49 protein-coding genes (2 of these 49 cut by a window edge) are annotated in these 57,671 nt (G+C 63.4%); 34 read left to right on the plus strand and 15 right to left on the minus strand.

Going from position 1 to position 57,671, the window contains the following annotated elements:
* Positions 1 to 448: the 5' portion of a TetR/AcrR family transcriptional regulator gene (locus C404_RS36135; RefSeq protein ID WP_031328942.1), read on the minus strand. 200 nt of this gene lie to the left of the window's left edge; 448 of the gene's 648 nt are visible here — the first part of the coding sequence; the start codon lies at positions 446 to 448; its stop codon lies off the left edge, out of view.
* 254 nt (positions 449 to 702) lie between these two features.
* Between C404_RS36135 and C404_RS36140 the strand changes: the two genes are divergently transcribed.
* Positions 703 to 1,968, plus strand: a complete 1,266-nt coding sequence (locus C404_RS36140) for a branched-chain amino acid ABC transporter substrate-binding protein (protein ID WP_021193623.1) — start codon at positions 703 to 705, stop codon at positions 1,966 to 1,968.
* Between the two features lie 24 nt (positions 1,969 to 1,992).
* Here C404_RS36140 and C404_RS36145 read toward each other — a convergent pair whose 3' ends face one another.
* The gene (locus tag C404_RS36145) at positions 1,993 to 2,925 is read right to left on the minus strand and encodes a 2-hydroxyacid dehydrogenase (protein ID WP_031328943.1); all 933 of its coding nucleotides are present in this window, start codon (positions 2,923 to 2,925) and stop codon (positions 1,993 to 1,995) included.
* 261 nt (positions 2,926 to 3,186) lie between these two features.
* On the opposite strand from C404_RS36145, the gene C404_RS36150 reads away from it, so the two are divergent.
* The 8 genes from C404_RS36150 (at position 3,187) to C404_RS36185 (ending at position 15,036) form a co-directional block, all read left to right on the plus strand.
* Complete coding sequence (locus C404_RS36150; protein WP_031328945.1) at positions 3,187 to 3,906, plus strand: glycine zipper 2TM domain-containing protein; 720 nt, start codon at positions 3,187 to 3,189, stop codon at positions 3,904 to 3,906.
* 102 nt (positions 3,907 to 4,008) lie between these two features.
* A complete protein-coding gene (locus C404_RS36155; RefSeq protein ID WP_021193626.1) occupies positions 4,009 to 5,820 on the plus strand; it encodes a methyl-accepting chemotaxis protein in 1,812 nt (603 codons plus the stop codon).
* A gap of 756 nt (positions 5,821 to 6,576) precedes the next feature.
* Positions 6,577 to 8,697: a glycosyl transferase family protein gene (locus tag C404_RS36160; protein WP_021193627.1), complete on the plus strand. Its 2,121-nt coding sequence runs from the start codon at positions 6,577 to 6,579 to the stop codon at positions 8,695 to 8,697.
* On the plus strand, positions 8,694 to 10,442 hold the full coding sequence (locus C404_RS36165) for an NfrA family protein (protein ID WP_021193628.1): 1,749 nt from the start codon (positions 8,694 to 8,696) through the stop codon (positions 10,440 to 10,442). The genes C404_RS36160 and C404_RS36165 overlap by 4 nt, the downstream gene beginning before the upstream one ends.
* 237 nt (positions 10,443 to 10,679) lie before the next feature.
* Entirely contained in the window at positions 10,680 to 11,939 is a 1,260-nt protein-coding gene (gene wecB, locus C404_RS36170) for a non-hydrolyzing UDP-N-acetylglucosamine 2-epimerase (RefSeq protein ID WP_021193629.1), read from the plus strand.
* A gap of 9 nt (positions 11,940 to 11,948) precedes the next feature.
* A complete protein-coding gene (locus C404_RS36175; protein WP_021193630.1) occupies positions 11,949 to 12,401 on the plus strand; it encodes a hypothetical protein in 453 nt (150 codons plus the stop codon).
* Positions 12,402 to 12,415: 14 nt separating this feature from the next.
* Positions 12,416 to 14,134, plus strand: coding sequence for a DUF2334 domain-containing protein (locus tag C404_RS36180; RefSeq protein WP_021193631.1), 1,719 nt, complete (start codon positions 12,416 to 12,418; stop codon positions 14,132 to 14,134).
* Between the two features lie 2 nt (positions 14,135 to 14,136).
* Positions 14,137 to 15,036, plus strand: a complete 900-nt coding sequence (locus C404_RS36185) for a hypothetical protein (protein ID WP_031328946.1) — start codon at positions 14,137 to 14,139, stop codon at positions 15,034 to 15,036.
* On the opposite strand, the gene C404_RS60950 is transcribed toward C404_RS36185, so the two are convergent.
* Positions 15,026 to 15,385 carry a hypothetical protein gene (locus C404_RS60950; RefSeq protein WP_232317378.1) on the minus strand — a complete coding sequence of 120 codons (360 nt, stop codon included), beginning with the start codon at positions 15,383 to 15,385 and terminating at the stop codon, positions 15,026 to 15,028. The genes C404_RS36185 and C404_RS60950 overlap by 11 nt on opposite strands.
* A 123-nt stretch (positions 15,386 to 15,508) precedes the next feature.
* Between C404_RS60950 and zigA the strand changes: the two genes are divergently transcribed.
* Genes zigA through C404_RS36205 form a run of 3 tightly spaced genes read left to right on the plus strand, consistent with a single transcriptional unit; the run spans position 15,509 to position 18,613 of the window.
* Positions 15,509 to 16,711 (plus strand): zinc metallochaperone GTPase ZigA, encoded by a 1,203-nt coding sequence (zigA, locus tag C404_RS36195; protein WP_031328947.1) that lies wholly within the window; start codon positions 15,509 to 15,511, stop codon positions 16,709 to 16,711.
* Entirely contained in the window at positions 16,708 to 17,274 is a 567-nt protein-coding gene (locus tag C404_RS36200) for a gamma carbonic anhydrase family protein (RefSeq protein ID WP_031328948.1), read from the plus strand. Before zigA ends, C404_RS36200 begins: the two co-directional genes overlap by 4 nt.
* Positions 17,275 to 17,278: 4 nt before the next feature.
* A complete protein-coding gene (locus C404_RS36205) occupies positions 17,279 to 18,613 on the plus strand; it encodes a dihydroorotase (RefSeq protein ID WP_021193636.1) in 1,335 nt (444 codons plus the stop codon).
* Positions 18,614 to 18,615: 2 nt separating this feature from the next.
* Here C404_RS36205 and C404_RS36210 read toward each other — a convergent pair whose 3' ends face one another.
* Together C404_RS36210 and C404_RS36215 are read right to left on the minus strand one after the other, a co-directional pair.
* Complete coding sequence (locus C404_RS36210; RefSeq protein WP_031328951.1) at positions 18,616 to 19,713, minus strand: GGDEF domain-containing protein; 1,098 nt, start codon at positions 19,711 to 19,713, stop codon at positions 18,616 to 18,618.
* Positions 19,714 to 19,843: 130 nt separating this feature from the next.
* A complete protein-coding gene (locus tag C404_RS36215; protein ID WP_021193638.1) occupies positions 19,844 to 21,172 on the minus strand; it encodes an Nramp family divalent metal transporter in 1,329 nt (442 codons plus the stop codon).
* Positions 21,173 to 21,410: 238 nt separating this feature from the next.
* Here C404_RS36215 and C404_RS36220 point away from each other — a divergent pair, with 238 nt between their 5' ends.
* From C404_RS36220 to C404_RS60255, 3 genes are all read left to right on the plus strand, one after another.
* Positions 21,411 to 22,076, plus strand: a complete 666-nt coding sequence (locus C404_RS36220; RefSeq protein WP_021193639.1) for a response regulator — start codon at positions 21,411 to 21,413, stop codon at positions 22,074 to 22,076.
* On the plus strand, positions 22,073 to 23,563 hold the full coding sequence (locus tag C404_RS36225) for an ATP-binding protein (protein ID WP_021193640.1): 1,491 nt from the start codon (positions 22,073 to 22,075) through the stop codon (positions 23,561 to 23,563). The genes C404_RS36220 and C404_RS36225 overlap by 4 nt, the downstream gene beginning before the upstream one ends.
* Before the next feature lie 75 nt (positions 23,564 to 23,638).
* Entirely contained in the window at positions 23,639 to 23,791 is a 153-nt protein-coding gene (locus tag C404_RS60255; protein ID WP_156667264.1) for a hypothetical protein, read from the plus strand.
* Here the strand turns inward: C404_RS60255 and C404_RS36230 are convergent.
* The 4 genes from C404_RS36230 to C404_RS36245 form a co-directional block, all read right to left on the minus strand.
* Complete coding sequence (locus tag C404_RS36230) at positions 23,785 to 24,396, minus strand: NAD(P)-dependent oxidoreductase (protein WP_021193642.1); 612 nt, start codon at positions 24,394 to 24,396, stop codon at positions 23,785 to 23,787. The two genes, C404_RS60255 and C404_RS36230, sit on opposite strands and share 7 nt — an antisense overlap.
* A gap of 81 nt (positions 24,397 to 24,477) precedes the next feature.
* Positions 24,478 to 24,915 (minus strand): Rrf2 family transcriptional regulator, encoded by a 438-nt coding sequence (locus C404_RS36235; RefSeq protein ID WP_021193643.1) that lies wholly within the window; start codon positions 24,913 to 24,915, stop codon positions 24,478 to 24,480.
* 71 nt (positions 24,916 to 24,986) lie between these two features.
* Positions 24,987 to 25,631: an FMN-dependent NADH-azoreductase gene (locus C404_RS36240; protein WP_021193644.1), complete on the minus strand. Its 645-nt coding sequence runs from the start codon at positions 25,629 to 25,631 to the stop codon at positions 24,987 to 24,989.
* An 11-nt stretch (positions 25,632 to 25,642) separates the two neighbouring features.
* Entirely contained in the window at positions 25,643 to 25,972 is a 330-nt protein-coding gene (locus C404_RS36245; RefSeq protein WP_021193645.1) for a DMT family transporter, read from the minus strand.
* Between the two features lie 128 nt (positions 25,973 to 26,100).
* Here C404_RS36245 and C404_RS36250 point away from each other — a divergent pair, with 128 nt between their 5' ends.
* The 6 genes from C404_RS36250 to C404_RS36275 all read left to right on the plus strand — a co-directional run bounded on the left by C404_RS36250 (position 26,101) and on the right by C404_RS36275 (position 33,243).
* Entirely contained in the window at positions 26,101 to 26,493 is a 393-nt protein-coding gene (locus tag C404_RS36250; RefSeq protein WP_031328952.1) for a winged helix-turn-helix transcriptional regulator, read from the plus strand.
* A gap of 65 nt (positions 26,494 to 26,558) precedes the next feature.
* A complete protein-coding gene (locus tag C404_RS36255; protein WP_021193647.1) occupies positions 26,559 to 27,086 on the plus strand; it encodes a hypothetical protein in 528 nt (175 codons plus the stop codon).
* 118 nt (positions 27,087 to 27,204) lie between these two features.
* Positions 27,205 to 28,554, plus strand: a complete 1,350-nt coding sequence (locus C404_RS36260; protein WP_021193648.1) for a TolC family protein — start codon at positions 27,205 to 27,207, stop codon at positions 28,552 to 28,554.
* Positions 28,551 to 29,777, plus strand: coding sequence for an efflux RND transporter periplasmic adaptor subunit (locus C404_RS36265; protein ID WP_031328953.1), 1,227 nt, complete (start codon positions 28,551 to 28,553; stop codon positions 29,775 to 29,777). The genes C404_RS36260 and C404_RS36265 overlap by 4 nt, the downstream gene beginning before the upstream one ends.
* Entirely contained in the window at positions 29,774 to 32,923 is a 3,150-nt protein-coding gene (locus C404_RS36270) for an efflux RND transporter permease subunit (protein ID WP_021193651.1), read from the plus strand. The genes C404_RS36265 and C404_RS36270 overlap by 4 nt, the downstream gene beginning before the upstream one ends.
* Positions 32,920 to 33,243, plus strand: coding sequence for a P-II family nitrogen regulator (locus C404_RS36275; protein WP_021193652.1), 324 nt, complete (start codon positions 32,920 to 32,922; stop codon positions 33,241 to 33,243). The genes C404_RS36270 and C404_RS36275 overlap by 4 nt, the downstream gene beginning before the upstream one ends.
* A gap of 107 nt (positions 33,244 to 33,350) precedes the next feature.
* Here the strand turns inward: C404_RS36275 and C404_RS36280 are convergent, their stop codons facing one another.
* Positions 33,351 to 35,618, minus strand: coding sequence for a M1 family metallopeptidase (locus C404_RS36280; RefSeq protein WP_031328955.1), 2,268 nt, complete (start codon positions 35,616 to 35,618; stop codon positions 33,351 to 33,353).
* A gap of 585 nt (positions 35,619 to 36,203) precedes the next feature.
* On the opposite strand from C404_RS36280, the gene C404_RS36285 reads away from it, so the two are divergent.
* Complete coding sequence (locus C404_RS36285; protein WP_021193654.1) at positions 36,204 to 37,676, plus strand: sensor domain-containing diguanylate cyclase; 1,473 nt, start codon at positions 36,204 to 36,206, stop codon at positions 37,674 to 37,676.
* A gap of 18 nt (positions 37,677 to 37,694) precedes the next feature.
* On the opposite strand, the gene C404_RS36290 is transcribed toward C404_RS36285, so the two are convergent.
* A complete protein-coding gene (locus tag C404_RS36290) occupies positions 37,695 to 39,734 on the minus strand; it encodes a TonB-dependent receptor (RefSeq protein WP_031328956.1) in 2,040 nt (679 codons plus the stop codon).
* Positions 39,735 to 40,270: 536 nt separating this feature from the next.
* Here C404_RS36290 and C404_RS36295 point away from each other — a divergent pair.
* From C404_RS36295 to C404_RS58770, 9 genes are all read left to right on the plus strand, one after another.
* Complete coding sequence (locus tag C404_RS36295) at positions 40,271 to 40,870, plus strand: cysteine hydrolase family protein (RefSeq protein WP_021193656.1); 600 nt, start codon at positions 40,271 to 40,273, stop codon at positions 40,868 to 40,870.
* Positions 40,871 to 40,896: 26 nt separating this feature from the next.
* A complete protein-coding gene (locus tag C404_RS36300) occupies positions 40,897 to 41,616 on the plus strand; it encodes a cysteine hydrolase family protein (RefSeq protein WP_021193657.1) in 720 nt (239 codons plus the stop codon).
* Positions 41,617 to 41,670: 54 nt separating this feature from the next.
* Entirely contained in the window at positions 41,671 to 42,564 is an 894-nt protein-coding gene (locus C404_RS36305) for a LysR family transcriptional regulator (protein WP_031328957.1), read from the plus strand.
* 354 nt (positions 42,565 to 42,918) lie between these two features.
* Positions 42,919 to 44,361 (plus strand): sensor histidine kinase, encoded by a 1,443-nt coding sequence (locus C404_RS36310; protein ID WP_021193659.1) that lies wholly within the window; start codon positions 42,919 to 42,921, stop codon positions 44,359 to 44,361.
* Complete coding sequence (locus C404_RS36315; protein WP_021193660.1) at positions 44,358 to 45,002, plus strand: response regulator transcription factor; 645 nt, start codon at positions 44,358 to 44,360, stop codon at positions 45,000 to 45,002. Before C404_RS36310 ends, C404_RS36315 begins: the two co-directional genes overlap by 4 nt.
* 298 nt (positions 45,003 to 45,300) lie before the next feature.
* On the plus strand, positions 45,301 to 45,876 hold the full coding sequence (locus C404_RS36320; protein ID WP_021193661.1) for a fimbrial protein: 576 nt from the start codon (positions 45,301 to 45,303) through the stop codon (positions 45,874 to 45,876).
* 85 nt (positions 45,877 to 45,961) lie between these two features.
* Positions 45,962 to 46,711: a fimbrial biogenesis chaperone gene (locus C404_RS36325; protein WP_021193662.1), complete on the plus strand. Its 750-nt coding sequence runs from the start codon at positions 45,962 to 45,964 to the stop codon at positions 46,709 to 46,711.
* Positions 46,712 to 46,902: 191 nt separating this feature from the next.
* Entirely contained in the window at positions 46,903 to 49,704 is a 2,802-nt protein-coding gene (locus C404_RS36330; protein ID WP_080981251.1) for a fimbria/pilus outer membrane usher protein, read from the plus strand.
* Between the two features lie 2 nt (positions 49,705 to 49,706).
* Positions 49,707 to 50,240 carry a fimbrial protein gene (locus C404_RS58770; protein WP_049286119.1) on the plus strand — a complete coding sequence of 178 codons (534 nt, stop codon included), beginning with the start codon at positions 49,707 to 49,709 and terminating at the stop codon, positions 50,238 to 50,240.
* A 233-nt stretch (positions 50,241 to 50,473) separates the two neighbouring features.
* Here C404_RS58770 and C404_RS36340 read toward each other — a convergent pair whose 3' ends face one another.
* On the minus strand, positions 50,474 to 50,731 hold the full coding sequence (locus C404_RS36340; protein ID WP_021193665.1) for a hypothetical protein: 258 nt from the start codon (positions 50,729 to 50,731) through the stop codon (positions 50,474 to 50,476).
* 214 nt (positions 50,732 to 50,945) lie between these two features.
* Between C404_RS36340 and C404_RS60260 the strand changes: the two genes are divergently transcribed.
* Positions 50,946 to 51,101: a hypothetical protein gene (locus C404_RS60260; RefSeq protein ID WP_156667263.1), complete on the plus strand. Its 156-nt coding sequence runs from the start codon at positions 50,946 to 50,948 to the stop codon at positions 51,099 to 51,101.
* 188 nt (positions 51,102 to 51,289) lie between these two features.
* Here C404_RS60260 and C404_RS60580 read toward each other — a convergent pair whose 3' ends face one another.
* From C404_RS60580 to C404_RS36350, 3 genes are all read right to left on the minus strand, one after another.
* Positions 51,290 to 53,185, minus strand: a complete 1,896-nt coding sequence (locus C404_RS60580) for a YadA family autotransporter adhesin (RefSeq protein ID WP_021193667.1) — start codon at positions 53,183 to 53,185, stop codon at positions 51,290 to 51,292.
* A gap of 83 nt (positions 53,186 to 53,268) precedes the next feature.
* Complete coding sequence (locus tag C404_RS60585; RefSeq protein WP_021193668.1) at positions 53,269 to 55,350, minus strand: ESPR-type extended signal peptide-containing protein; 2,082 nt, start codon at positions 55,348 to 55,350, stop codon at positions 53,269 to 53,271.
* Positions 55,351 to 55,540: 190 nt separating this feature from the next.
* Positions 55,541 to 56,011 carry a hypothetical protein gene (locus tag C404_RS36350; protein ID WP_021193669.1) on the minus strand — a complete coding sequence of 157 codons (471 nt, stop codon included), beginning with the start codon at positions 56,009 to 56,011 and terminating at the stop codon, positions 55,541 to 55,543.
* A gap of 840 nt (positions 56,012 to 56,851) precedes the next feature.
* On the opposite strand from C404_RS36350, the gene C404_RS36355 reads away from it, so the two are divergent.
* Both C404_RS36355 and C404_RS36360 read left to right on the plus strand, forming a co-directional pair.
* Complete coding sequence (locus tag C404_RS36355) at positions 56,852 to 57,130, plus strand: hypothetical protein (RefSeq protein WP_021193670.1); 279 nt, start codon at positions 56,852 to 56,854, stop codon at positions 57,128 to 57,130.
* Positions 57,131 to 57,501: 371 nt separating this feature from the next.
* A protein-coding gene (locus C404_RS36360; protein WP_021193671.1) for a fimbrial protein crosses the window boundary here: on the plus strand, positions 57,502 to 57,671 show its start. The gene runs 382 nt beyond the window's last position; the window shows 170 of its 552 coding nt (coding positions 1-170); its start codon is at positions 57,502 to 57,504; its stop codon lies off the right edge, out of view.

Raw genomic sequence — 57,671 nt, forward strand, 5'->3', positions numbered from 1 at the left:
AATCCATGCGATGTTCGTCGACGGTTTCGACGGCCTCTTGTGCCATCGGGTCACGTCGCGCCCAGGCACGGATGGCGAACTCGATCATGGCGGTGCGGCGCGCGCTGCGGCCGCGAAACGGTAGCGCCAGCAGATCACGCACGAGCCCCTGTACCGATGGGTTCTGTCGCTCGAGCTTGGGGCCGACGCGCGTGCGCTCGCTCCAGTCCTGCAGTACCTGATGCAGCAGATCGTCGCGGTTCTTGAAGTGCCAGTAGAAGCTGCCGCGCGTGACTTCCAGTTGCTTGGCGAGCACGTCGACGCGCACGGCGTCAATGCTCTTGGTGACGAGCAGATCGGTGGCCGCGCGCACCCAGTCGTTGGGCGTGAGCTGCGCACGCGGCGCTGCGGGAGAGGTGGGTTCGGCGTCGACGGGTGCGTCGTGGTCGTCGATCAGCGGGGAGGGCATGCGCACCTCGTGCGGCTTGGACATGAAGGCGGATTCTAGCGACGCTGACACCGCTGTCCAGCGCTGAGCGCATGCTGAGCGCCCCAGGTTTTCTCCGGTTGACATGTCAACAAACGCACTCCTACCATGCACATACGTTTGTGTATGGAAGGATCGAGCTGCCGTAAGCCTCGGTTTACGGTTTTGTGCAAGGAACCATGCTCGACGATGCCTTCTGCACGGCGTCTAACGATAAGACATCAGGAGACATTTGCATGAAGGCATTCCGACTCGCACTGCGCGCGGCGGCTGTAGTTGGCGCGGCGGCTGGCGCGTTCTGCGCGAGCACCGCGCAGGTTCAGGCGGCTGAGACCGTCAAGATCGCCTGGATCGACCCGCTGTCCGGGCTGATGGGCGCGCTGGGCCAGAACCAGTTGCGCAGCTGGCAATACGCGGCAGATATCGCCAACCAGCAGAACTGGAGCGGCAACGGCACCAAGTTTGAAGTCGTGGGGTTTGACAACAAGGTCTCGCCGCAAGAGAGCCTGACGATCCTCAAGCAGATCACCGATCAGGGCATTCGCTACGTCGCGCAGGGCGATGGCTCCAGCGTGGGCATGGCATTGCAGGACGCCATCGCCAAATACAACGACCGCAATCCGGGCAAGGAGATCATCTATCTCAACTACGCCGCGGTCGATCCGGACATGACCAACAGCAAGTGCAACTACTGGCATTTCCGTCTGGACGCCAACTCCGACATGAAGATGGAGGCCCTGACCACCTATCTGGCCAAGGACCCGAACATCAAGAAGGTCTACCTGCTGAACCAGAACTACTCGTTCGGCCATCAGGTGGCGCGTGCAGCCAAGGACTACCTCAAGCGCAAGCGTCCTGACATTCAGGTCGTGGGTGAAGACCTGCACCCGCTGGCGCAGGTGAAGGACTTCTCGCCGTACGTGGCCAAGATTCGTGCATCCGGCGCCGATACGGTCATCACCGGCAACTGGGGCAGCGATCTGGCCCTGCTGGTTCGCGCAGCCAAGGATGCAGGCCTGACCACCAACTTCTACACGTACTACGCCGGCACCACCGGTGTGCCGACCGCAATGGGCGCGTCGGGTGCGGACCGTGTGAAGGTCATCAGCTACTTTGCACCGAACGATGGCAACGCGAAGACGAACGCCGTGCTCGATGGCTTCAAGAAGAAGTACAACGACGATTTCTTCAACGCCGACGTCTACACCGGCATCGCCTTCCTGGCCAAGGCCATCAAGACCAGTGGTTCGGCCGAGCCCGCCAAGGTGGCCAAGGTGATGGAGGGCATGACGGTTGAGAGCCTGAACGGCCCGGTCGAGATGCGTAAGACCGATCACCAGGCACAGCAGACGCTGTATGTCACCACCTGGGTGAAGGCCGATGGCAAGAAGATCAAGTACGACCAGGAGAACACCGGCTACGGCTGGCGCACCGACGTCACGCTTGAACCGCACCTCGGTGCGCAGCCGACGTCGTGCCAGATGAAGCGACCGACGTCGTGATCCTGTCGTTGAGGTGTCTCCGGTTTAGACCGGGGACACCACACCTGTGCCCGCCAGGTGTCGGCGGGCGTTCTCCAGAAAGCGATCCACCGTGGCCTGCACCGATTCCGGTGACCAGCCGGCAATGTGCGGTGTCAGCACGACCTGTTCCAGGTCCAGCAAGCCCAGCGGTGGCTTCGGTTCGCTCTCGTACACATCCAGCCCCGCGCTGCCCAGCTTGCCCGTGCGGATGGCCGCTTCCAGCGCCGCCGTATCCACCACGCTGCCGCGCGCGATGTTGACCACGCAGCCGTTCGGCCCCAGCGCCTCCAGAACGGATTGATTGACCAAGTGTTTGGTTTGCGCGCCGCCCGGCGTGGCAACGATCAGGAAGTCCGCCCACGCAGCCATCTCCTTGAGCGCACCGAAGTACTGGTACGACACACCGTCGCGCGGTTTGCGGTTGTGATAGCCGATCTGCATGTCGAAGCCTGCGGCGCGGCGTGCGATCTGCATGCCGATGGTGCCGAGGCCCACGATGCCCAGGCGCTTACCGCACACACCGGGCTGCAGCGGAATGTCGTCGCGCCAGACGCCATTGCGCGTGGCGCGGTCCAGCTTCGGGATACCGCGCACCGCGGCCAGCAGCAGGCCAAAGGCGTGGTCGGCCACGCAAGCATCGTTAGTGCCGGCGCCGTTGGCCACCACTACGCCGCGCGCACGGGCGGCTTCCACGTCGATGTTCTCGTAGCCGGCGCCCAGGGCGCAGGCTAGTTCCAGCTTGGGCAGGGCGGCGATCTCTGCGCCGGTCAGGCCCGTTGATCCATTGGTCAGCACGATGCGCACGTCTTGCCCGTTGTGGGCAATGGCGGTGTCGCGTTCTGCCCGGGTCGGGGCGTGGATGACGTGGAAGTGTTGAGCGATCTGCGCCACGTTGTCGGGCGTCATCGCAATGAGGATCAAGAGTGTCGGCTGCATGTTGAGGAGCGAGGCGAGGAGGAGTGGCGGGCCGTGTCTTGTCAGCAGGAAGTGCCGCGCACGGCGCCCGAGGATCATAGCGCGCCCCGCTGGCCGTGGCGCCGGAAGCCCCTGACGCAACGAGGTTACACGCCGTTACCAATGAAGAAATTTGGTTTCACGGGGCGCGGGGCCCGCGGCATAGACTTTCCGGCAAGGGGCGCAAACCGCAGGAAGGCCTCCGGCCTGGACCAGACGCCGCGCGCACAAACGGGATCAATCATGCAAGCAACGAACAAACGGGTACGCGTCAGCCACGCAGGACGGTGGATAGTATTGGCGGCAGTGGCAACGGGGGCAGCAGGCTTGGCCGGCTGTGTCACGGCGCCGTACCCCGGCTACGGTGCGGGCTATGGCGCTGGCTATGCGGCCGGCAGCAGTGCATATGGCAACAGCTATGGCGGCACGACCTACAGCACCACGCCGTACGCCAACGGGTACGACAACACCTACAGCAACGGCTACAACGGCAGCTATGACCCGAGCGCGCAGCAGCCGTATCCGCAGCAACCGTACCCGTCACAGCAGCCGGCGCCGGTGTATTCGCAGCCACAGCCGAACTATTCCCCGTATCCGAGTAGGAGCGAGCCTGCCTATCAGGCACCGGCCGACAATCGCTATGGCGTGATCGAGCGCATCGACGCGGTGCCGGTGCGCGGGCAGCCCACCGGTGTGGGCGCGGTGCTTGGCGGCGTAGTGGGTGGCCTGCTTGGGCACCAGGTGGGTGGCGGACGCGGCAATACCGTGGCCACCATCGGCGGTGCGGTGGCTGGAGCCATGGCGGGCAACGCCGTGGAAGGCAATACGGTGGTCGGTCAGACCTACCGCGTGACCATGCGCTTGAACGACAACTCGATGGCCACGCTCACGCAAAACAACCCGAACGGCCTGCGTCCGGGTGACCGTGCCCGCATCGAAAACAACATGGCAGTGCCTTACTGACCACTTTCTGCAGGGGAGTTCGTCCGCGTCTGACTTCAGGAACGGCGCGGACTGGCCGTTATAGCGGGTGCCGCAACCTGTTTTTTGCCCGCTTTGACTCCCATGTTCAATCGACTTTCCATCCGTTTCCGACTCAACGCAGCCCTCGCGCTGCTCGCCGTGCTGCTGGCCACCATTGGCACCATCGGCGTCGTCGGCATGCGCGCGTCTGACGCAACCATCAAAGAGATCTATAGCAACCAGCTTGCTTCGACTTCGTTGGTTGCCAAGGCACAACTGCATGCCGCCATCGTGCGCACTACGCTGGATCGTGCGGTCTTCCACCCGGAGTCCGCCGAGTTACCGGCGATCCTCGACAAGGCCAATGGCTACCGCGTCAAGTCCGACGACGCGTGGAAGCAGTACAAGGCGCTGCCCATGAGTGCAGATGAAGCCCGTCTGGCTGCCGATCTGGAAGCCAAACGTGCAGCGCTGTTTCGCGATGGCATTGAGCCGCTGATGAACGCACTGCGTGCCCATGACGCAACCGCGGTCGACAAAGTGGTCATGGACGTCATCCCGCCACTGTCGGTGGCAATGACCGCCGCCTCAGATGCCTTGGATCGCAGCCAGTCCGATCAGGCCAAGGCCGGATACGACGACGCAGTGGCCCGCTCGCACGCGTTCCTGATGTTGATCATCGGCGCCATCGTGGTGGGTATCGTTGCAGCGCTGGGCTGTGCGTTTGGTCTGCACCGTGCGATCTCTGTACCGCTGTCGAACATGCTGGGCCACTTTGGCGAGATTTCGCGCGGCAACCTGACCGAGCACATCACCGTGAGCAGCCATGACGAAATGGGTGCGCTCACCCGTGGCCTGATCGACATGCAGCGTGGACTGATCCGCACCATCGAGACGATGCGCGGCGGCAGCGATTCCATCGCCAGCGCGACCAAACAGATTGCCGCCGGCAACCTCGATCTGTCGCAGCGCACGGAAGAGCAGGCGTCTTCGCTGGAAGAGACGGCTTCCAGCATGGAGGAACTCACCAGCATCGTGAAGCAGAATGCCGACAATGCGCGCCAGGCCAGCCAGCTTGCGGGCAACGCATCGGACATCGCCGTCAAGGGCGGTGAAGTGGTGGGCCGTGTCATCGAAACAATGTCGGGCATCAACAACAGCAGCAAGAAGATCGCCGACATCATTGGCGTGATTGAAGGCATTGCCTTCCAGACCAACATCCTCGCCCTGAATGCCGCAGTGGAAGCCGCGCGTGCGGGTGAGCAAGGCCGCGGCTTTGCGGTGGTGGCCGGTGAGGTACGCAGCCTGGCGCAACGCTCGGCCACGGCAGCCAAGGAGATCAAGGAACTCATCAGCGATTCGGTTGGCCGTGTTGAAAACGGCTCGACGCTGGTGACCGAAGCCGGCACGGTGATCGACGAAGTGGTGGTGGCCGTCAAGCGCGTGACCGACATCATGGGCGAGATCAGCGCCGCGTCGGCCGAGCAGAGCACCGGCATCGAACAGGTCAACCAGGCCGTCACGCAGATGGACGAAGTGACGCAGCAAAACGCGGCGCTGGTGGAAGAGGCGGCCGCTGCCGCGCAATCGCTGGAAGAGCAGGCGGGTGTGCTGCGCGAGACGGTTGCGTCGTTCCGCCTGCCGCCGGCAGGTACGCACGTTGTGCCGGCTGCTGTGGTGAGCGCTGCGAAGGCGCCGTCGGCAGCGCCGGTTGCTGCTAGCAAACCTGCAGCGAGCAAGCCTGCCTCGACAATCAAGCGTGCCGTGCGCAAGCCTGCTGTGTCGCCTGCAGCTGCGCCTGCCAAACCGGTTTCCGCGCCCGCAACTGCGCCTGCCGCGGCAATCGAACCGAAGCCGGGCAAGCTGGCACTCGCTGCAGCTGCCAGCGATGCAGATGACTGGGAACAGTTCTGATGGCCTGATGCGCTGATACGCATCACCCTTGCAAAGCCGCGCCTCGTGCGCGGCTTTGTGTTTCAGCGCTGTAACCGATTTGAGTGATAGTCGGTGGTGATGCTGCCGAGACTGCCGCCTCGACCACGCCAATCGGGCAATGGAGTCCGGTTGGTGCCGCACAATTGCGGCACACCTTCACTGAGCATCACGGCCGCGATGCTCAGACTCCTGCAAAGCCTTTAGCAGAAAGGCCTTGCTCCGCCACAGTCCCGTCTGTCGGGCGCTGGACGCGAGCGTGTGCACCACGCCCTGCAAGTAACGCGCACGTACGCCTCAGCCGAACACCCTGCGCCTGGGTGCGAATCGCCTCCGCCGTTTGTAGGGCATGCCTGTCGTCTGCCTGGACGAGTGCGGTACCGCGCCAACGTGTATTGCGTGCCGTGGCTGCAATTGCAGCAAGGCCCCAAACCCCGCATCGCGTTCACCGGTGCAACAACCCTGCATGCCCCCCGTCTGTGCGCACGCTCGTGCGGCATGCCGCACCGCATAACGGCGCGCCCTGGCGGGCGTTGGTACGGTCCTCGCGTTCACGCTTGCGAAGCGGGCCAGAGAACCCCGCATCGGCAGCCATCGCTTGCCAAGCGACGGTGCCGGACGCACGGCGCACGTGGTTGCGCCGCAGGTCGACAAGAACTTGGGGAAAGCGATGAGCGCTACAGCGCAAAGCGGGGGAGTTGCCAGGCATCGGCCGTATGCCGGCATGGGGGAAGGGCCATGAGCGATGTGCCATGGGAAATCTACCTGGCGTTGCTCAACACGCTGACGGTGGCGACCACGCTCGTCATCCTCATCAGCACCGCCGACGATTTCTTCCTGGATGCGTTCTACTGGATGCGGGAGCTGTGGCTCTGGCCGCAGCGCGGTCGCATGCCCGTCACCATCTCGGCACGCGCGCTGCGTGATCGTGAGGAGCAGTGGCTCGCCATCATGGTGCCCGCCTGGAAGGAGTACGACGTCATCGCCAAGATGGTGGAGAACACCTTGGCGACGATGGAGTACACGCACTTCATTATCTTTGCCGGCGCTTACCGCAATGATGCTGAGACCACCACCGAGGTCGAGCGCATGGTGCGCCGCTATCCAGGGCGCGTGGTGCGGGCGGCCGTCACGCACGATGGCCCCACCTGCAAGGCTGACTGCCTGAACACCATCATCCAGACCATCATCCGCCATGAGGCAGGCCACGGCATCCGCTTTGCGGGCGTGATCATGCACGACTGCGAAGACGTGATTCACCCGCTGGAGCTGAAGTACTTCAACTACTTCATCGGCGATCAGGATCTGGTGCAGTTGCCGGTGCTCTCGCTCGAGCGCAAGTGGTACGAGTGGGTGGCCGGTACTTACATGGATGATTTCTCCGAGACGCACCAGAAGGACTTGGTGGCGCGCCAGGCGCTGACCGGCACGGTGCCCGGGGCAGGCGTGGCGCTGTGCTATAGCCGCCGTGCCATCGAGGCGGTGATGAAGGTGCGGGGCGATTCGCCCTTCAACACCAGCACGCTCACAGAAGACTATGACTTCAGCTTCCGGCTGCACGATCTCGGCATGCGGGAGGCATTTGTGCACTTCCCGATTTGCGAGACCACAGAGCCTGCGGAGGATGCCGAGGGCAAGACGCGCACGCGCTGGCGTTTTGGCAAGCGGCGTGGCGTGCGTCCGCAGTTGCTGGCCACGCGCGAGTATTTCCCCAGCACGTTCCGAACCGCCTACCGGCAGCGTGCGCGCTGGGTGCTCGGCATTGCATTCCAGGGCTGGCTGCAGATGGGGTGGAAGGGCAACCTGATCACCAGGTACATGTTCTTCCGTGACCGCAAGGGGGTGGTGACCGCGCTGTTTTCGATCCTGGCGTATGTGCTGTCGCTCAACTACCTGGTGATCGGCGCGTTGCTGGCCAAGGGATGGGTTGCGATTCCCGATGGCTCTTTCGTGGTCGGCTCCGTGTGGATGCAGGACTTGCTGGCGATCAACGCAACGCTGCTGTTCAACCGGCTGGCGCAGCGCGTGTATTTCGTGGGGCGCCTGAATGGTCCGCTGCAAGGCGTGCTGTGCCTGCCCAGGCTGGTGGTGAACAACTTCATCAACTTCTTCTCGGTATGCCGGGCGTGGAAGATCTTCCTGATCTACTGCCTGACCGGCAAGCCGATCGCGTGGGACAAGACCCAGCACACCTATTTGTCGAACGATGCCCTCGGCCGCACGCGCTCGATGCTGGGCGAGACGTTGCTCAAGTGGGAAGCGCTCACGCAAGCGCAGCTCGACGCGGCTTTGACCCTGCAGCAGGAAACCGGCCGCCGGCTCGGGACCATCCTGGTCCAGCAAGGGCTGGTCACGCCCGACACGTTGGCTGATGCGCTGGCCGAGCAGGTTGACCTGCCGCGCGTGAGTCTGACCAACGTCGTGTTGGGCGCACTGGCCGATTGTCTGCCTCGCGATCTGGCTGTGCGGCATCACGTGGTGCCGTTTTCCATTGGCGAGGACGGCTCGCTCAATATCGCCGTGTCGGAATTGCCCAATGGTGAAGTGCTGGACGAGTTGGCCCGCGCAGCCGGACGCAAGGTTGCGTGCTTCATGGCGTGCGACCACGAGATGTCGGCCGAGCTGGCACTGATGGCCGACCCCAATCGCCGCGCTACGGTCGTGTTTGGCCCTGCGGCATATTCGGCCACGTTGGCCGTCGAATCCATGACGGGCGCCGGCCCGGTTGTTGCACCAGGCACGGCATCCGCAACCGAGGCTCCCCCCATCCCCCCGATACCTCCGGCGCCGGTCTTGCATGACCTGGCCCCCGGCCCAGAGGTACACCCCAATCCATCAATTGCGGGAGGTGTGGCATGAAAACCGAGAGAATCCACCGTTTCACGCTGCGCGGTGCAGGTTGGCCGATCAAGTGGCCAATTGCTGCTGCGGTATGGGCGCTATGTCATGGTGTGTCGGTCGCAGAACAGACGGCGCAGCCGCTGCAGCCCGACGCGTACTTCCGGGCAGACCGCGCCTACCATGCGATCGATGCCAACAAGCTTGATGATGCTGAAGCAGCAACGCGCGCTGCGTTGGCGGTGCAGCCTGACAGCCTGCAGCTGAACCTGTTGCTGCTTGATGTGCTGACGCGCAAGGGCCGGTTGGATGCGGCGCGCACGCAAGCCGATGCGCTGGTGCAGAAGTACCCCAACGAGCCGCGCGTATATGCGCAGCACGGGTTCCTTGCGCAGAAGGCGAATGACTCGGCCACGGCCGAACAGGATTTCGCCCACGCCACCCAGGGCACGGACTGGACACCACAGGAACAGCGCAACCTGCATCTGGCGTGGTCGGACAGCGCGTATTCCGCCAGACATCCGCAGGCGGCGCTGGATGCGCTCAGTGGCCTGCAGGATCAGCCTGATGCCGGCGTCCAGTTGCGCCTCGCGCAATCACGCCTGCAACTGGGGGACCGCGATGGCGCAACCCGGGCCGCCACGCTGGCCGAAGAGCACGCCACGGACCCGGCGCAAAAACGCTACGCCAAGGCATTGCTTGCCGAGGCGATGGCACCCCAGGTTCAGAGCGTAGCCACGTCACCCGATGACCCGCGCGTGATTGGCCAGCGTGAATTGAACGAGGCTTATGGCCACCTGCGGGCCCGTGACGACCGCGCCGCGCTTGCGGCGTTCCAGCGCGGCTTTGCCACCGGCCAGGGCAACTGGAGCCACTACGCCGATGCTGCCTATGCAGCGAAACGCATGGGCGACAACTCGACCGCTATCACGCTGTTCCGCAAGAGCCTGGACGTTGCCGATGCGGATGCCAAGAGTGACGGTGGCAGCAACGGTAATGACAGCCTTCCCGCCGACCGCCGCTTCGGCTACCGACGCGAGGTGGAGCAGATGCAGCGCACTTGGGGCATGGTGCTTTCCGGCGCGTACCAGACTTCGGCGTTTGGCGTGCCCAACACCGTGAGCGTGTTTCAGGGCGGCGCAGAGGTCTACTGGCAGCCCCCCGGCATTGGCTATCGCGACGGCAGCATCTTCCAGCTCTTCGTGCGCGGTTACGACAACCTCTATGACGGCAACGGCATCGCCGGCCTGCCGACGGCACAGGGGTCGGTGGGGGCGCGCTACAAACCGGTCAAGGATCTCAACCTGGTGTTCACCGCTGAGCGCCTGATCCGCATCGGCACCCAGAGCGTCAATGACACGCTGCTGCGCATTGGCTTCTCGACCGACCAGGGTATTGACCTGCAGGTCACCAAGCCGCGCTGGCAGACCTGGCAGGCGTACGGGGAGGGTGCGTACTTCCTCAACCAGGGCCGCATGATCATCAGCACCGAAGCGCGCTACGGGCATACCTGGCTACTCGACTCGATCAGCGATCACCTGACGGTCTACCCGCACGTGGTACTGGCTGGCGACCACGACAACAAGGCCACCGACCGGCAACTCGCGCTGGGTGCTGGCCCCGGCATCAACTTTCGCTACTGGTTTCGAGAGACGCAATACAGCGCCCCGGCCAGTTGGCTGGATCTCACCGTGCAATACCGCCTGCCTCTGACCCACGCCGACCGGGCGAAGGGCGTAGTGGCACGCGCCATCCTTTGGTTCTAGGGGGACCTGGAGCCGAGGTGTCACGGATGAAACGATTTTGATCAACGAGGGATACGGGTAACGAGAAGGATTGGCTTCGGCGCGCGCGCGATGGCGTCGCAGCGCCACGGCAGGTCAAGGCAGGATGCATGGCACGGCCTTCGCTCTATGGTGAGGTCTATGCCGGCGTAAGAAGCGACGCGTTCGTCGTCGCGCTTTGGAATGGCTAGCCGATGCAGATGACATGGGGAGAGCAAGATGACCGGGAAGATTTTGACAGTGTTCGGCACGCGACCAGAGGCCATCAAGATGGCGCCGCTGGTGAAGGCGTTGCAAGCCGAGGCAGGCTTCACGTCGGCGGTATGCGTGAGTGCGCAGCACCGGCAGATGCTCGACCAGGTCTTACAGCTCTTCGGCATCGTGCCGGAGTTTGATCTGAACCTGATGCAGCCTGGGCAGACGTTGTCAGGCATTACCTCCAGCGTGCTGGGTGGCATCGATGGCGTGCTGGATGCCTTCCAGCCCGATGCCGTGCTGGTGCACGGAGACACCACCACCACACTGGCTGCCAGCTTGGCCGCCTTCTACAGGCGCATCCCGGTGGGCCATGTCGAGGCGGGGCTGCGCACGGGCAACATCTGGTCTCCGTGGCCCGAAGAACTCAACCGCCGCGTGACCGATTCCGTGACGACGTGGCACTTTGCGCCGACAGCTGAATCGCGCCAGAACCTGCTGGATGAAGGCATCGACCCGAGCCAGATCACGCTCACCGGCAATACCGTCATCGATGCGCTGTTGTCTGTGAAACGACGCCTGAATGCCGATGCGGCGCTATCGGCGGAGATGGCCGCGCGCTATCCATTCCTCGACGCCGGGCGGCGGATGATTCTGGTGACTGGCCACCGGCGCGAGAACTTTGGCGAGCCGTTTGAGAACTTCTGTGTGGCGCTGCGCCTGCTGGCAGCGCGCCATCCGGATCTGCAGATCGTCTATCCGGTGCACCTGAACCCCAACGTGCAGCAGCCGGTCAACGCCATCCTGGCGGGCCAGGACAACGTGCATCTGATTGCGCCGCAAGACTACTTGCCCTTCGTCTACCTGATGGACCGGGCTTACCTGATCGTCACCGATTCCGGCGGCATTCAGGAAGAAGCGCCTGCGCTGGGCAAACCGGTGCTTGTGACGCGTGACACCACCGAGCGGCCCGAGGCCGTGGCTTCCGGCACTGCACGCCTGGTCGGCACCGATACGCAGCGCATCGTGGTGGAAGCTGAAACGCTTCTGCAGGACGCCGACGAATACCAGCGCATGGCACAGGCCCACAACCCGTATGGGGATGGGCAGGCATGCCATCGCATTGTCGACGCATTGAAAGCGGCCTTCGACGCGCCCGCCGAGGTGGTGGCGCGTGGCCCGCAACTCGTTCGCAAGCCGGCCACCGAGGCCGAGATCATCAATCTGGAAGCGGCACGCGCCACGGCGATCGGGGCTGCATCCATGCAACGCCTGAATGGCTAGGAGGCTTGGATGAAAGCGAAACGCATCGGGGGCGGCATCTTGCTGGCCTCCGCCCTGATCGCTGGATGGTTGGCACTGGCGCCACCATGGGCCGGCAATGCAGGGGTTCCGGCGGTGGTTATCGGTGGTTCTGACCAGCGCAATCCAGGCACGGACGCAGATAAGAAAAAGTCTGCGCCAGCGTCTTCCAGTGGCACGGCCACAGCTGGGCAGCCAGTGCAACCGGCTGTGGTGGCTGTGGCCACACAAAAGCCCGTGACCGGGGGCGGACGCGCCTACGGCTACGGCGTCATGGATGAAAACGGGCAGGTCGTTCCGCCACCGCGCCCGCCTGGCATCACCGAAATCCGTCCCGGTATGCCAGAGAACGAGCCAACCGGTACGGAACGTGGCCACGACCGTGGTCCCAACTTCAACCTCGGGCTCTACCGCCAAGCGGACGGCTCGGTGTATCGCCCATGAGTCGGAGAGCCATCATGAAATCGATGTTTCGTAAGTTTCTCTATGCACTAGTCTTTGCGGGCGGCCTACTCGGCGTCTCGCTGACCGGGCCCGCGCAGGCTTCCACCTGCACCATCGGGCTCGGGCCCATTTGCGTGACGGTCGGCAAAACGGCATCCGCGCAGACCACGCCAGCCCCCATCCTGGTGCTGTACGACGCGCCCGCCAATGACCAGTACACCAATCTGGGCAAGGCGTACGCGATCATGCTGTACAACCTGCTCGCGCACTTCAATACCACCATCACCATGCTGCCCGTGCAGAACTACACGGCTGGCATGACAGAGCAGTACACCGCCACGTTCTACATGGGGAGCTACTACGCCAACCCCATTCCGGCGGCGTTCCTGTCGGACGTAAGCACCACGCAAAAAACCGTCGTCTGGTTCAAGTACAACTTGTGGGAACTTGCCTGGAACACGGCGTATCCGTTCACCTCACGTTATGGCATCTCGTTCTCGAGCCTTGCCGGCATGAATGCTGCGCCGTCGGCCAGTGCGCCCAACCCTGGTTTCTATGACACGGTCACGTACAAGAACCAGACCATGACCAAGTACTACGCCTTCAATGCCACGACCGGGGCGGTTTCCGCAGACCCGGACATTGGTGTGACGGCGGTGGCCGATGCCACCAAGGCGACAAGCCTGGTGACGATCACCAACTCGGTCACGAAGGCGACTGCGCCATACGTGATTCGCTCGGGCAACTTCTGGTATTTCGCCGACATGCCGTTCTCGTTCATCGGGCCGCGCGACCGCTATCTGGTGGTCTGCGACATGCTGCACGATATTCTCGGCACCAATGCACCGACGCAGCATCGCGCGCTGGTCAGGTTGGAGGACCTCAACGCCACCAATACCGTATCGTCGATCGAAACCCTGGCGGACTACATGTCCAGCAAGAAGATCCCGTTCTCGCTCGCAACCATCCCGCTCTACACCGACCCCAACGGCGTCTACAACGGTGGCGTGGCGCAGACCATTCACATGGTTAATGCAACAGGGTTGAAGCAGGCGCTGAACTATTCGATTGCACGCGGCGGCAAGCTACTGATGCACGGTTACACACACCAGTACAGCAATATCCCGAACCTCGTCAATGCGGTCAGCGCGAACGACTACGAGTTCTGGCTTGCCACCCTGAACCGGCCAGTGAACGAGGATTCAACGCAGTGGGCGGCAGGGCGTTTGTCTGCCGGGTTGCTGGAGTTGCAGCTCAACGGCTACACGCCATTTGCGTGGGAGGCGCCACACTACCAATCTTCTCCACTGGCCATTGCAGCCGTGCCGCAGTACTTCAAGAACACCTACCAACGCGTGGTGTACTACACGTCAAGCAATCCGCAGACGCTCAATGCAACCACACCGGGACATGATTTCTCGGTTGGCCAGTTCTTCCCTTACATCATTCAGAAGGACTACTACGGCCAGCGTGTGATTCCGGAGAACCTGGGTAACGTGGAGTACAACATCTGCAATATCGACCCGTCATCGTGCCTGACGTACTCCGCGCAGGACATCCTGACCAATGCCAACTATGCGTTGGTCGTGCGCGATGGCTTTGCTTCGTTCTTCTTCCATCCATTCTGGCTTGAGCCCGATCTTGGCACGCCAGGCTATGCTGACTTCCAAACCATCATTACCGGCATCACCAACCTGGGCTTTACCTGGGTAGATGCCAGCACCGCGCAGTAGTCATGCACCGGATGCGCTTGATACTGGCGGTAACAGTGCTGGTGTTGGGCACATCCACCCAGGCCGCAGGGCCGGTGGGCGCAATGCCTGCCGGCCCTGCGCCGTTATATGGCGTGACGGTGGATGCGGTGGACAATGTGCCTGCCGTGGTCGATGCGCTCTCGCACCTGTCACGCACGCCCACCGTGCGTATTGTCTTTGATGAAGGAATGGACGCGTCGGACTACGCAGCGCCCGTCGCCGCCATCCGGCGTGCGGCCTATGTGATGGGTGAACTGGTCGATTCGTCCATCCTCAAGCAAACCACCGTGCAGCAGATGCGCGAGCGCGCCAACACGTACTTCGATGTGCTGGGCCGCAACGTCGACATCTGGGAAATCGGTAACGAGATCAACGGCGAGTGGACCGGTAGCACGCGCGACATCATCGACAAAACGCGGGTTGCCTACGACGCCATCAAGCAGCGCGGCGGCCGCACGGCGCTCACGCTCTACTACAACGAAGGCTGTGCTGAAACACCCTCACGCGCCATGTTCGACTGGGCCGAGCGCAATCTGCCGCCAGACTTGCGCAACGGTGTGGACTACGTCTTCATCAGTTTTTACGAAGACGATTGCAAGATCGCACCGCCCGACTGGAGTGCCATGTTCGAGCGCCTGGGGCGTTTGTTTCCGCAGGCGATGCTCGGTTTTGGAGAAGTCGGTACACGCCACGCGGCAGGCAAGGGCGCATTGATCGCGCGCTACTACGGCTTGTCGATTGCGCATCCACGGTTTGTCGGCGGCTACTTCTGGTGGTACTTCCGGCAAGACATGGTGCCGCGTACGCGGCCGTTATGGCGCAGCATCGACGCAGCATTCCAGTCGATGCCGGCTACGCCGCCCAGAACGCCTACGCCCTAGCCTGTGTGCCTCGGTATTGCAGGCCGTGCGGCTGTCCACGACGCTCTTCATCGGGCTCGATGGGCTCGCCTTGATGCCGTACGAGTTGGATGGTGCGGGTCGGTAGCGCGAGGGCCGCGCCGAGGTTCTGCAGCGCTTCAAGAATCGCCAGGTTGATGCGCTGCTGGATATCCATGTAGAGGTTGAAATGTGATGACCGGGTTGCGCGTCGTCTGGGTTTGCGCTGATCGCTTGTCACCTGCCGACAGTTTCCGCCGCGGTTGAGCCACAGCGCAATCTGGAACCCGATGATGACGAAGTACGGGCGTTGAGCCACGCCATGGCCATTGACATCTCCGTGCAAGGTCACGGCATGTCGCGTCGTACAAATTGTGCCGCGTGGAATCACACGCGCATTGCAAATGCAACACAGTTGCGTTATCTTCTTTTGCAACACAGTTGCATAAAAGGCGTGACCGCCGTGAATCTGCCCATGACTTCGCCAGCCCGCTTGCCCGTCACCGTCCTGTCCGGTTTTCTGGGAGCGGGCAAGACAACGCTGCTCAACCATGTCCTGAACAACCGCGAAGGGCGGCGTGTGGCGGTCATCGTCAACGACATGTCCGAGGTCAACATCGACGCTGCGCTGGTGCGTGATGGTGGCGCGCAACTCTCGCGCACTGACGAGAAGCTCGTCGAGATGAGCAACGGCTGCATCTGCTGCACCCTGCGCGAAGACTTGCTGGTCGAGGTTCGCCGCCTGGCAGCGGAAGGGCGCTTTGACTACTTGCTGATTGAGTCCACCGGGATCTCCGAACCACTGCCGGTGGCCGAGACCTTCACCTTCGAGGGCGAAGATGGCACGGTGCTGGCCGATGTGGCGCGGCTCGACACCATGGTGACCGTGGTGGACGCGTACAACTTCCTGCGCGACTACGGCTCGCGCGACAGCATGCAGGCACGCGGTGAATCGATGGGTGCGGAAGATCAGCGCACGGTAGTGGATCTGTTGGTCGACCAGATCGAGTTCTGCGATGTGATCGTGCTCAACAAGGCTGACCTGATGAGCGAGGCTGATCTCACGCGCCTGGAGGGCATCCTGCATCGCCTCAATCCGCACGCTCGCATTGAACGCGCCATGTTTGGCCAGGTGCCGATCGATCGCGTGCTGGGCACGGGCCGGTTCGATTTTGACGAGGCCGCCAAGGCACCCGGTTGGCTGAAGGCGCTGCGCGGCGAACATGTGCCCGAATCCGATACCTACGGCATCGGCAGCTTCGTCTATCGAGCACGCCGGCCATTTCATCCGCAGCGCTTCTTCGACTGGGTGCAAAGCGAGTGGCCGGGCGTGGTGCGATCCAAGGGCTTCTTCTGGCTGGCGAGCCATCCGGCGCATGCCGGGTCATGGTCACAGGCGGGGGCGATGGCACGGCATAACGTAGCGGGCTATTGGTGGGCGGCCGTGCCCCCTGAGCGCTGGCCAACCGACCCGGAATCCGTTGCCACGATTCACCAGCATTGGGACAGCAACGTGGGCGATGCACGCCAGGAAATCGTCCTGATCGGCATCGGCATGAACGAAACGGCATTGCGCGTACGCTTTGACGCCTGCCTGCTGACCGAGACCGAGATGGCCGCCGGCCCGCACGCCTGGAAGCGCTACACCAACCCGTTTCCCGGGTGGCCCAGCGCATGATCCGGCAGAACCCGCGCGGTGATCTGCCGCAGATTCACCCAAGTGCCTTTGTTGACCCGACCGCCATCGTGTGTGGGCGCGTGATCGTGTACGAGAACGTGTTCATCGGCCCTTACGTCGTGATTCGCGCGGACGAAGTGGACGCAGAGGGCTACATGGAGCCCATCGTCATCGGGGCGCACTCGAACATTCAGGACGGTGTGGTCATCCATTCCAAGTCAGGCGCGGCCGTCTCCATTGGAGAGCGAACGTCGATTGCGCACCGTGCCATCGTGCACGGGCCCTGCGTGGTGGGGGATGACGTGTTCATCGGTTTCAACAGCGTGCTGTTCAACTGCACAATCGGTCAGGGCGGTGTCGTGCGGCATAACGCCGTGGTGGACGGCTGCGATTTGCCGGATGGCTTCTACGTGCCGTCCACCGAGCGTATCGGGCCTGACACGGATCTGCGCGATATCCGGAAGGTATCTGCGCGCGAGTCGGCGTTCTCTGAAGACGTGGCACGCACCAACAATCACCTTGTGCAGGGGTACAAGCGCATCCAGGCCACCTTCGAGGCCTGATGCAATGAAGCACGCTGATCTGATCGTTCGCAGCGGCACGCTCGTGACGCCGGGCGGGCTGCATGTGGGCGATGTCGTCTGCCGCGCTGGACGCATCGTTGCGCTCAATGCGCAAGGCTGGACGGCTGACGAGTCCATCGATGCCCGGGGCTTGCACGTGCTGCCGGGGGTGATTGATAGCCAAGTGCATTTTCGCGAGCCCGGCCTCACGCACAAAGAGAACCTGGAAGCAGGCACGCGTGGCGCCGTGCTGGGCGGCGTGACGGCCGTGTTCGAGATGCCCAACACGCATCCGCTCACGCTCAGCGCGCAGGATCTGCAAGACAAATGCGAGCGGGCCCGTGGCCGCGCGTGGTGCGACTACGCCTTCTACATGGGCGGGGCTGCTGCCAATGTGGATCAGTTGCCGGAGCTGGAGAGGTTGCCGGCCTGTGCAGGCGTCAAGGTCTTCATGGGAAGCTCCTTCGGTGATCTGCTGGTCGACGATGCGACGGTGCTGCGCCGCATCCTGCGCAAGGGGCGTCGCCGCCTGGCGGTGCATGCCGAAGACGAAGCCCGGCTGCGCGAGCGGCGCGCCCTGGTCGAGCACTCTGCTGATGTGCGCGACCACCCTGTCTGGCGCGATGCCGAGAGCGCGCTCTTGGCGACGCAGCGCGTGGTAAAGCTGGCCATGGAGGCGCAGCGCCGTCTGCACATCCTGCATGTATCGACCGCCGAAGAGATGGCATTCCTGGCGCGGCATAAGGCCAGTGCCAGCATCAGCGTTGAAGTCACGCCGCATCATCTGAGCCTGGTCGCGCCCGAGTGTTACGAGCGTCTTGGCACGCTGGCCCAGATGAATCCGCCCGTGCGCGACGCTCGCCATCAGGCGGCGCTGTGGCAGGCCGTCAGCAATGGTGTTGTGGATGTACTCGGCAGCGACCACGCACCCCATACGCTGGATGAGAAGGCCCGGCCGTATCCATCATCACCGAGTGGCATGACGGGGGTGCAGACACTGTTGCCGATCATGCTGGATCACGTCAACGCCGGACGGCTCAGCCTGCAACGGCTGGTGGACCTGACCAGTGCCGGGCCCGCGCGCATCTTCGGCATTGAAGCCAAGGGGCACCTGTCGATCGGGTACGACGCTGATCTGACGCTGGTCGACCTGAAAGCGCGGCGCGAGATCACGCATGGCTGGATTGCCAGTGTGTCGGGTTGGACGCCGTACGACGGCCTGCGCGTAACAGGTTGGCCTATCGCCACTGTCGTGCGCGGTAGGATCGTGGTGAGAGAAGGGGTGGTGGTTGGCCAGCCAGTTGGGCAGCCGGTGCGCTTTGCTGAAACGGCGCCCTGATATCAGGCGTCGGCGGTGGCGTGTTGGGCGCCGGGTGGCACACACACACGATTGCGCCCTTGCCGCTTCGCCTCCATCAGGCCGATGTCGGCATCGGCCAGCAGCTTGGCCAGATCCTGCCCTGGCCGCAGCGGTGCCGCACCCACGCTGATCGTGAGCGGACCGACCGGCGTTGCGCTGGCGCTCACGGCGGCCTTCAGGCGTTCCACCACGGCCAACGCATGGGTCAATCCGCAGCCGGGCAGCAGTACGGCAAACTCATCGCCGCCCAGCCGCCCGAACAGATCGTCCGGGCGCAGCACGTCGGCCAGCGCATCGGACAATGAAACCAGCGCCTCGTCACCGGCCGCATGGCCCCAGGCATCGTTGATGGACTTGAAGTGATCAACGTCCAGGTACAGCGCGCACAACGGTTCAGCATGGTGCTGGGCACGCTCCACCGCAAAGCTGCCCAGCTCGAAGAAGCGCTGGCGCGCGAGCATGCCGGTCAGGTGGTCGGTGTTGGCGCGGTCGGCCAGATTGATTTCAGCAGCAAAGTGCCGCGCCATGGCGCGCAGCAGGTAACGGTGGATGACCGCCGCCGCGGCAATGCAGATTGGCAGATACAGCAGGATGCCCAGCCACGCATGGTGAAGGGTGGCAGCGGGTGCATCGGTACTGAGCACGGCAACAATGGGTCCGGCCGTGCACAACGTCATGGCGATGCAGAAATCCCGGCGCGTAAGCCACGCGGGGCTGGTGGCCAGCGGCATCAGGTAGAACGCAGGCAGCACCCATTCGAGCCCGGCCTGATGGCCAAAGGCGATGATGGCGATCTCTTCCGCAAGCAGATGCGCCAGCGCCAGCGGCCCCCACAACCCCGTATGACGATGCCGCTGCGCAATGACCACGATGGCGGTCAGCACCCCGAGCAACACCAGCAGTGGTGCCGGCGTATGCACCAGCCCCGCGGCCCAGCCCAGCACGATGGCAAAGCCGTAACCGAGCACACCGCATTTGCTCAACGCGAGAATCATCGGCACGAAATGGCGCGCTTGATAGTCGCGAGAGGGCGTGCGTGCGTCAGGCAGGGCGGAGGCGGTAGGCGGGTTCGCGCTCAAGGCTAGGCGAGTGTGGCCTACTGGCGCGGCTGGATGGTGCGAGCGCGGGCGTGGCCGGATTGCGCAACAAAGCGCGCATTCTAATGGCGACGCGTCTTGCCGTGCGCGGATTTTTAGTGGGGGGAATCCCTCAGCCCGCCAACACTTGCCACACCAGCCAAAGATTGGCCACGCTGATCACGACGAATAAACCCCATGCCAGTACGGACGTTAATCGGCTGTTAACAAACACGCCCATCAGCTTGCGATCGTCGGTCATGCGAATCAGCGGAAACATGGCAAACGGCAACTGAAAACCCAGTACCACCTGGCTGATCACGAGCAGTTTGCCGATGGCATGGTCGCCCAGCATGGCCACGCCGACGAATGCCGGAATCAACGCCAGCGCCCGCGTGATCAGCCGCCGCTGCCAGCAGGGGATGCGCAGGTCCAGGAAACCCTCCATCAGGATCTGCCCCGCGATGGTGCCCGTGAAGGTGGAGCTTTGCCCTGCCGCCAGCAGGGCGATGCCGAACAGCACCCCGGCCACCGCCGTGCCGACGATGGGTTCGAGCAGGCGATGCGCATCCTGGATGTCGGCCACGTCCTGATGGCCGTTGGCATGAAACGCGGCGGCGGCCAGCACCAGGATGGCGCCATTCACCAGCAGCGCCAGCGAGAGCGAGAGGATGGTATCGAGCCGCGACAAGCCCACCGCCTCGCGCTTGGCGGCTTCCGTGCTGGCCGTCATGCGCGTCTGCACGATGGACGAATGCAGGTACAGGTTATGCGGCATGATCGTCGCGCCGAGGATGCCGATGGCCAGGTAAAGCGGCTCGCGCTCGCTCACGCTTTGCCACGACGGCATCAACCCGGCCGCCACCGACGGCCAGTGCGGTTTGATGAGCACCAGCTCCACGAAGTAGCACAGCCCGATGGTGAGGATCAGCCCCAGCACGATGGCCTCAAGCTGGCGAAAGTTTTTCCCCTTCAGGCCCAGCACAATCAGCGTGTCCAGCGCGGTGAGTGCCACGCCCCCTAGTATTGGCACGCCCAGCAGCAGGTGGAACGCCAGCGCGCAGCCCAACACCTCCGCCAGATCGCACGCGATGATCGACAGCTCGGCCAACAGCCATTGCACGCGTACGGCCCCGGGCTGGTAGCGGTCGCGCGAGGCGCGCGCCAGATCCTTGCCCGTGACGATGCCTAGCCGCGCCGACAGACACTGCAGCACCATCGCCGCCAGGCTGGAGAGCACCACCACAAACAGCAGCGAATAACCGTAGCGCGAACCTGCCTCGATGTCAGTTGCCCAGTTGCCCGGGTCCATGTAGCCGACGGAGACGAGCAGCCCCGGCCCGGCAAAGCGCAGCAGCTTCTTCCACAACGGCAGGCCCGGCGGGACAGCAACGGTGCCGCGCACCTCGGACGGGCAGAACGGTGCGGTGGCGGTGGTGGGCAGGGCGGGCAAGCGGAACATGGCGCGGCCGGGAACGGAAGATGAAGGGGAAATCAATCGATGCGGCCTTATGATAGCCAAGTGCTGCGGCGCGTGCGGATATTGGCTGCTGGCGCCGCTTTTAGGTGATGAGTGGGTCATATTGCCGCGGCAGATTTAAGGCAAATCTCAGTCCGTTGGGGTAGATTTCCAGCTTTGCCGGCGCCTGTTCCCAGGTGCCGGCTGTCCGTTTACCGTCGATCCGCCAAGACTCACTCGCATGAACGCCATCCTCCTCATTGAAGACGACCTGCCGTTGGGCACCGCACTGGCCCGCGCGCTGCGTCAGGCCGGCTATAACGCGACCTGGGTACGCCGCCTGGTTGACGCGCAGAAATGGATCACCACCAACACGTTCGAGGCCATCGTGCTCGACCTCGGCTTGCCTGACGGTGAGGGCCATACCTTCCTCGAAGAGCTGCGTGCCGCGCACAGCGATGTGCCGGTCATCATTGCCAGCGCGCGTGATGCGCTGTCCGAACGCCTCAAGGGCCTGGACTCGGGTGCCGACGACTTCCTCGTCAAGCCGTTCCCCGTGGATGAACTGGTCGCCCGCCTGCGTGCCGTGCTGCGCCGCCATGCCGGGCAGAGCACCAACCAGTGGAGCGTTGGCGCCTTGGTGGTCGAGCCCTCGCAAAAGCGCGTGACGCAAGATGGGCAGATCATCGAGCTGACCCCGCGCGAATACCAGTTGCTGCTCGAGCTTGTGCGCCGTGCCCATCGCTGGGTCCCGCGCGAGACGCTCATGGACGCCCTCTACCGTGAAGGCGACAGCGTCAGCGCCAACGCGCTTGAGGTCGTCATCCACCACCTGCGCCGCAAGCTCGGCAACGAGACCATCCAGACCATCCGCGGCGTGGGCTACATGATCGGGGGCAACCGGTGAAGCTGGCGGTCCCAGCGATCCTGCGGGTCCGGTCGCTGTCGTTTCGCCTGTATGTGCTGATCCTGCTGGCACTGGTGCTGATGCTGCTGGTGCAACTGGTGATCGCGCATCTGGAAATCTCCCGCACCAACAGCCGCCAGGTGGTGAGCGATCTGCGCATGTCGGCGCAGGCCTACGCTGATCTCACCACGCTCAACATGGATGACGTGCCGCGCCGGGAAGAATTCCTGCGCCGCCTCACCGACATCAAACTGGGCCTCTCGCTGCCCAACATCCTCCCGGGTGAATTCCGCTACGTGCTGTGCGATCGCGCCGGCCACGTCATCACCGCCTTCCCTGGTGCACCCACCATGCCCTGTGGCAAGGCGCACGACACCGTGGTCGAGATCATGCTCGAGGGCAAGCCGTGGCGCAGCTATACGGTGGACAGCGTCGACGGCAAGCTCACGGCCACCGTGGCACAGCCGCTCTCCGCGTATGAACGCGCCATTCGCGATCTCTTCGAGGAAGTGGCGATTGCACTGGCCATTCTCGCCATCGCGCTGATGGTGATGGTGGGCTGGGCGGCACACGTCGGTCTCAAGCCGCTGCGCACGCTGACACGCCAGGTGGAGTCGCGCGACTCGGCGGATCTGGACCCGGTGCAGAGCGTCGAGCACGCCGAGCTGAAACCGCTGGTGGAAGCGCTGAACGACCTGTTCGCGCGCGTGCGGCGCGGCATCGAGGCAGACCGCCGTTTCTTTGCCGATGCCGCGCACGAACTGCGTACGCCGCTGGCGGCCATCCAGGCGCAGGCGTACGTGGTTTCACACTCCGACAGTGAAGACGATCGCTCCACCGCACTGCGTGAGTTTGATCGCGGCATTTCGCGGGCAACGCAATCGCTGGCCAAATTGCTGGCCATCGCGCGACTTGATGCACGCCGCGTGGAAGCCCAATTGGCGCAAGGCGCGTTGTCCGATCTGGCCGGCTGTGCGCGCGGTGGCGTGATTCAGCAAGCCTCTCGCGCCGAGCGTCGCAACGTCACGCTGTCATACGAAGGCGCCAATCAGGCATGGGTGTCGGTGTCGCACGAAGATGCCGCCACGCTGGTCGAAAACGTGCTCGACAACGCCGTGCGCGAAACGCCCAAGGATGGCGAGGTGCGCGTGGTGGTCAAGCGTGTCGAGCAAGGAACCCAGGGTGCAACGGTGCCGATGGTTGAACTGCGCATTGAAGACACCGGCCCCGGCATTCCGCCCGACGAGCGCGAGCGTGTGTTCGAGCGCTTCTACCGCCCGCGCGGCAGCCAGTCGCAAGGTAGCGGCCTGGGTTTGGCGATCGTGCGGCGCATTGTCGAGCTCGGCAATGGTTCGGTGGCCATCGAGGACGGCCTGGGTGGAAAGGGCTGTGCCGTGGTGATCCGTCTGCCGGCGCTGGACAGCGCCCCTGAACCGATCGAACCGGATGGCGCGCCACCGGGCATGGCCGACATGCACAGCCACTGACCGGCACGGCGTAAGGCGGAGCACCCTGGCACTCGTGGTGCTGGGGTATCTGGCATTGCTGGCGTGGTGGCGGGCGTGATTCAGGAATCGCGCGGCACCGCTGGCCGCTGGCGGGCACGTGTTGAGGTGGGCGGCAGCGCTGACAGCCTGACCGCGCAAGACCCACGCCTGCGCCGCGCCCCCTTCGAGAAGGCGCTGCGCTGGCGTCCACCTGCCGTTGATCAGTAGCCGATCGTGAAGCGCTGGCGCGGGTGCGCCGGCTTTTCCGTTTCGTCGAGGAAGCCGATGGCGTAGTCCTCCATCGACACCCAGGGCTTGCCGTTGGCATCCACCAGCAGCGTGTCCTTGCCGACGCGGAAGTGGCCCGTGCGCTCGCCCGGTTCGAAGATGGCCGACGGCGACACGAACGTCCAGTTCAGCTCGGTTTCCGTGCGCAGTGCGTTGAGGAAGTCACGGCCTGCCGAGGCTTCGGCAAAGTACTCCTTGGGGAACTGCGGCGTATCGATCAGTGCCACGCCCGGTGCCACTTCCAGGCTGCCGGCGCCACCCACCACCAGCAGGCGCGGCACACCCGCCTTCTTCACAGCGCCAACGATCTGGTCTGCATTGGCTTGCAGGAAACGCACGGTGCTGAAGGCCACATCGTTGCCCGCCAGCGCAGCGACTAGCGCAGCTTGATCAGCCACATCCACGTCCTTGGCGGTCAGGCCTGCACGTGCCGGCAGTTTGGAGGCGGTGCGCGCAATGGCCGTCACCTGGTGGCCGCGGCGCAGGGCTTCGTCGATCAGGCGGGTGCCAACGCGCCCGGTGGCGCCAATGATTGCAATCTTCATGGTTCAACTCCTTGTTGAGTGGCTGTGATGCGATATGTAATTAATGCAGTTACATATATCGATAAAAAAACCGCCAAGCCGCTAGGCCCGGCGACGACGCTTTTTTGCGTGCCCGACTTCTTCCAGCATGCCCGCGATGGTCTGCGCGGCAAGCTCGGCTTCCATGGCGGCCTGCGCACGTTCGGCCACGCTCTCCAGCACGCCGGTGATCTCCCGGCCCACATCACACGCCGGGTTGGGTGCGTTGGGCGGCAGTGCGATCAGCACGGACGATTCCACCACCCGAAACACGTCGAGCAGCGTGATGCGATCTGCCGGCTGCGCCAGCGTTGCACCGCCTGTTGCGCCCATCTGCGAGCTGACGAAACCGGCTTCGGCCAACTGCGCAACCAGGCGACGGATCAACGCCGGGTTGGTGCCCACGCTACCCGCAATGAGCGACGAAGACACCGGGCCTTCTGCGCTGGCAAGCAGGGTCAGGATATGCACGGCGACGGCGAAGCGGCTGCTGGTAGACATGGTGGTCAGACAAAGTGTAACCAGTGTAGATACACTTATGCGTGCAGTCAACCCCGTCCGCCGCGTGCGATTCAGAAGGCGGTCGCCAGTGCCGAGGCTCGCACTTTGGCGCTCGCCTTGGCTGTAGCCAGCACATCGGGCGTGGTCAGTGTGGGTGCGGCGCTGATCTCCGTCACGTCTTCAATGCCAATGAAGCGCAGCCAACGGCGCAGATACGGCTTCTGAAAATCGTCGGGCGATTCGGTCGCGCCTTCGGTGCGCGCAGCATAGGCACCGGCACTGGTATAGATGAGTGCAACCCTCTTGCCGGAGAGCAGCGCTTGATAGCCTGTGCCGGGCGACCAGTTCCAGTTCTGGCCGGGTAGCGTGACCACGTCAATGAAATGCTTGAGCCGGTAGGGCACACCAAAATTCCACATCGGCACCGAGAAGAGATAGTGGTCTGCCGCATTGAAGCGCTGCGACAGCGCTACCGCACGCTGCCATTGCGCGCGTTGCGCTGGCGTGGCGTCTTGCGTGCGCAGCACCGCAAACTTGGCGCCGATCATGTCAGCATCGAACTCGGGTAGGTCGAGATCTGGGCTCCACAGGTCGATCGTGTCGATCTCGTGGTCAGGGTGGGCAGTGCGATAGCTATCTAGAAACTGCCGGGCCACGTCGATGGAGTGCGACAGCGCTTTCATGGGCGAGGCTTCGATATAGAGCAGGCGGGTCATGTGAGGGCTCCCTATGCAGCGTTGAAGAAGTTGAGGCCAACGGTGCCGGCAATCACCAGCCCGATACAGCCCAGGCGCGCCGGCTGCATGCTCTCGCCAAAGACAAGGATGCCCAACAGCGTGACGCCCACCGAGCCGATGCCCGTCCAGATGGCATAGGCCGTGCCGGCGGGCAGGCCGCGCATGGCATGCGTGAGCAGGAACACGCTGGCCAGCGCCGTCACGATGCCGAGCACGCTGGGGATGGGGCGCGTCCACCCTTGCGCAAACTTGAGCGAGATCGCCATGGCAATTTCCACAGCGCCCGCGGCCAATAGCCAGAGCCAGGCGGTTTGCTGCATATCACCTCCGGTTCGTGCGGGCCGCTTGCTCGGGTGGCGAGCGGCGCGTTGCAGTGGAGCCAGATTAGGGGTACGGTCACACGCCAACAAGTACGCACCCGGAGGTAACCGTGACGGCCAACAAGGCTATTGCCGACACTCAGCAAGCGCATGAGAAGGGCGCGGAACGCGCCATCGAAGTGGAGGCTTGCCCATCGACGCGCGCCCTGGAACTGGTGGCGAGCAAATGGGCGCTGCGTATCTTCCCCGCATTGGAAAACGGCCCGGTGCGCAACAACGAACTCCTGCGCCGCGTGGGCGACGGCATCTCGCAGAAGATGCTCACGCAGACCTTGCGCGAGCTGGAAGCCAACGGCCTCATCCTGCGCACCATCTACGACAGCGTGCCCCCGCACGTGGAATACCGCCTGAGCCCCCTGGGCGAATCGCTCAACCGCACGCTCATGGGCCTGGACGATTGGGTGAAGACGCATTGGCAGGAAATGGAACGGATTCGCGCCGCGCAGGTCGATTCCGAGTGACATCCGTGCGTTCTGCCGGAAGTTATGTGCAGATGCAGTCATTCTCCTGCTAGTATTCAGGGCCCATGTTTGTGACAAATCTTCACTTCGCCTTGCCGACGCAGTCTCGCGCCCACGCGCGTGGTGTGCTGTCACGCGCGCGCGGCGTACGGTGGATCGTCACGATCTGGTGCCTGCTGTTTACCGTCACGGTGTTCTCGGCCACGCATTTCCCCGATGGGCAAGCCGCTGACGATGCGCTGGAAGCCATCGAGGCCGTCGTCGACGATGCGCTGGACGACGTGCAACCGGTTGCCCAGCCCAGCAAGGGCTTCGAGCGCGCCATCAAGGTGGCGCTCGGCAAGCTGGTCAAGCAGCCCGGCCAGTGCTTCAGCGTGGAGCACTGGGTGGCACAGGCGCACACCGCGCCCGATGCACCCTCCAGCAACGCTGCTGCCCCCGATCACCCCAGCGACGCGCCAGAACTCTGGCTGCCGCCGCCTCCCATGACGCTTGCACCCGGCCTGCGTGTCGCGCGTGTCCGCGTTGCACTTCCGCCGTTCCAGGCCGGCCCCACGCCGGCCCCCATGCTGCGTCCGCCCGCCCGCGCCTGATTCCGGCGTATTGCCGGAAACCATCCCCTTGAGTTCGTAGTGCAACGCCAACCGGCCGTTTGATTCGACCGGTTGGGCGTTCGCGCTTGCCTGTTCTTCTTTTTCAGGATGATTTCGGATGTTGTCCAATCAGGATGCGGCCGTCCCGTGCCCCGCAGCGGGTGCGCGCGCGTCGCGACGCTTTGTTCTTTCCGCTGTGCTCGCGGCAATGGCCGTCAGTGCCAATGCCGCGCCGCCGGCATCGTTGCCGCGTGCCTCTGCGCCGGCCGTTCAACCGCAGCGTGACGAGGTGCTTCCGCAGCCGCGCTATACCTTGCCGCAGTTGCTGGAACTGGCCCGCGCCAACCACCCGGCGCTGGCCGCTTCGCAAGCCCAGGTGCAGGCCGCGCAGGCTGGCATTGCCACTGCACGTGCCTGGCCTAATCCCGAGGTGGAAGCCATGGCCGGCCGCCAGCGCGCTCGCATGCCGGGTGCGGCGGAAGGCCGCACCAATAGCGTGTCGATCACGCAGAAGCTCGACTTGCCGTGGCAGCGCGCTGCCCGTACGCAAGCCGCCGATGCCGCCTACGAAGGCTCACAGGCGGCTGCCCGATCGCTAGCCCGCGACGTGGAGGCCGATCTCAAACTGCGCTTCTACGACGTCGTGCGCCGCGAGGCCGAGCAACGTAACGCGCGCGAAGATGTGATGCTCGTCGAGCAGATCCGCCGCGGCGTGGCCGTGCGTGTGGAGACCGGCGAAGCCCCACGCTACGAACTCATCCGTGGCGATGCCGAGCTGCTCAACGCGCAGCGCAACGCGCAGGCTGCCGCGCTGCGCGTGCAACAGGCATTGGCTGAACTGCGCCGCGCCGTAGGTGCTGATCTGCCGCAAACGTTCGACGTGGATGCCGGTACCGAAACGCCTTCCGTGGCGCACCTGCCACCGCTGGCCGATCTGGTCAGCACCGTTGTCGCGACACATCCGGAGCTGGAGGCCGACCGCGCCGCCGTGCGTGAGGCCGATGCGCGCTTGGCACACGAACGCAGCCAGCGCTGGCCGTCGCTCGCGCTGCGCGGCACGGTCGACCGCCAACCCGATCTGCAGGACAGCCGTGTGGGGCTGGTGATGTCGATCCCGCTGTTCGACCGTCGCGAAGGCCCTGTGGGCGAAGCGGTGGCCGCACGCGAACGCGCACGCGCCCTGTTGCGCGACCGCGAGTTGCGCACGCGCCAGGCAGTGGAATCCGCCTACCGCCAATACGAGATCGCCGAATCGCAAGTCAGCGCGCTCGAATCCGGCGTGATCAAGCAGGCCGAATCGGCCCTGCGTGTGGCCGAGGCCGCGTACCGCCACGGCGAGCGCGGGATTCTCGATTACCTCGACGCCCAGCGCGTCTTCCGCCAGGCACGCAACGACCTGATCGCCGCACGCGCGGACTTGCGCACAGCCGCCGTAGAACTCGACCGCCTGCGCCCGGAGGCCCAATGACACGCCCGAGCCGCCGCATTGCCTCCCGAACTCACGAATCCAGCCCGACCATGCACACACCGTCTTCCTTCTCTTCTTCGATCCGGCTGGCCGGCGTTGCCTTGGCGGCAATGCTGTTGCTGGGTGCCTGCGGCAAAAACGCTGCTAGTAGCGCCAAGGCCACACAGCAAGCCGCGGATCCGAACCTCGTTGTCGCACAGCCCACGCTGGTGCAGCGCCTGAAGGTGGCGCCCGTAGGCAAGCAACCAATTGCCGAACGCCTGCGCGTGCCGGGGCAGATTGCGTTTGATGAACAACGTGTCGCGCGCATCGGTGCCACCGTCACGGGCCGCGTGACGGAGCTGGTCGCCACACCGGGCCAGAGCGTCAAGGCGGGCGACATCCTCGCGCAACTGCACAGCACCGAGCTGGGCGCAGCGCAGCTCGCCTATCAGAAGGCCGCTGCGCAGCGCGACTTGCAGGCACGCGCGCTGGAACGCGCCAAGCTGCTGCTGGCCGCAGATGTGATCGGCTCGGCCGAGCTGCAGAAGCGCCAGAGCGAACTGGCGATGGCCGATGCCGAAGTGCGCGCGGCTGTTGACCAACTGCGTGTGATGGGCGTGTCGCCCGGCACGCTTTCCAAGATGCGCACGGGCGGCATGTCGTCGATCTCGCCGGTAGTGGCGAGCATCAGCGGCACCGTGGTCGAGCGCAAGGTGACGCGCGGCCAGGTGGTGCAGCCGGCCGACGAGCTGTTCACCGTGGCGGACCTGTCGCGCGTGTGGGTGGTGGGTGAAGTGCCCGAGAATGCCGCTGCCGGTGTGCGTGCTGGTCAATCGGTGGAGGTCGACACCGGCGCGGGTGAGCGCATTGTCGGTAAGCTGATCTGGGTGTCCGACATCGTTGATCCGCAATCGCGCACGGTGACGGTGCGCACGGAGGTCGACAACGCCGAGCGCACGCTCAAGCCGTCGATGCTGGCCACGCTGCTGATCCAGTCGCGCCCCGAAGAGCGCGTGGTCGTGCCGACCTCCGCCGTGGTGCGCGAAGACAACCGCGACTACGTGTTCGTGCGCGCGGGCGACAAGGACAGCGACTACCGCCTCACGCCTGTCAAGCTGGGCGATGAATCCAATGGTGTGCGCCCGGTGGTTTCGGGTGTGCAGGTTGGCCAACCCATCGTCGTTGAAGGCGGCTTCCACCTGAACAATGAGCGCAAGCGCGCCGAGATGGAGGGCGCATGATCGACGCATTGATTCGCGGCGCGCTCAAGCAGCGGCTCGTGGTGGCCGTGCTGGCTGCCGTGCTGCTGTTCTTTGGGCTGGATGCCGCACGCAAGCTGTCGCTGGATGCGTTTCCTGACGTAACCAACGTGCAGGTGCAGATCGCCACGGAGGCACCCGGGCGCTCGCCGGAAGAGGTTGAACGCTTTGTGACCGTGCCGGTGGAAATGGCCATGACCGGCCTGCCGGCACTCGTTGAAATGCGCTCGCTCAACAAGCCGGGGCTGTCGCTCATCACGCTCGTCTTTACGGACGAGACGGATGTGTACTTCGCGCGCCAGCTCGTAATGGAGCGTTTGATCGAGGTGCAGTCGCGCATGCCCACGGGCGTGACGCCGGTGCTGGGGCCTGTGTCCACGGGCCTGGGCGAGGTGTACCAGTACACGCTCGACAAGCCGGACGACGGTGACAGGGAACTCTCTGTCGAGGAACTGACCCAGCGCCGCATCGCGCAAGACTGGGTCGTGCGTCCGCTGTTGCGTTCCATCCCGGGCGTGGCGGAAATCAACTCGCAGGGTGGCTTCGAGAAGCAGTACCAGGTGCTGGTCAACCCGGAGCGTTTGCGCCATCACAACGTGACGGTCAAGCAGGTGTTCGAGGCGCTGGCTGCCAATAACGCCAACTCGGGTGGCGGTGTGCTGCCGCACTTTGCGGAGCAGTACCTGATCCGCGGTGTGGGCCTGGTGCGTGACACGAATGACATTGGCGCCATCGTGCTCAAGGAGGTCAACGGAACGCCGCTCACCCTCCGGGATGTGGCGGAGGTGAAGATTGGCACGGCAGTGCGGGCGGGCGCGGTGGTCAAGAACGGCGTGACGGAATCGGTCGGTGGCGTGGTCATGATGATGCGCGGCGGTAATGCGAAGGAAGTCGTCGCCCGCATCCAGGATCGCGTCAAGGCCATTAATAACGACGGCATGCTGCCCGATGGCCTGAAGATCGTGCCGTACTACGAGCGCTCGGAACTGGTGGATTCCGCCTTGCAGACCGTCATCAAAGTGCTGGCCGAAGGCGTGGTGCTGGTGGTGATCGTGCTGCTGCTGTTCCTGGGGGACATCCGCTCGTCGCTCATCGTGGTCGGCACGCTGATCCTCACGCCGCTGCTGACGTTCATTGCGATGAACAAGCTCGGCATCTCCGCCAACCTGATGTCATTGGGCGGGCTGGCGATTGCGATCGGTTTGATGGTGGACGGCTCTGTCGTGGTGGTGGAAAACGCCTTCGCACATCTGGCCAAACCGCGTGACCCGAACGAGAGCCGCGCGCGCATCATCCTGCATGCGGTAACAGAGGTGGCAACGCCCGTGATCTTTGGCGTGGGCATCATCATCCTGGTGTTCCTGCCGCTGATGACGCTGGAAGGCATGGAGGGCAAGATGTTCGCGCCGCTGGCCTTCACCATTGCCATTGCGCTGTTTTTCTCGCTGGTGCTGTCGCTCACGCTCACGCCGGTGTTGTCGTCGTATCTGCTGAAGCCGAAGGTGCACAAGCACGTGAAAGGCGAACACAGCGATGACCCGCATGCCGAGCACGATGCACACGACACGTGGCTGATTCGCAAGATGAAGAAGCCGTATCTGCACATGCTGGAATGGAGCCTGAACAACGGCCGCAAGACGGTTGTCGTGGCCGTGGCGGTGTTCCTCGCCACCGGTGCGCTGATGCCGTTCCTGGGCACGGCGTTTATCCCCGAGATGAAGGAAGGCTCGGTGGTACCTGGCATCAACCGCGCGCCCAACATCTCGCTGGAAGAGTCGATCCGCATGGAGATGGAGGCCATGCGCCTGGTGATGCAGGTGCCGGGTGTGAAGTCCGCCGTCTCGGGTGTGGGCCGTGGCGAATCTCCGGCCGACCCGCAGGGCCAGAACGAATCGACACCGATCGTCTCGCTCAAGCCGCGTGACGAATGGCCCAAGGGCTGGAACCAGGACGACATTGCGGAGGCGATGCGCAAGGCGCTGCAGGTGCTGCCCGGCGTGCAAATCGTCATGGCCCAGCCGATTTCCGACCGCGTGGACGAGATGGTGACCGGCGTGCGTTCGGACGTCGCCATCAAGGTGTTCGGCGATGACTTGAACGTGCTGCGCGAGAAGGCCGAGGCGATTGCCAAGGTGGCGCAGGGCATCCAGGGTGCGCAGGACATGCGTGTGGAGCGCATCACCGGCCAGCAGTACCTGCAGATCGCCATTGACCGTCAGGCCATTGCGCGCCACGGCCTGAATGCGGCTGATGTGCACAACGTGATCGAAACCGCCATCGGCGGCAAGGAAGCCACGGAAATCTTCGAAGGCGAGCGCCGCTTCAGCGCGGTGGTGCGTCTGCCGGAGACGTACCGTGGCAGCGTGGAAGCCATCCGCAACCTGATCGTGGCGGCACCCAACGGCGCACAGGTGCCGATGGAAAGCATCGCCCGCATTGAGGTGACCGACGGCCCCGCGCAGATCAGCCGTGAACTCGGCAAGCGCCGCGTGGTGGTGGGCGTGAACGTGCGTGACCGTGACCTGGGCGGCTTCGTGGCCGAACTGCAAGGTGCCGTGGCACAGAAGGTCAAGCTGCCTGAGGGCTACTACCTGGAGTGGGGCGGCCAGTTCCAGAACATGGAACGCGCCATGGGCCACCTGAAGGTGATCGTGCCGATTACGGTGGCAGCCATCTTCTTCCTGCTGTTCCTGCTGTTCAACTCGGTGCGCTACGCCACGCTGATCATCCTGGTGCTGCCATTTGCTTCGGTGGGCGGGATCATTGGGTTGTTCGTCACCGGGGAATACCTCTCCGTGCCGGCATCCGTGGGCTTCGTTGCGCTATGGGGTATCGCGGTGCTCAACGGGGTGGTGCTGGTCAGCACGATACGCAGCTTGCGGGAGCAGGGCATGTCGGTGGAGGAATCCGTGCGGCTGGGTTCGCGCATGCGTTTCCGCCCCGTGATGATGACGGCCACCGTGGCCATGCTGGGTTTGATCCCGTTCCTGTTCGCCACGGGCCCGGGTTCGGAAGTGCAACGGCCGCTGGCCATCGTGGTGATCGGCGGTCTGCTGACCTGCACGCTGCTCACGCTAGTGATGCTGCCCACGCTGTACAAATGGTTTGATGAGGAGAGCAAGGCATGAAGGAAATCCGCATCGTAGTGCGCCCGCAATTGCTGGAGCGCTTGCACGAGGCGCTGCGCGGTTGTCCGGGGTTTCCGGGCATGACGGTGGGCGAGGTGAATGGCTATCCGCCGGTGGCTTCGCAGGCCGGTGCACATTCCATCAAAGATGACCTGACCGAGTTCGTGCCGCGTGTGCGCATCGAGCTGGTGGTGTCGGATGCGCTGGCAAGCATGCTGTTCGATGCCGCCGTCAAGGTGCTTGAACACGGCCAGACCGGCGACAGCGCCATCTGGATGACCGACGTGGTGCAAGCCACCTTTCTGCATCGCACGGGTTGATGCGGGTGTGATGCGCCCATGAAAAACGGCGGACTGTGTCCGCCGAAAATCGGGAGCCAACATTGCAGCGGGCCACCTCGTAAGAAGTGGCCCGTTTGCTTTGGTGCTTACCGCTTGATGTCGGTCAGGTGCTTCATGACGCCTTCGTAGCGGAACTTGTGGATCGGACGATCCATCGACTGCATTTCCTGCAGCTGCACCGCTTGCGGACGCAGCGAGCCGGTTGGCTTCACCGCCTGCGCAGCCAGGGTGGCCACGGCCGGCTGGAAGTTCTTGATACCGACGATCTGGTCGTACTGCGCTTTGGTGATCAGCTGCGCGTTGTACAACTGCGTGGCATCGCCTGCGATGTTGGTCTTCGTGGCGTCGGTGGTGATGGCACCGGCCTGCGCCAGCAGGTTGCTCCACAGCGTCGGGCTGTAGTTGGTCACGTAGTAGTCCAGGCCTGACGGGTTGGCCAGCACGGCCGAGCACGTCGGCAGCGTGACCTGCGCGGTCTGCTGGTCCAGCACGATGGTCTGCGTCTTGCTGAAGTTGTCGCCATACGCCAGCGTGAGCGGCACGTTCCACTGGTAGCCGGAGTACACGTTCTTGTTCGGGAACGCGCGCTGCGTGATGGTCAGCACATTCTGGTTGGTGGCCGGGTTGCACTGCGCATCAATGGTGACGAGCGGCAGGCCCGTCTGGCGCACGAAGCTGTCGCCCACCTTACTGACCATACCCGCGGGCTTGCCGCTGGCGGCTTCCAGTTCTGCCCACAGGCGCGGCGGCGTGCCGTTACCGAACTTGTACTTGTTCAGGTAGCTCTGCAAGCCCTTACGCATGGCGTCCTTGCCGACGTAGTTCTCGATCATCTGCAGAACGTGGCCGCCCTTGTTGTAGGCAAAGCTATCCAGGAAATCCATCGAGCCGGCATCGCTCAGGTTGTGCTGCACCGGCACGGCCGTCGGCTGCAGGTCCAGCGTGATCACGCGCTGCTTGACCGCCGCATAGTTGGCCCACGTGTTGCCCGGGAACTCGGGGTGGATGGTGATCTTCGTGACGTTCTCGAACCAGTTGGCGAAGGATTCGTTCAGCCAGATGTCATCCCACCAGTCCAGCGTGACGAGGTCACCAAACCATTGGTGCGCCAATTCATGCGATACCACCACGAACGAGCGCCCCTTGCCCATCGAGTGGACCGTCGTGGGCGCACCCTCGGGCGGCACCAGCACCTGATCGGCAAACTCGAAGATGGCGCCCCAGTTCTCCATGCCGCCAAAGCCAGCGTTCTTGTTGTTGTAGCTGTCGTTGGCGACGATGGTGTCCATCTTGTCGAACGGCAGCGGGATCTGGAAGTAGTTGTAGTAGTGGTTCAGCGCTTCCTTGGTGAACTGCATGCCGGCCACTGCTGAGTGCGCCTCGCCAGGCGGCACCCACCAGCGCAGGCGCATGCTGCTGCCATCCAGCGGGTTGGTGAACTTGTCTTCCAGAATGTCGAACTTGCCGCCGCCGAAGAACAGCAGGTAGGCCGGCATCGAAGGCGTCTTGGCAAACGAGACCTGCTGATAGCCGTCCGGCAGCTTGGTGGCGCCGGTCTGCTTGCCGTTGGCCACGGCCTTCCAGTCGCCCGGGATCTCGGCCGTCACCTCAAACGTATTGCGGAAGGCGGGCTCATCCCAGCTCGGGAACCATTCACGCGCAAAGTTGGATTCGCCCTGCGTGACGATGGCGTCCGAGCTTTCCCCCGTTGCGGCCTGCAGGCCCAGCTTGAAGACACCCTCGGCCTTGGTGAAGTTGATCGTGCCTGTCCACTCCATGTGCAGCACGTAGTTGCCGGGCTTGATGTCGGCGGTCGGGTCGCGCAGGTCATAGAAGGCGCCTTGCGACTGCGGGATTGGCACCAGCACGCGCGACGGGCCGTTGCCGGAGGTTGGGGTGAGCGTCAGGCGCGAGGCGTCGAGCTTCAGGTCACGCACGGCCAGCGTAACTGCGCCGGTCTGCTTGGTGACCTTGATCTCCACATCGGCACGGCCTGAGAAGCTGTTGAGGTCTGCGCTGGGGCGGAACCACAGCTTGTAGTTGACCGGCTTGATGTAGTCCGGCAATTCCACGGGCGGTACGGATGCATCCACCGCCGGTGCCGGTGCATTGATGTTGCCGGTATTGGCATTGCCCTGCTGCTCTGAGCCGTTGGCGCCGAGCTTGCCGCCTGCCGGGCTGAGCGTGTCGTCTCCGCCGCCGCCGCAGGCCGCCAGAATCATCATCGCCGCTGTCGCCTGGGCTACTAGGGCGAGTTTGAACGTGCGTCGTGTGTGACGGTTGCCTGCGCCGCTGGTCGCTGCGCCGTTGGCATATGTCGCGGCCGTACGACGGGTGGTGGTCGAATCCCGCATTGCCTTTCTCCTCAGATGGAAACGAATCGGCAGCCCAGGGCTCGAAAAGATTGGGGGGAAGGACCGCCGAATCAGGACAGGAATAACCCCGCAGTCGCAGGACATAAACGACGACATGGTGTGACAGTGTCGCCACAGCCCTGCTCAGGGATGCACGGATTCTGGAGGAAAAGTTCTCTGAATCGAGACGAAGTTTTTTAATTCACGCGCGGCAATCAATTGCCCGATTTCTTGTAGTTTTTGACCCGGGAGAACACGTTCCGACGGGGTCCTCTTGGGGGCCACATGCGAGTTTTGCAAAGTGCATTGAAAAATCGAAATGAAGCGCGCGCTTCTTGCATGTTTCGTAAAGATGAGGCGGCGCTTTATTACAACGTTAGATAAAGAAAAACTGTACGCGCAGCGCCTGTCGATAATGCGGAATAAAAACACACTGAATATAGTCTGACGATTAGCTGACGGCGCTTGGGGGGCTGTCGTCATGCGGGAGTAATTCTTCCGGATGAGGCAAGCATCGCGCGCGGCAGTGCGCAAAGCCTGTACGCTCACAACGTTGGTTAACTTGTTCTCTTGGTTGAGCGTTTCATGCAATCCGCGTCCGATAGCGTCAGCAGCCCGGCTGCCGTCGGAGTCGATCTGATCGACTTCTTTGATGTCACTCCCACCTCGCTTTGGCTGGAGGACTACAGCGATCTCCATCGCCTCTTCGCCAAGTGGCGCGAAGGCGGGGTGACCGACCTGCAGCGCTTTCTGGAAGAAGACGTGACGCGCGTGGCAGCGTGCTCGGCCTGCATCAAGGTGCTACGCGTGAACCGGCGCACCCTGGCGATGTACGCTGCCCAGGATACCGATCAGCTCACCGCCCGCCTGGCAGAAGTGCTGCGCGACGACATGCTCGAAGCCCATGTGGGCGAGCTCGTGCAGCTCTGGTCTGGCAGTCCGTCATTCGAGAGCCGCAGCGTCAACTACACGCTCGACGGCCGACGCCTCGACATCCTGCTCAAGGGCGTGCTGCTGCCCGACCATGATCAGCCGTGGGACCGCGTGCTCGTGGCCGTGGACGATATCACCGAGCTGGAAGACGCCCGGCGCCGCGTCGCCGCCAGCCAGCTCTATGCGCAGGGCGTATTCGAGCATGCCCCAGTCTCGCTGTGGGTGGAGAACTTCAGCATCATCAAGGCGCTGCTGGATGAAGTGCGCGAGCAGGGCATCTCGGATTTCCGCACCTTTACCGATGTGCACCCCGAGTTTGTCGAGCGCTGCATGCAGGAGATCCAGGTGCTGGACGTCAACGGCTTCACCCTGGAGATGTTCAAGGCGCGCAACCGCAACGATTTGCTCAGCCGCCTGCCCGAAGTGTTTCGCGACGACATGCGCCCGCACTTTCGCGAGCAGTTGATCGACCTGTGGGAGGGCAAGCTCTTCCAGCAGCGCGAGGTAGTCAACTACGCGTTGGACGGCAATCCGCTGAACATCCACCTGCAGTTCTCGGTGTTTCCCGGTCGAGAGAAGGACTGGAGCAAGGTGCTGCTGGCCCTGACCGACATCACCGCGCGCAAGAAGGCCGAGTCCTACCTGGAATACCTTGGCAAGCACGACGTGCTGACCAAGCTGAAGAACCGCTCGTTCTACGTGGACGAGGTCAACCGGCTGGAACGCAAGGGGCCGTTCCCCGTAACGGTCATCATGATCGACCTGAACGATTTGAAGACCGTCAACGACCAGCTCGGCCATGCCGCGGGCGATGCGCTGCTGCGCCGCGCCGGCGAGGTGCTTGGCAAGGCCGTCGACAAGCCGTCATACGCGGCACGTATCGGTGGCGACGAGTTTGCGATACTCATGCCCGGCGCAGACGCCCATGCCGGCCAGACGCTGATGGAAAGCCTGCGCAAGCTGGTTGAGTTGAACAACCAGTTCTATTCAGGCTCGGTGCTTGGCTTTTCGATGGGCTGTGCGACGTGCCACGAGGCTGGCCATCTGGAAAGCGCCCTGCGCGAGGCCGATGCCGCCATGTACGAAGACAAGCGCGTCCAGCACGAGGGCGGGCGGCCAGCGTAGGGAAGTGGGGCACGAGCGTCAGAAACTCCAGGCGATGCCCGCGCGCAACGTGCGTGGTTCGGCGGGGTGGATGTGGTGGTCCTGGATGCCGGTCGGCACGCCGTCAGCATCAACGGGTGACGGCTCCCCCTTCAGGCGCGACGCATAGTAGTAGTCGATGTCGTTCGCGCGCTTGTTGAACACGTTGAGCACCTCCACGAACACGCGCACATCCTTGCGGATGCGATAACCCGCCTTCAGGTTGACCAGGAACGACGACGCTGAGCGCACGCTGTTGTCTTCAATCAGCGGGCGCGGGCCGAAGTAGCGCAGCCGCGTGCCCAGCGTCCAGCGGCCTACCGCCCACGACACGCCTGCCGATGCCGTGGTTTGAATGGCTTCGGGAATATAGTCACCAACGGCTTCATGGTCTCGATACCGGGCGCGCGAGAACGCCGCATCGGCATCGACAATGAGATCGGGCCGGGGCGTGTAGTACGCGGCCAGCTCGATCCCCGTGCGCCGGCTCGGGCGGCTGGGTTCAGTGGTGCCGCTGTCACCCGAGAAGACCAGCTCCGAGCCAATATCCAGCCGCCACAACGATGCCGAGAGCTGCAGACCCGGCAACACATTGCGTGTGCGCACGCCGGCCTCATACCCCACCGCCGGCACCAGTACGCTCACCTTCTGCACCGGGCTACCCGTGCTCGGGTCGACTGTGGTGGTGGCGCCACGCACGTCGTTGCTGTGGTAACCGCGTCCCCAGTTGAAGAACACATCAGTCTGCGCGGTGGGCGAGAGGATGAGGCTCAGTTTGGGGCTGAGGATGTGGTCAGAGCCGCGTCCGGTGTTGCTGGCATTGCTGCTGCCCACGTCGTACCAGTACTGCTCGGCGCGCAGGCCGGCCACGGTGCGTAGCCAGGGGGTCCACTGCGTGCTATTGCGTGCGTAGAGCGCGGCGCTGGTTTCGTTCACGGTGTCGCTGCGTACCAGTGCATACGGCGTGCGTGCTTCGGTCTGCGACAGGCTGATCGGGTCCAGCCGGTCATAGCGGACTTGCGTGCCGATCTCGGTTTCGCTGTCGCGCCCAGCCAGGGTGCCGAACCACGTGCGTGCCGCGTTGGCACCGGCAGTCGTGCGGTTCTCGAACTGCATGAACTGGTCGCCGCGTTCCGGGTTGTTCAGCGCGTAGGTGAAGTTGGAGAACAGCGTGAGCCGGCTTTTGATGACGTAAGCGTTGGCGGTGACAGACCCATCGCCCAGCGGCCGCAGCCAATCCGCCGACAGGCTGTAGCGCGACGCCGCACCGCCGTCCGTCGGGTCAATGGCGCCAAAGCGGGGGATCAGGCCCTGGTCAATCGCACGCTGCGGCACCTGATCGGTGGATTGCCACGCGTTCTTGTACGCCATGCCGGTAACGCGCAAGCGCTCGCCGCCGCGCAGCGGCACGGTGTAGCGCAGCACGCCGTTGAGCTTGTGCACGCCTTCGGGCACCGTCCACGGGCCGTTCTCGGTCAACCACTCAACGCCGTAGAGCAGGCTGCCCGTCGGCAAATCCATCGACCCTGCCAGCAGCCCGCGCTTGTAGCCGTGCTCGCCAATCTCGGCTTGGGCGATGCCGTGCTGCCCATCAGCAAAGCGGTCGATGTAGTCCATGCGGACTGAGCCAGCGGCCGAGAAATCGCCTTCCTCCGCAAAGTACGGCCCCTTGCGGTACGCAATGCCGTTCAGCAGTTCCGGGATGATGAAGTTCACGTCGGTATAGCCCTGCCCATGCGCGTGTGTGCGCATGTTGACGGGCATGCCCGCCACGGTGGTCGACAGATCGGTACCGTGGTCCAGGTTGAAGCCGCGCAGGAAGTACTGGTTGGCTTTGCCATCTCCGCTGTGCTGCGTGACGATCAGGCCGGGCACCGTCTCCAGCAGCTCGCCGGGGCGCAGCAGCGGGCGGTTCTCCAACTGCGCGCGCGACACATAACCTGTACTGGCCGTGTCGACATCGGTGCGCGTGCCGCTTTGTGGTGCATGCACGGTGGTGGCATCCAGTGCCAGTTCGTTTTGCTGTGTGCCGCCGGCCATCACGGCCAGCGGTTGCAGGAGGGCGGTGCCCAACAAGGTTTGCAACAGGCGCGGCGATCGCAGCCGCGCCGACAACGTGATTCCCATGCGCTGCATGTCGCGCAGTCTCCCCAGATGTTTGGTTGTGATGGTTGAAGCGGGTGGCGGGTATGCAAGGCATATGCCGGTCTGCTGTGGTTGTCTGAGGGGTGGCTTATGTGAGTGCGAGTCGTTGCATCAGAAGGTTGGGCATGGTCGCAGCGGCGGCGGTGGGCTGGGGCAGGTGTGCTTCACATCATGGCGCCCGCGCAGGTCGAGTGAAAGGGCTTTCTTCCGTTTGGCGCAGCCGTAGAACGTTTTGATAGACCAAGCTCCATGCACGCCCGCTTTGGCCGATTGTCGAGCGTGCCCAAATCGTCCGAAGCCCCCGTTTTGGCTCCTCGCCCGGTGTTGATGATTTGTTCAAGATTTGCACAGATCCTGTCGTCCCGCAGCTATGGTGGTGATCAAGCGCGCGGCCTAGACTGCGCTCCAACCACTTTTTTGAGGACACGGATATGTCGAAGCAAACCCTGCGTAGCATCCTCGGCGCGACCGCCCCCACGTCGCTGCCCAAAACAACCGCACTTCTCGTCATCGATTTCCAGGACGAATACTTCACCGGTTCGCTGCCGATTCCCAACGGCCCGCAAGCGCTGAAGAACGCGAACACGCTGATCGACTTTGCTGACCAGCAAGGCTGGCCTGTTGTGCACATCCAGCATGTGGCCCCGGCTGAAGCACCGATCTTCGCCAAGCATGTCGCGATTCATGCAGACGTTCACCAGAAGCCGAACCACCGTCTGGTGCAGAAGACCTCGGTCAGCGTGTTTGCGAGTACCGACCTGGCAGACCAACTGAAGAAAGACGGCATCACGCATGTGGTGGTGTGCGGTCTGATGACGCACGCCTGCGTGGCAGGTGCCGCGCGCGATGCCGTACCGGCCGGCTTTGAAGTGATCGTGGCCGACGACGCCAGCGCCACGCGCGACATTGTCGTCAACGACCAGATCCAGGTCTCGCACGACGTGCTGCACAACGCCGCCCTGGCTGAGATTTCCGACACCTTCGGCTCGGTCATGCGCACGCAAGATGTGCTGTCGCTGAACGTTCAGTAAACCTTCCTTCCAACAGGAGCTAACGCATGGAATTCCGTTTCACCCGTTTTCTGAAGACCCTCGCCATTGGCCTGTCGTTGACTGCTGGCGCTGTCGCCACCGCCTCTGCCGCACAACCGAACCCGCATCCGACCATCCGCGCCATGTCGGGCGTCGGCACGCTGGACCATCTGGACCCGAAGACGACCGCGCTGATCGTGATCGACTTCCAGAAGGAATACTCCACCGGCAAGATGCCGATTCCGGACGGCGCCAAGGCTGCCGAGAACGCCAAGAAGTTGATCGCCTTTGCCGACAAGAACAAGATGCCCGTGTTCCAGGTGCAGCACGTCACCCCAGCCGGCTCCGCCGTGTTTGCGGTGGACGGCGACACGGTGAAGTTCCAGCCGGGTATGGAGCCGCGCGCGAACGACATCCTGGTCAAGAAGGACACCGTGAGCGTGTTCTCCAGCGCGAACAGCTTCAAGCCTGAGCTCGACAAGCAATTGAAGGCCAAGGGCATCAAGACGGTCGTGATTGCCGGCCTGATGACCCACGCCTGCGTGGCCGGTGCCGCGCGTGACGCCGCGCCGCTGGGCTACAACGTCGTGGTAGCATCCGACGCCTCTGCCACGCGCGATATCACCCGTGCGAATGGCGACAAGATCAACAAGGATGACCTCCACCGCGCAGCACTGGCCGAAGTCGAAGACACCTTCGGCTACGTCATGAAGACGGCGGAGATCGAGCGTCTGCCGCTGCGCTAATCCACTATCCTGATGCACAAGGCGGGCGAAAGCCCGCTTTTTTCATTCACGCTTATGGACCAGTTGCTTGCAATGCGCGTGTTTTGCGCCATCGTCGAAGCACAAGGCTTTTCCGCTGCAGCGGAGCGCCTCGACAGCACGCATTCCTCCGTGTCGCGGCAGCTGAAGAATCTTGAAGCGGCGCTGGGCGTGCAGTTGCTCAACCGCACAACGCGGCGCTTTTCACTGACGGCCGCCGGGCAGCGCTACTACGAATCCTGCATCGATATCCTCGCGCGGGTGGACGCGGCCGCGCAGGCCATGGCCCATGAGCACCAGCGTGTGGCCGGCACCTTGCGCGTGAGCGTGCCGCTGGCCATCGGCACCCTGGAGCTGGACGACTGGCTGCCGGCGTTCCAGAAGCGCTACCCCGACATCCGCCTCGATCTGTCGTGCAGTGACGAGATGGTCGACCTCGTTGCCGACGGTTTTGACGTTGCGCTGCGGATCAGCCAGCCCTTGGGCGACAGCAGCCTCGTCGCGAGAACGCTGGTCGAGTCCGATATCGTGTTGGTCGCCTCACCGGCCTATCTGGCCCGGCACGGGTTGCCGGCCATGCCGCAAGACCTTGCCAAGCACGAGCTGATTGCCTTTTCCGGCTCGCAGACGGCCACCGAGTGGGTGATCGAACCCGCGCGGGGCGAGGCTGTGCGCCTTCCCCTGGACGGACGGCTCCAGACGGATGCCATTACCGCCGCCTATTCAGCCACGCTGGCGGGCGTCGGCATTGCTGCATTTACCTGGAACACCGTGCGGCCGGCGCTGGCACGCGGGCATCTGGTTCATGTCCTGCCGGGCTGCAGGCTCGGCAAGCGCTTCTATTACGCGCTCTATCCGCACACGCGCCATGTGGCCCCCAAGGTGCGGGCCTTTGTCGACTACATGAGCGAGCACTACCGCGCGCACTAGCCGGCATCCGGCTCGCAGTCTCCACACGAAATCAGACCGTTCCGATACGCCCGATCGCAGCCGGTCGGTACATTCGAACACGTGTCGAATTGTGACGCGGGCCCCGGCCTCTGTTCTCTGTTGCCGGCTCGACCCGAAATTCCGTTTCGCCTCCTCCGCACGAGATGACGCCATGTGGTTCGACCTGCCTTGCCAGGCGAGTCACGGCCGACGTCCGATCGCCTGATTCATCGTGATGCGGAAGACGAGCCCATGCGCGCAGTGCCGGAGCGCACTTTGCCGCTACGGGTGCCGAATCCCAGGTCACTGCGGCCAAGACAACAAACAACGCCAGCCAATCCCACAACAACGCCCATGAAGATTCCCGCCCGCGTCATCCTGTTACTGGCCTGGCTTGCACTGAGCCTGGCGGGCACGGCACTGATCGTCTCGCGCGCCGTTTCAGAGGCGTACAACCGCTTTTTCGTGGATTCCAGCATCGCCATCCGGCAGCTCAGCCAGAAGGCCGCACAACACGAGGCGATCTTGGCAACGCTGGGTGCGACGCCGCTTGCCGCGCCTCCGGAAGACATGCTCGACAGCCTGCGCGAGCGCATGCCCCAAGTTACCGCTATCGCCCACTGGACACCCGGCGCCGGATGGCAGGGGGAGGGCGGCATCATGCCGATGGCCGCGCTCGCCCATGCCAACAACGGCAGGTTCGCGCTGGAATTTGATGGTGAGCAGGCGTACTGGATCGTTGCGGAAAGTGGTTGGGCGGTGCGCGTCGAGCCGTCGCGCATGCTCGAGACGAGGGATTGGCCGGAATCCGTGTCGTCTGCCGCGCTGCGCCTGCGCGACCACACGTTCAGCCTATTGCAGCGAAGCGCATCGACAGCGCAGCCAGGCTGGACGTTTCACCTCGAAAAGCACCTTCCCGTGCAGCCCCAGGCCTTCGTGCTGGATACCACGCGCACCTTGACGCTTGCCGATCTGCCGTGGCTCCCGATTGCCCTCTGGAATGTCGTTGCCGTGCTGATCGCGCTGGGCGCAGCGGGCGTGTGGCGAATGCGCGAGGTCCATCGACGTGAACACACGCGGGCCCGTATTGACCGCTTTGGTCGGCTGGATACGTTTGGCGAGATGGCCGCTGGCCTCGCGCACGAACTCAACCAACCGCTGACCGCCATCATCACGCACACCCGCGCCGCAGAACGCATGCTCGACATGCCGGCCGAGCGCGACAGCGTGCGCCGGGCGCTGCAAACCGGTGTCGCGCAGGCCAAGCGGGCGGCTGCCATTCTGGATCGGCTGCGCACGGGTGTTGCATCCACGCAGGCGGGAAAACGCAGCGCCATCGACACCGATGCCTTGATGGGCACGCTGCTGTTCCTGTTTCGCGATGAAATGGCGCGCGACAACATCCACCTTGTGTGGAGCAACACCGCACCGCGCGCGCAACCACTCGGCGAGCAGGTTGCCGTGGAGCAGATTCTGTACAACCTGATCCGTAACGCGCGTGATGCCCTTGCTGCCACACCGCGCCATGGCACGCGTGGCGAGATTCGCGTCAGCGGCAGTTGTGTCGGGCAGCGTTACCGCTTCAGCGTGGTCGACAACGGCCCGGGTGTCCCCGCCGATGCGTTGCCGCGCCTGTTTGAACCCTTCTTCACCACACGCTCCGGCGGGCTGGGTCTTGGCCTGCCGTTGTGCGACACGCTTGCGCAACGCCTGGACGGCGCCCTGACTCTACAGAACTTGCCATCCGGCGGCGCCGAGGCGGTACTGACACTTCCACTCGCAGAGGAGTCCGCATGAAAGCCACCCCCGACACGCAGATCGACACCTCCGTTGTTGCCATCGTCGACGACGACGAGGCCGTGCGCGAAGGCCTTGCCTTGCTGTTGCGCACCGTCGGCCTGCAGACCCGCTGCTATCCCGATGCCAACAGCTTTCTGGCAGACGCCGGCGACAGCGCACTCGGCTGCGCGCTGTTCGACATTCGCATGCCGGGCATGAGCGGCCTCGATTTGCTGGATCACGTAAGCGGCCGGTACGACTTGCCAATCGTCGTCATGAGCGGCCACGGCAACATCGACACCTGCCGCCGCGCATTCAAGGGCGGCGCACTCGATTTTCTGCGCAAGCCCGTTGATGACGACGAGCTGATCGGCGTCGTCCAGCAGGCGATCCGGAAGCGGCGTCGACAAAGCGATGGCCACGACGACCAGCAAGTGCGGGCCGAGCGTATTGCGACATTGAGCACGCGCGAGAGAGAGGTATTCGACGGCATCGTAAGCGGGCTCAGCAACAAGGAGATTGCCCGCAATCTCGGCGGCCTGTCGCCACGTACCGTGGAGACCTATCGCGCCAATGTGTTCGACAAGCTGCAGATGCGTTCTGTGGTTGAGCTTGTGCGTACCTACGCGATGGGGCAAGACGCGACAGCTGCACGGTAAGGGCGAACGCCGCTCTTGCACGACCGCCAAGTAGCGAGAAAACGCACAGTTCTCAACGCAAATTAGGCCTATTCCGATGGCCTATCTCCGCTGTCGTTCCTAACATGCGCCCACACGTCAGGCCATGTGCTGACAGCGTCCAGATATCAGACAAATCTCATTCGCCATGAGTGCTGTCGTCAATAAGCTTGTGTCTGTTGATCGCTGCCTATCACACCGTCTTTCGTGGGGCTGTGAACACAGGTCTCATCACGTTGATGAGTAAACATGTTTATTTATTAAGTAGGAAGTCAATCTCATGAAGAGCATCAAGTTTGCATCCGCCATCGCGCTGGCCGCAGGCGTTCTGGTGATGGGTAACGCTCAAGCTCAAGCTGCCAACGGCGGCACGATCCGTATCACCGGCGCTGTGACCGATGCAACCTGCACGATCACTGGCGGCGCTGGTACCGACGGTGGCACGAGCAACGTGACCGTGGCACTGGACCCGGTTGCTGCAACGTCGCTGACCGCAGCAGGCAACACCGCTAACCACAAGCCGTTCAACCTGATCATCGGCGGCCCGGGCCAAGGCTCGTGCGTTGACGGCAAGGTGGCTCGCCTGTCGTTCAACGTTGCCAGCCCGCGTGTTGACGCAGCTACCGGCACGCTGACCAACGCACTGGTGGGTCAAGCAGGCAACACCAACATCCAGATGACGAACGGCACGGCTGCTGGCGTGATCAACCTGGCCAGCCCGGCAAACGGCGTTGACAGCCCGGCAATCGCCGACAACACCGCCACGATCAACCTGGGCGCGCAGTACTACGCCACGGGCGCAGCTACGCCTGGTCTGGTTGACACCAGCGTGCAATACGGCGTGACCTACAACTAAGTCACCCGGTAGCAAGTAGTAGAAGTCGAGGCATCGGTGTCGCGTGCGGCACCGATGCCGTTATCAACATCTAGCGAGGTAGTGTATGAACAACATGTTGCGTAATGTCGTGGCCTGCTCGGCCGTTGTGGTTGGGTTGTTTTCTGCGCACGCCAACGCCACGGTTGTCATTGGCGGTACGCGCATCGTCTACCCCGCAGACGAAAAAGAAGTCACGGTCAAGTTGAGCAACGAAGGGACAGTTCCCGGGTTGGTTCAGGTTTGGCTGGACGACGGGGATGAAAAGTCCACCCCCGATACTGCAAAGGTTCCTTTTACGGTGGCACCCCCGATCTTCCGCATGGACGGAGGCAAAGGGCAGGCTGTCCGTTTGATGTACACCGGTGAACCGCTGCCCACGGACAAGGAATCGCTGTTCTGGGTGAACGTGCTGGAAGTGCCGCCCAAGGCCGAGAATAAAGAGGGACGCAACATGCTGCAGTTTGCGTTCCGCACACGTATCAAACTGTTTTTCCGCCCGACCAAGCTGGTGGGTGATGTTGACCAAGCGCCGGGCAAGCTTAGCTGGAAGCTGATTGCGCCCGAGGCTGGCAAAGACGTGGCGCTGCAGGTTTCCAACCCCACGCCGTATCACGTCAATTTCGCCAAGGTTGGCCTCGGTATCAACGAGAAGACCGTGGGTGACGAGGGCGGTGGCATGGTGGCACCCGGGCAGAGTGCAACGTTTCCGCTCAAGGGCATGACCCATATGCCGTCTGGTGATGTCAAAGCCGACTTCACCGTCATTACCGACTACGGCTCGCTGGTCAAGATGGAAGCGCCGCTCGCGCGTTGATCGCGTCTCGTCGTTCTCGTTTAAGTACGTACCGCCTCTATCGAGGCGGGTAGCGCAGGCAGCCACCTCCGCGCGTGCGGCAGGTGAGCGCGAGTCGCGCAATCACGGTTTCCCCCCCCAGTTTCTATTGCTGATGCCGCCTCCAATGAGGCGGTAAGGCCGACTGCTGCTTTTTATCTGGAGAAGTAGGGATGTTGTCTCGTAACGCCATGACACGACATGCGCGAGCCGTAGGCCTACCCCGAGGCTATGTGCTGACAGCGATGATTGCTGCCGCGCTGGCCCCGAAGGCCTATGCCGAGCCAACGGAAAAAAAGGGCGTGGCTCCCTCTGCCTCGGGAACCGTCACGTTCGACCCTGATTTCCTCCCGAAGGGGTCGGCTGCCCACATTGATATTTCCCGCTTTGAGAAGGCGGGCTACATCACGCCCGGCACCTACCGGGCCGACGTCGTCCTGAACCAGCAATGGCGTGCTCGCGAGGACGTAACCTTTGCGACAGAGCCAGGCTCGGACGAGACCCAGCTGTGCCTCGACGCGCAATCGCTGTCGCGCTACGGCGTGGACGTCTGGAAAGTCGCGATGGCGGCGGCCGAAGGCAAGGCCGAACGGCTGCCGGAAGGGCGCTTCTGCGCGCCCCTGAGCCGCTTTATTCCCGACGCGACGATGAGCTTCGACATGGGGAACCAGGAGCTGACGCTCACGGTTCCCCAGATCTATGAACAGCGCAACGCGCGCGGTTATGTCGACCCATCGCAATGGGATGCAGGCACAACGGCAGCCACCGTCAGCTATAACGCAAACGCTTACACAAACACGGGCGGCACCAACTATTCCAGCGGCTACCTGGGGATCAATGCCGCCGCGCACAGCGGTTCGTGGCATGTGTATCACCAGGGCTCGCTGAATCTGTCGTCCTTCGGTGGAACGAGCTATCAATCCGCAGCGACTTACCTGCAGCACGACTTGCCCGCCTGGCGCGAGCAGCTCACTGCGGGTGATCTGTTCACTTCCGGCGAGATGTTTGACAGCGTGCGGGTGCGCGGTGTGCGTCTGGCAACGGAAGATCGCATGCTGCCGCAATCGCTGCGTGGCTTTGCTCCGGTGGTGCGCGGCGTGGCTGAGACCAACGCGCGCGTTGTCGTTCGCCAGAACGGCTATCTGATCTACGAAACCAACGCGGCCCCGGGCCCGTTCGTGATTGACGACCTGTATCCCACTGGGTACGGCGGTGATCTCAATGTGGAAGTGATCGAGGCCGATGGGCGCGTCAAGCGCTTCGTCGTCCCGTTCTCGACCGTTACCCAGTTGCTGCGTCCCGGTATCGACCGGTGGAGCGCGACCGTCGGTAAGGTCAATGGGCTGAATCTGCAGGACGCGCCCAACATCCTGCAGGGCACGTACCAGCGCGGGCTTACCAACATCCTGACGGCCTACGGCGGCGTTACGCTGGCGTCCGGCTACCGTTCCGTGCTGGCGGGTAGTGCCATAAACACCCAAGTTGGCGCGTTCTCCCTGGACGTTACCCAGGCGCAGCAGTCGGTGTCTGGGCAATCCACGTCCAACGGTGTGTCAGTGCGGTTGGGCTACAACAAGAACATTGTCGAAACCGGTACCAACCTGGCTTTTGCGGCCTATCGCTATTCCACCAACGGCTTCGTGGGGTTGAGCGACATGGTGGCCGTTCGTGATGCCGCCGCACGTGGCATCCCGACGGATACGGTGCTGCGCCAGCGTAGCCGCCTTGACGTGAACCTTGCCCAGTCGCTTGGCGAGAAGGCGGGCTCGCTCAACGTGTCGGGCTCCATGCGCAACTACTGGTCGGGTGGCGGCAGTCAGTTGGACTACACCATTGGTTACTCCAACAACTGGCGCAACCTGACGTACAGCATTACCGCGCAACGTACGCGGGAGTCGCTCTCTGCCCCGGGCCGCTGGAATGAGTTCAGCCAGATCCCGGGCGCGATCGATGCCCCCATACCGACCATTGATTCCCGGTGGGATACGCGGGTCTTCTTTACCGTTAGCATTCCCCTGGGCTCGAAGGTCACCTCGCCGACGGTGACGGCAACGCATAACCAATCGCATCGAGATGGCAGCAGCACCCAGGTCAGCCTGTCCGGCAATGCCGGCGAGGACCAGCGTATCGGCTACGGCGTGACCGCAGGCCGCAACGACGGCAGCTCGGCATTGAGTGCCAACGCCCGCTACAACGGCTCGTACGGTCAGGTAGGCACCAACTACAGCCAGGGCAATGGGTATCGCCAGTTCGGTGTTGGCGCATCGGGCGGTCTGGTTGTTCACGGCGGGGGCGTGACGTTTGCCCCGACACTGGGCGAGACCATCGGCCTGATCTACGCCCCCGATGCTGCTGGGGCGCGTGTGCAGAACGGCCAGGGCGCGGTTGTCGACCGCAGGGGCTACGCTGTCGTGCCGAGCTTGAATCCGTACGAGCTCAACACGGTCGCGCTTGACCCCAAGGGCATGTCGACGGGCACTGAGTTGAAGTCAACCACGGTGAGTGTTGCGCCGCGTGCGGGCTCGGTCGTCAAGCTGACGTACGAGACCAAGGCCGGGCGTGCGTTGATCATCGACAGCCAGCAGGCGGACGGCAAACCGCTGCCTTTCGGCGCACAGGTTGAAGATGACCAAGGCACCAATGTTGGCGTGGTCGGCCAGGCCAGCCGCGTCATCGCCACGGGCCTGCTGGCTTCGGGCGGCTTGACGGTGCGTTGGGGCGAAGGGGCGGAGAACAGCTGCCGCATCAATGTGACCTTGCCTGACAAGCCCGCTGCCAGCGGTTACGAGCGCTTTGATGCAGTGTGTGAGCCGCTTGCAGCGGCAGCAGAACCGGTTGCAGCGCCGGCAGCAGAGCCGCTCAAGACCTCCAGCGCCTTCAGCCAGGCGCCGCAGCCTCATGGCGCGGTGCTGACGAAGGCCCGTTTCTCATCCATGCGGACGACACCGTCGTCGCGTACCGAAATGCAGGGCTGATCATGGGACAAAGCTCTTCGCCAATGCGCAAATTGTGGCTCTCATTGGCAGCGTTTGCGCTGTGCGGTGGCGCCTCTACCGCGGCTATGGCGCAAGCCAACGTGAGTGTGACCGGGCGGTTGACCGCAGGAACGTGCCAGTGGGGTGTCGGAGGCAGTGACCACGCCGTCGCCCTGGACCCGATCAACGTTGCTCAACTCAGGCAGGGGCAGGTGTCCGGTCTGAAGACGTTTGACCTGTCTCTAATCAATTGCTCGGCAGGGATGGTGAGTGCAACGTTCACCTTCTCAGGCACGTCTGATATCACCGACAAACTGCGCTATCGCAACACTGGCACTGCTGCCGGGGTGGCCGTCGAGCTTCAATCAGCGGACGGTAGAACGATCGGGGCGGATGGCACCAACAACCAGCGGACGGCCATCGTTTCAGGCACGCAGGTGACGTTACCCCTGCAAGCAGGTTACTGGCAGGTTGGGGCACGGGCCTCAAGTGGTACGGTCAATTCCGCCATCACATTCGCGATCCAGTACAACTAGTAAGAGGGGTTGTGCGGGCCGGCGTGCAGACAGTTTGCGCCGCAGCTTGATCTAACCTCCAAAGCCATACGCCGGCGTTGTTTTCAACGTCGGCGTTTTCTTTTGGACGGTCCTAGATCCGACGTAGGGGCTTCGGCGCAATGTTGAGATGAGGTTCAGACATGCAACAGGGGTGCTCTGCATGCCGGTAGGGCGCACGTAAAAAGCCGCTTGTTTCGACGCTGCCGGCGCCCTCACTTCATGTACTGGGGCATTGCGTTGAATATGTACGCATCGGTGTACGCATGGCTGAGCTCCAACGTGTCCAAATCCATCGTTGAATAGGCTTTGATCACCAGCGACTTCTTGGCTTCCAGCGTTTTTTCTTCGCCGGAAGCAAGAAATTGAACCTCGCCGTCATCCACGTACAGCGCAACAGTTGCTGTTTGGGCGATGCGGCTGCCAGCGTCAGGACCGGTGTTCGCATCGGCATTTGAAATCGTCAGCTTCACAGTGCTCTCCTTTCTGGGTTGATGGGAACAGCCGAAAAAGCATAGGTAGTGTCAGGGGGACCCTCCAGAGGGTCGTAGAGGGGTATCTCTGCTGAAGGTGCAGCTGCCAACACATGGAGCACCATCCACACGCCGCAGACACGGTGTTCCGCACCATGCCCAATAGCCAGTTCTCCGCCGTGCTCCCGACCATGTGCTGCTTTCGGTGTTAGGCGTGCTTGGCAACGAGGCGGCTCGGATCGTGATGGCGCTGCGCACGCTTGGCATTGCGGTGCCGCCGATGATTCACACGCATATCGAAGCCGAGCGGCACGACCTGGCCACCAACGGCCAACGCATGGCGAGCGAAGCCATCAAGGGAGAGGCCTAGATCGCTCCGCGGAACTACAAAACCGGCGTGCAAATGCATACAAAAAAAGGGCTCCGGTTTCCCGGAGCCCTTCCTCTACAACCACACGCTCAACCGGTTCTCCCCCTTGGAAGGAGCAGGAAGAACGTCACTCAAAGGCGAACCTGTCTTGCGTGCGTACAACAAAAGCCTGCTTGGCTGGTTGTGGGTTACCAGTAGAAGCCGCCACCCACCACCGCGCCCACTTCACCGCGCGTGCTGGTGTTGACCGCGCCCTTGACGACCCACTTGCCGTCCTTGGACATGTACGACGCGCCAACGGCCATGCCTTGCTCACCGCCGTACGTGCTGCCCGACAGTGCCATGAACGTCTTGCCCGGCATCGACGACTGCGGCAAGCCTGCCACCGCCATCGCTGCGGCCACGCCGCCCATCGCATCCTGACGTGCGCTGTACACAGCGTTGTTCATCTGCTGCACGTTCACAGCGTCGGTCGGGGCTGTGCCGGCGGCAACGTTGGTGATCTGGCGTTCAGCGCCCGGTGCACCCACCGACACGCTGTTGTCGCGGTCTGCCACCGAGCCCGCGCCCAGCGCCACCGCGTTGTTGCCGGTTGCGCTCGAACCCTGGCCCAGCGCCGTGCTGTGGTCACCCGATGCTGCCGAACCTTGGCCGACCGCCGTACCGCCGTTGCCCGAAGCCGACGAACCCTGGCCGATTGCCGAGCTGTTCGAACCCGTTGCCGACGAGCCCTGACCAATCGCCGAGCTGTTGTCGCCCGAAGCCACGGCACCGTTGCCGATGGCCGAAGCGTTGTCGCCCGAAGCCACCGCACCCTGGCCGACAGCCGAGCTGTCCTTGCCCGAGGCATCGGCGCCCTTACCAACCTGCGTGCTGCCTTCTCCCGAGCCTTCGGAACCCCCACCTGCTGCGGCCTCCAGATCCTTCACCCGGCCATCCAGGTCAGTCAGGTCGCCCAGGCTGTCCTTGATGTCGCCAACCTGGCTTTCCAGGTCACCCACCGAGCCTTCCAGCTTGCCGGTGCGGTCTTCCAGATCGCCCACCGTACCTTCCAGCTTGCCAGCGCGGTCTTCCAGATCGCCCAGGCCAGCATCGAACTTGTCCGACAGGTCACCAATCTTGCCTTCGAGTTCCGTCTTTGCGCTGAACAGCTGATCGCCCGTGATGGCATCTGAGCTGCCGGCCGCAACACGGCCATTACTCACGCCGGTCAGCACACGCGTGGTGCCGCCCAAGCCCGCAAAGTTGACGGTCGTACCGCCCGTGCCGGCCGCCACCGTGATGTCGCTTGTCGGCGTGTTTTGCTGCACGAGGCCGATGGTGCCGCTGCTCATCTCATTGCGGATGTTGGTAATGGCGGTTTCGTTGCCGGTTACGCGGCCGTCGAGGTTGTTCACCACATCGCCCACGGTGTGCACGGTTTTCGTGCCGCCGCTGCCGTCACCGACGGTAAAGCTCGGTGCCGTGATCGAACCATCCGCATTGACCGTCGAGCCCGCACCAATGGCCGAGGCCACGCTGGTGGACACACCATGCAGTTGCGAACCGTTGATTGCATCAGTGCTGGTGGCCGAGACCGCGCCGTTGGCAACGCCCGTCAGCGTGCGGCTTGCGCCTGCGCTGTTGGTGAAATCCACAGCCGCACCGTCGGTGTTGGCGCCCACGGTCAGGTTGGCACCAGAACCAGCTTGCTGCACGAGGCCGATCGTGCCGCTGCTCATCTCGTCGCGGATGCTGCCGATGGCGGTTTCGTTGTTCGACACACGGCCGTCGAGGTTGGTCACCACGTCGCCCACGTTGTGCACGGTTTTCGTACCGCCGCTGCCATCACCGACGGTGAAGCTCGGCGCCGTGATCGAACCATCCGCATTGACGGTCGAGCCCGCGCCGATGGCCGAGGCCACGCTGGTGGACACGCCATGCAGTTGCGAACCGTTGATTGCATCCGTGCTCGTAGCCGAAACCGCGCCGTTGGCAACGCCCGTCAGCGTGCGGCTTTCATCCTTGTTGTTGGTGAAGTCCACAGCAGTGCCGTCGGTGTTCTTGCCAACCGTCAGGTCAGCACCGGCGCCGGCTTGCCGCACCAGACCGACAGTGCCGTTGCTCAGGTCATCGCGGATATCACCGATGGCCTTTGTGTTTTTCGCGATGTTGTCGTTAGCCGTCGTCAGCGCGCCATCGAGCGCACCCAGCGCCCCACCAACCGTGGTCTGGTGCCGCCGTTGGCCAGCGTGTACGTCGGGCCCGTCACGGCGCCTGTGGTCGGATCGATGGCGGCACCACCGCCCAGCGCATTCACGACAGGTGACAACTGGCCGACGTTGACGGCGTCGGTGGCCCGCGTGCCGGCGCCAACGTTGGCGATCTGGCGGGTAAAGCCACCGACGCCTGCCTTGCCCACCGACACGGTGTCCTCACGATCAGCCACCGATGAATCGCCCAGGGCAACGCTGCCGGCCGCCTGTGCCTGTGTTCTATAGCCAAGCGCCACGGCATTGCTGCCGGTTGCGCTGCTGTTGGTGCCAACGGCGGTCGAGAAGACGCCGGCTGCGTTGGAGGACGCGCCGAAAGCGGCCCCGAACGTGCCTGCACGTGCGGTGTCGCCGACAGCGACGCCGCCACCCGTGGCCGATGCCAGATTCCCCATGGCAACCCCGCCAGCCTTCAGGCCGCTAGAGAGGTCTTCTCCATAGAGTGCCGAGGCACCGCTGCCGATTGCCACCGACCGGTCATCGGCGCCGACTGTTGCCGCCGTGGTCCCGTTGACCTTGATGAGGGTGTTGTCCAGCTTGGTAGCGAGCGCAGTCTTCATCTGGCCGACGTTGACGGCATCGTTGTCTGCCACGCCAGCAGCCATGTTCACGATGCGGCGCTGCCCACCGGCAGCGGCGTTGCCGACGGAAACGGTGTTGACTTCGGTCGCGGTCGAGCCGGCGCCCAGTGCCACGGCGTTCGATGCCGTCACGCTGGCGCGGTTACCCATGGCCACGCTGTTATTGGCATCGGCGGTGGCAGTGGCTGCAACAGAGGCGCCGCTGCCGATCGCGATGCTGTTGCTCGCGGTGTGCGTAACGGTGGGAGTAGTGGGGTCGTCGCGATAGCCGCGCACCGAGGCATCGGTGCCAAAGGCCTGGCTGCCCGTTGCATCGGCGTCTACGGTTGCACGAACGCCCAGGGCGGCGCTCGATGCGCCCGTCGCCCGAGAGGCATTGCCGAACGCTATGGAGCCATTGTTGCCGATTGCGCGGGCATCGTTACCAAAGGCGATCGACGCACTGCCGCCGCCGGCGGAAGTCGATTGCGCGCCGTTGCCGATGGCAATGTTGGCTGCGTTGCCGGAGACCATGGCAGCAGTGGTGCCGCCGACCTGGACGAGGGTGTTGTCCACCTTGGTCGACAGCGCGGTCTTCATCTGGCCGACGTTAACGGCGTCTGTGTCGGCCATGCCAGCGGCCATGTTCACGATGCGGCGTTGCCCACCGGCATTGGTGTTGCCGACCGAAACCGTATCCGCTTCATTTGCAATGGAGCCGGTGCCCAAGGCAACGCTATTCGTGCCCGCGTCACCAACGGATGCATTGCGGCCCAGCGCAACGCCATTGCTGGCGGTGATGCGGGCGTTGGCGCCAACGGCTGTCGCGCTGCTGGCGCTCGTGCCGGCAGCGTCCGTGCCGATGAGGACGTTAGTTCCGATGGCCGTGTTGTTGGTGCCCGGAGTCGCAGAACCGCGGACATTGGCGTAGGCGCGCATCCCGACTGCGGTGTTGTTGTTTCCGGCGGCTTCGGCTTGGAAACTTATTGCGGTGGCATTGGCACCGGTTGCGGTGGCGTTGTCGCCAAACGCGGATGATATCTGCCCTGCGCGGGCGTATCGGCCCATGGCTGTTCCACCCAGAGCGGCCGTGGCGACGCCCTCTACCGTACCGACGCCACCGTAGACGTTCCCGAATGCAACGTACTGGTCCAGTTGTGTTGCCGTGGCCATGGTGCCCATACCACCTGACATCGTGCCAATAGAATTCGTGCCCGTAGAGTTCGGCGCAGCGTTCACCATGGCGATCTCCTGCTCGACAGCGTCTTCTTCCTTGTTAGTACCGGCGCGCGCGATGCCGCCCGGCAGCGCCAGCGCGGCCGCCACAGCAAGCGCCACGGCCGTCTTGCTCGACTTCGTGCGGCCCTTGGCCAGTTCCGATGCCACGACATACGTGCCGGTGGCTGCGTTATAGACGGTGCGATAGATTTTGTTCATTGCCCTTTCCTTCCAGTTAGTCCCAAGTGACAAGGTCAGGATAGGGATGGGGCGGAGTTCGAAGAATAAGAAAAGTCCTAAAAAATGTGCGGATGCACAACCCGGAAAGCCGCGCCGTAGCGCCATTTGCGCCACATCAAAAATACAAAACCCCCGCACGGGGCGGGGGCCTGGCAACCGTCTTGCAGCGTTACTCCGTGGTGGCCGGTTCCTTCTTGGCAGCCCGGCTTGTGAAGCGCACCGACAACGCCTTGCGGGCGGTGTCCAGTGCCTCGCCCTTGCCAGAGACCTTCAGCAAGGCATAGCCCTCCAACGATGCGGTCATCAGGTCGCTGCCGAGGGCGAGCTGCGAATCGCGCATCTTTTCGACCACGCGGTCGAGGCGGGTCAGGCGTGTGCGCAGCGTGTCGAAGCCGGCCAGGTCGCGGCGCATCTCGGGCACGTTGAAGTTGGGCGGCAGCACGTTGGGGTTGGCGGCCAGCACTTCCACGGCCTTGCGGCAGAAGGCTTCGGATTTGTCGCCCATCTTGGTGAGCGTGTGGCGCTGCTCTGGCGTTAGATCGATCAGGCTGGCGAGCCTGTCTTCCAACGTCTTGATCGCCCCGTCAATGGCCGTGAGGTCAGCAGCAGAGGGGGCAAAGGTGATCAGGTTTTGAGACATCGTGTTTCCTTGGTGAATGCATCCATAACGTCATGCCTTGCGCACGACAGCGAGAGCGTGGTGAGCAAGGCAGCCAACTGCAAGGCAGCGACCCGTTTTTGCGAAGAAATCTGAAAATTCCTATGCGCCCGGTAACGTGTGGGCACAGTCGGCTCTTCAGAACCCAGTGCCGAGACTCCGGGAGCGCGCGGTGGCGCGCGTAGTGCCAGCGTCGGCGCCTAAGGAGCCAGCGGCATGACTTCGGAAGTCAGAGGTGGCTCTCCGAGTCTCGGCATCGGGACTCGGGGGAGTCGGCGTCGAGACTCAGAGAGCCAACGCTGGGACTCAAAGAGCCGACTGTGGGACTCGGAGAGCCAGCGGTGGCTCGTCAAGAATCGGCAGCGGGACTTGGGGGAGCCAGCGGTGGGACTCGGAGAGCCGACGGCGGGACTCGGGGAGTCGGCGGCAGGGCTCCGTGCCCCAGTAGTGCAGCCCTGCGAGCCGCTGGCGATTTCGGGACGGCGGTACTGGTGGAATCAGACTCTGCATGGCAGATGCATCGCTATAATTGCGACCGCTGCCGCACCAACGGTAGCCGGGCGTGGAAACCCGATCACTCAAGGCGGACCGTTGTTGTCCGAGAGCGCTCACGCGCGCCTTCTTTATGGCGGGCCGGGCGGAGCAGCCTTCGGGCTGGCTGATTGCCTTGGGTATCAGTTTCCACCTCCGCTGTCGGGCCCGCCACCCTCACGTGGAAATGAGCGGCGGGCCTCCAACGACCCAAGGAGGCTTTATGCCAATCGCGTCATACCCATCCCCACCCATACGCGGCCCCCAACCCTGCCGGTCAGGAGGCGCGCAATGATGACCGCTGCCGAACGTCGCATCTACCTGACCGGCGCACTGGCCGCGCGGGACTACCTTCGCTATACGCAGGAAGACCTGCGCGTCCACCGCAAGCTCCGGCCCGACACATTGCGCTGGGAGCTGACCTACACCAGCAGGCATCCGCCGGAATATCGGGCGGGGTTTCTGGATGGCATCTGCGCGTTCGTGTCGATGGTGTTGGAGGGGTGTCAGATCAACCCTGATACGTGGGAAGTGCTTGCCGCCATAGAGCGGGCTGGCGAGAGCCAGTAACACCAGAAAGACGCATTCCCGAGACGGGCGGGGATGTCATTGGGCCGGTGCAATGCCGCGCGCTTAGTCAATTGTTGGTGATTGTGCTCCCGACTTTAGGAGCAGTCTGATAACGCTCGCGTCTGTTGATCTACAGAATAGGCGCGCAGGTTCGGGTGAATCCGTTTGCCCGGCCGCAAGCTAGCCAAGTCTCCGCTGTCCCTTTTGGTCTGCGATGACCGTTCGACGATGGGCGTGCGGCAAGCGTGTGGTTCACGACCGCATCGCTCTTGCCGGTGATCGGAGGCTCGGTCCACCTGACCAGAAAGCAGATATCAACCCCGTATACGGCACGGTTTTGCGTGCCGTTTTGACTCATAGGATTGTTTGTAATGGCGTCCATCAACAAGCGTTGTCTGAGCCAGGCGCTGGCTTCTTTGCTGCTCGCGGGCGGGGTGTCTGGTGCGGCCCTGGCGCAGAGCAACGTCACAGTCAACGTGAGTGGCAACATCGTCGGTACGTGCGCGGCCGGTGCGGCGGCTCCCAACACACTCAACTTCAC

Source organism: Ralstonia sp. AU12-08, assembly GCF_000442475.1.
GTDB classification, from domain to species: domain Bacteria; phylum Pseudomonadota; class Gammaproteobacteria; order Burkholderiales; family Burkholderiaceae; genus Ralstonia; species Ralstonia insidiosa.

Excerpts from the sequence above, each read along its gene's own strand:
- C404_RS36140 (WP_021193623.1), top strand. The coding sequence starts at position 703 with ATGAAGGCATTCCGACTCGCACTGCGCGCGGCGGCTGTAGTTGGCGCG.
- C404_RS36145 (WP_031328943.1), bottom strand. The coding sequence starts at position 2,925 with ATGCAGCCGACACTCTTGATCCTCATTGCGATGACGCCCGACAACGTG.
- C404_RS36150 (WP_031328945.1), top strand. The coding sequence starts at position 3,187 with ATGCAAGCAACGAACAAACGGGTACGCGTCAGCCACGCAGGACGGTGG.
- C404_RS36155 (WP_021193626.1), top strand. The coding sequence starts at position 4,009 with ATGTTCAATCGACTTTCCATCCGTTTCCGACTCAACGCAGCCCTCGCG.
- C404_RS36160 (WP_021193627.1), top strand. The coding sequence starts at position 6,577 with ATGAGCGATGTGCCATGGGAAATCTACCTGGCGTTGCTCAACACGCTG.
- C404_RS36165 (WP_021193628.1), top strand. The coding sequence starts at position 8,694 with ATGAAAACCGAGAGAATCCACCGTTTCACGCTGCGCGGTGCAGGTTGG.
- wecB (WP_021193629.1), top strand. The coding sequence starts at position 10,680 with ATGACCGGGAAGATTTTGACAGTGTTCGGCACGCGACCAGAGGCCATC.
- C404_RS36175 (WP_021193630.1), top strand. The coding sequence starts at position 11,949 with ATGAAAGCGAAACGCATCGGGGGCGGCATCTTGCTGGCCTCCGCCCTG.
- C404_RS36180 (WP_021193631.1), top strand. The coding sequence starts at position 12,416 with ATGAAATCGATGTTTCGTAAGTTTCTCTATGCACTAGTCTTTGCGGGC.
- C404_RS36185 (WP_031328946.1), top strand. The coding sequence starts at position 14,137 with ATGCACCGGATGCGCTTGATACTGGCGGTAACAGTGCTGGTGTTGGGC.
- zigA (WP_031328947.1), top strand. The coding sequence starts at position 15,509 with ATGACTTCGCCAGCCCGCTTGCCCGTCACCGTCCTGTCCGGTTTTCTG.
- C404_RS36200 (WP_031328948.1), top strand. The coding sequence starts at position 16,708 with ATGATCCGGCAGAACCCGCGCGGTGATCTGCCGCAGATTCACCCAAGT.
- C404_RS36205 (WP_021193636.1), top strand. The coding sequence starts at position 17,279 with ATGAAGCACGCTGATCTGATCGTTCGCAGCGGCACGCTCGTGACGCCG.
- C404_RS36215 (WP_021193638.1), bottom strand. The coding sequence starts at position 21,172 with ATGTTCCGCTTGCCCGCCCTGCCCACCACCGCCACCGCACCGTTCTGC.
- C404_RS36220 (WP_021193639.1), top strand. The coding sequence starts at position 21,411 with ATGAACGCCATCCTCCTCATTGAAGACGACCTGCCGTTGGGCACCGCA.
- C404_RS36230 (WP_021193642.1), bottom strand. The coding sequence starts at position 24,396 with ATGAAGATTGCAATCATTGGCGCCACCGGGCGCGTTGGCACCCGCCTG.
- C404_RS36235 (WP_021193643.1), bottom strand. The coding sequence starts at position 24,915 with ATGTCTACCAGCAGCCGCTTCGCCGTCGCCGTGCATATCCTGACCCTG.
- C404_RS36240 (WP_021193644.1), bottom strand. The coding sequence starts at position 25,631 with ATGACCCGCCTGCTCTATATCGAAGCCTCGCCCATGAAAGCGCTGTCG.
- C404_RS36245 (WP_021193645.1), bottom strand. The coding sequence starts at position 25,972 with ATGCAGCAAACCGCCTGGCTCTGGCTATTGGCCGCGGGCGCTGTGGAA.
- C404_RS36255 (WP_021193647.1), top strand. The coding sequence starts at position 26,559 with ATGTTTGTGACAAATCTTCACTTCGCCTTGCCGACGCAGTCTCGCGCC.
- C404_RS36260 (WP_021193648.1), top strand. The coding sequence starts at position 27,205 with ATGTTGTCCAATCAGGATGCGGCCGTCCCGTGCCCCGCAGCGGGTGCG.
- C404_RS36265 (WP_031328953.1), top strand. The coding sequence starts at position 28,551 with ATGACACGCCCGAGCCGCCGCATTGCCTCCCGAACTCACGAATCCAGC.
- C404_RS36270 (WP_021193651.1), top strand. The coding sequence starts at position 29,774 with ATGATCGACGCATTGATTCGCGGCGCGCTCAAGCAGCGGCTCGTGGTG.
- C404_RS36275 (WP_021193652.1), top strand. The coding sequence starts at position 32,920 with ATGAAGGAAATCCGCATCGTAGTGCGCCCGCAATTGCTGGAGCGCTTG.
- C404_RS36280 (WP_031328955.1), bottom strand. The coding sequence starts at position 35,618 with ATGCGGGATTCGACCACCACCCGTCGTACGGCCGCGACATATGCCAAC.
- C404_RS36285 (WP_021193654.1), top strand. The coding sequence starts at position 36,204 with ATGCAATCCGCGTCCGATAGCGTCAGCAGCCCGGCTGCCGTCGGAGTC.
- C404_RS36290 (WP_031328956.1), bottom strand. The coding sequence starts at position 39,734 with ATGGCCGGCGGCACACAGCAAAACGAACTGGCACTGGATGCCACCACC.
- C404_RS36295 (WP_021193656.1), top strand. The coding sequence starts at position 40,271 with ATGTCGAAGCAAACCCTGCGTAGCATCCTCGGCGCGACCGCCCCCACG.
- C404_RS36300 (WP_021193657.1), top strand. The coding sequence starts at position 40,897 with ATGGAATTCCGTTTCACCCGTTTTCTGAAGACCCTCGCCATTGGCCTG.
- C404_RS36305 (WP_031328957.1), top strand. The coding sequence starts at position 41,671 with ATGGACCAGTTGCTTGCAATGCGCGTGTTTTGCGCCATCGTCGAAGCA.
- C404_RS36310 (WP_021193659.1), top strand. The coding sequence starts at position 42,919 with ATGAAGATTCCCGCCCGCGTCATCCTGTTACTGGCCTGGCTTGCACTG.
- C404_RS36315 (WP_021193660.1), top strand. The coding sequence starts at position 44,358 with ATGAAAGCCACCCCCGACACGCAGATCGACACCTCCGTTGTTGCCATC.
- C404_RS36320 (WP_021193661.1), top strand. The coding sequence starts at position 45,301 with ATGAAGAGCATCAAGTTTGCATCCGCCATCGCGCTGGCCGCAGGCGTT.
- C404_RS36325 (WP_021193662.1), top strand. The coding sequence starts at position 45,962 with ATGAACAACATGTTGCGTAATGTCGTGGCCTGCTCGGCCGTTGTGGTT.
- C404_RS36330 (WP_080981251.1), top strand. The coding sequence starts at position 46,903 with ATGTTGTCTCGTAACGCCATGACACGACATGCGCGAGCCGTAGGCCTA.
- C404_RS58770 (WP_049286119.1), top strand. The coding sequence starts at position 49,707 with ATGGGACAAAGCTCTTCGCCAATGCGCAAATTGTGGCTCTCATTGGCA.
- C404_RS60585 (WP_021193668.1), bottom strand. The coding sequence starts at position 55,350 with ATGAACAAAATCTATCGCACCGTCTATAACGCAGCCACCGGCACGTAT.
- C404_RS36350 (WP_021193669.1), bottom strand. The coding sequence starts at position 56,011 with ATGTCTCAAAACCTGATCACCTTTGCCCCCTCTGCTGCTGACCTCACG.
- C404_RS36355 (WP_021193670.1), top strand. The coding sequence starts at position 56,852 with ATGATGACCGCTGCCGAACGTCGCATCTACCTGACCGGCGCACTGGCC.